We start from the raw sequence: 57,671 nt of genomic DNA, 5'->3' as shown, positions 1-57,671 counted from the left end.
TATTCCAAAAACAAATGATACACCTCGCTTAATTTTGTGAACTTAAATCTTCGTGAATTGCTTTTGCAGCTTTCTTTCCTGCACCCATTGCAAGTATTACTGTGGCAGGTCCTGAAACAATATCTCCACCTGCATATACACCCTTTTTAGACGTTCTTCCTGTCTCTTCATCCACATCTATTAGATTTTTTCTTGTTACTTTTAAACCATCAGTAGTGTTTTTTATTAAACTATCCGCTCTTGATCCAATGGCCATGATTACCATATCCACATCAAGTGTAAATTCTGAGCCTTCAATTGCTATAGGGCTTCTTCTACCAGATTCATCTGGCTCTCCAAGTTTCATCTTTATGCATTTTATTCCTTTTACCCATCCATTTTCATCACCTAATATTTCAGTTGGATTTGTAAGAAGATGAAACTCAACGCCTTCGCTTTTAGCAAATTTTACCTCTTCAACTCTTGCAGGTAACTCTGATTCTGACCTTCTGTATATAAGATATGCTTCAGCTCCAAGTCTAATAGCGGACCTAACAGCATCAATGGCTACATTTCCACCACCAACAACAGCAACTTTTTTACCAATAACTAATGGTGTTTTGTAATCTTTCCTATAATCCTTCATTAGGTTATTTTTAGTAAGAAATTCGTTTGCCGCAAGTACTCCATTCAAATTTTCACCTGGTATTCCCATAAAATTTGGTACCGCAGCACCAGCTCCAACAAATACTGCACTAAACCCATCATCTGTAAGCAATTGGTCAATAGTAAGTGTTCTTCCTATCATCACGTCAGTTTCCAGTTTTACTCCTAATTTTTTTACATTATCTATTTCATGTTTAACTACAGTTTCCTTTGGAAGAACAAATTCTGGTATACCCCAGGTTAAAACTCCACCCGGTTCGTGTAAAGCTTCAAATATGGTTACTTCATATCCAAGCTTTGCAAGATCTCCTGCACAAGTTATTCCTGCTGGTCCACTTCCAACTACAGCTACCTTTTTGCCATTGCTTTTTGCCTTAGTGCTAAAATCAATGTCATTCTCTCTACACCAATCAGCAACAAATCTTTCTAAATTTCCAATTGATATAGGTTGACCTTTTATTCCAAGCACACAACCACCTTCACATTGGAGTTCCTGTGGGCATACTCTTCCACAAATTGCTGGAAGTGTACTAGTCTCAGCTATAATTTTAGCAGCACCTTCAAAATTTCTTTCTTTTATTTCCTTAATGAAACTTGGTATTTTATTATTTACAGGACATTTTCCAACACACATAGGTTTCTTACATTGAAGACATCTATTTGCCTCTTCAATAGCTTCATCTTCATTATATCCAAGAGAAACCTCATTAAAATTTTTTATCCTTTTGTCCACATCCTGCTCACGCACAGGAGTTCTCTTCATTCTATCCATAATTATTCTACCTCCAATCCTGCAGCTGCTTCATTCTTTTTATCATTTTCTCTTCTGTATTTTTCTTTGGCTTCAAATGAAGAATAAAATTTCTGCCTTCTTAGAACTTCTTCATAGTCAATAGTCCATGCGTCAAATTCTGGTCCATCTTGGCACACAAATTTAACATCGCCATTAGCGGTGATTCTACATGCTCCACACATGCCAGTTCCATCAAGTATTAATGTTGTGAGACTAACTATGGTTTTTATATTATGTTCTTTTGTAATTAGGGAAACTTCTCTCATCATCTCTGTAGAACCCATTGCTATTACTAAATCATATTCTACGCCTTTATTCAAAGTTTTCTTTAATTCATCTATAATGTCATCTTTCACTTCTATTAGTTCTCTTGAAACCTCTACTATTTTTTCTTTAAATTTTATTTCTTCACTACTTTGAAAGTTTATTATAACATCACTTGCTATATCTTTTTTATTAAGCCACAAAAGTTCAGGGTAAATTCTTGCAAAACCTAAATCATCTGCAACAAAAAGAACATTTTTCAAATTGTCACTATCCTTTGATACTATACAAGACCCCTGTCCTATCGGTCCTAGAATGTTCATTATTGTGTCATTAGCCTCTAGCTTTAAGAGTTCCATAGCTGTGCTTCCTATAGCCTTAAAGACCACACTAACCGTTCCTTTGTTAGTATCAAAGTCACATACTGGAAAAGGTGTTCTTTCTCCTTTTTCATCTGCTCTTATAATTACAAATTGACCTGGTAATATTGACTTTGCAACTCTTGGTGCCTCTACCTCAATTATGTATACATCACCTGTTACATTTATTTTATTAATTATTTTAAACATATAACCCTCCACACATATAAATTTATATAGCAATGCATATTTATTCACTTTGTATCATAATAACCTTCATTTAAACAAAATGATTTTTAGTCAATTATAAAACATTATTTTATGTTTAGTCAAACCAAAGTTTATGCTGTGTAATACATAATCCTTCCCAATTTGTTAATTAAAAGTAAGAAAGAAGAACTAATTAAAATTCCCCTCTCTCACTCTTACTTAATAAATATTAAATTGTACTAAATTGTAATATAAATGACTCAGTATTGTATTTACATATTTTTTATTGTTGCCCATATGTTTTCATCCACAGGTATTCCATATTCTAGATTTTTCTTTCTAGTATTTAATGTTCTCTCACCTGGATAAAAAATTTCACCATTATCCTCAACTCTTTCTGATGCTTTAACATTATCAACCACTTCATCTACAGCTTTTTGTATAAAATCTTTGTCTGATACTTTTTTAACATCAATAGCAATGAATATTTGAGAAAGTTTATATTCGGCTATTCCATCAATTTTACCTACATCATAAGACGAGTTTCCGCTAGACAGGGTAGTTGCTATTAAGTCCAATAATATTGAAAGACCTGATCCCTTCCAATAACCCATTGGTAAAACCCTCCAAGTTTTTTCAATTTCTGCTGGATCGCTTGTAATATTTCCATCAGAATCATAGCCACCGGGTACTGGTAACTGCTCATTTTTCAATTTAGTCACCTCAATTTTACCATAGGAGAATTGAGCCATGGCTAAATCTACAACTACGTGACCATTTTCTCTTGGTACAGATAATATAAGTGGATTATTTCCTATTCTCCTATCCTTTCCACCCCAAGCTGGCATGTTAGGAAGAGTATTTGTCCAACAGATTCCAATACAATCTGCATCAGCTGCCTGCCAGCCATAACTTCCTCCTCTCATCCAATGATTAGTATTTTTTAATGCCACACATCCAATAACATTTTCTTTTGCCAATTCAATTGCTCTTTCCATACAAAATTTAGCATTCAAATTTCCCATTCCAAGATTTCCATCCCACTTTTCAAAAGCTCCCATTCCTTCAATTTTACTTGGAACAGCTTCTACATCTATATATCCTTTATCTATATATTCTATTACTCTTGGAAATCTAACATATCCATGTGAATATACTCCATCACAGCTAGTTTCAGTAAATAATTGTGCTGATGCCTCTGCCCTTTCTTCACTAAAACCTTTCTTTATCAATACCCTCTTAAATTCACTTTTCATCTCTTCAAAAGAAACTCTCATAATATTATTTCTCCTCTCGTATAAAGCTATATTATTTAATATTAATTCTTATATTATTAAATTACTGCCTTATTTATCTTTACATTAATCTTTCTAACCTTACATTTTTCATTATAAGCGCACCAAGGCCTATGTACGTCTTCTGGAAAAAACACTGCAAAACTACCTGGTTCCATTTTTAAATCGATTTCATTTTCTACATTATCATAAAAAATAGAATCTTTTTCTTCTAACAATTCTTCAGTCACAATATTATGACCTGTATCTCGTGCATAACCAATTATTTCATTTCCGTATACTGAAAATTGAATTTCAATATATTTTCTGTGTACTTCGGCTTTTGCTTCATATTTTGATTTTGTTATCTTGTCTACTACTTGAGCATAAATATCATCTCCCATTATACTGTATATGCCAGTTTTCATATTAACAAAATCATTGTTCTTCAAATAATTAATAGCTTTAATTATTGATTTAGAACAAGTTTTTTCCATTTCATCAATATTATTAACGTTCCCAAATACCATAATTACACCTCCCTAAATTTTTAATTACAATTTTATAACAGGCTTTATGAAAGGGCTTTCATTCCTTGCATTTATTATATTATACTTAAACTAATTTTTCAACATTCAATAGAATTATTGTTTCACTCATCTAATTTTATTGGCACAACTTGATACGCACAATCATTTTTTTCTTTTGGCAATGTGGTTGTAATTAAAATTGCAATTACTAAAGACAATACCAAACTGTATATGCTCATATTATAACTAAACATTTGCATTAACAATCCTACTAAAAATGGTCCTATAAAACCTCCCAAATTGCCTAATGCATTTATAATTCCAGTAGCACCGCCAGCCACATCTGCACTAAATACTGCTGGTGGAATTGTCATGAATACTGCTGAAGACGCCTGTAAAAATAGTCCACAGCCAGTAAGCATTGCAAAGGATATCCATATTGATTGTTGAAGCCTTACTGATAAATATAAACAGACTGCAAATCCTATTAGAGGTAATATAACATATTTTTTTCTCTTCATTGTTTTATCTGAAATAGCAGGAAAAATAAGTAGTCCAATTATTGTTGCTATATATGGGAATATTGATAAAAAGCCTACTTGACCCATACCTGTTTTAGTCAAATTTTTAATAATTGTTGGAAGCCATAATGTGTATCCGTACACACCTGTTTGATAAAAGAAAAATATAAGTATTAATTTCCATAGTGTTTTATTTAATATAATTTGTCTTAACGATGTCTTTTTTTTCTGCGTTACATCTAAACACTTCTGTTCTTCTTCTAATCTTTTAACAAGATAAGTTTTCTCTTCTTTACTGATCCACTTAGCAGTTTCTGGTCTGTCACTAATTAATGGTAACCAAACTAAAATTAATGCAAGTGATATTAATCCTTCTATTATAAATACATAATGCCACGTATATTTAGACAAAATAAATCCTGAAAGTGGTCCTGTTATTATTGAAGCAATTGGATTATTCATTATAACAAAAGCTGTGGCTCTACCACGTTCTTCGCTTGGAAACCAATGACGAACAATTGTAAGTACTGCCGGCATAACACCACCTTCTGCAACACCTAACAAAAATCTAAGGACAAGTAATTGAGTTGTATTCTTTGCAAACCCTGATAAGATAGCAAGAACACCCCATACTACTATAGTACAAGCTATAAATTTTTTAGCACTTCCATGTTCTGCAATTTGACCTCCTGGAACCTGAAGAAACAAATATCCTACAAAAAATATACCTGCAGCTATTCCTGAAACACTAGCAGTCATACCAAGTTCCTTGCTCATTCCTCCTGCCATTGCAAAACCTATATTAGTACGATCCATAAAGGCTACTATATATACTAAAAGAATTGGTGGAATAATGTGTATCCATCGTTTATTAGGAATATTTATTTTTGAACTTACATTTTCACTCATATCTATGCACCCCTATTTTTAAATTTATTAATAATTATTTGCAGAAAACGTTTACTTGATATGGTTTTTGATTGGATGAAACTAGATGTTAAGATTTAAAGACTTTTTTAAATAGACATGAAATATAATATAAACTTAATTAAAGTATATTGTGTGCTCTAAGATTCAGTAAAAATAGAAATAACTTTCTGAATCTTAGAGTTTTAAAATAGATTAGACACCTGAATAAGCTGAAAATCCTCCATCTACTGGAATAACTACGCCATTCACAAAACTTGATGCTTTATTATCTACAAGCCATAACAGTGTGCCAAGCAATTCCTCACATTCTCCAAATCGTTCCATTGGCGTTGCATTTAATATTTTTTTTGATCTTTCAGTATAGCTACCATCTTGATTTAATAGCATTGCCTTGTTTTGATTTGTCACTAGAAATCCTGGTGCAATAGCGTTTACTCTTATTCCTACTTTTGAAAAATGTACCGCAAGCCACTGAGTAAAGTTTGACACAGCTGCTTTTGCGCCACTATAAGCTGGAATTTTTGTAAGTGGAGTAAATGCATTCATAGAAGATATATTTATTATAGTTGCATCCTTTTTATCTATCATATCACGTGCAAAAACTTGAGTCGGAAGAAGAGTACCTAAGAAATTCAAATTGAACACAAATTCTACTCCCTTTTCATCTAAATCAAAAAAAGTTATCTCACCATCTTTTTTGTTCTCTATATCTTCCTTAAAGAGATATTCTTTAGTTGTGGTTCCTTTAGGATTGTTGCCACCTGCACCATTTAATAAAATATCACATGTTCCAAGCTTTTCATTTATTATACTTTTAGCTTTTTGTAGACTTTCAATTTTAAGAACATCAGTTGGAACGCTGATTGCTATGCCTCCACTCTCATTAATCTCTTTTGCCACTGCACTGGCTCTTTCTTCATTTCTATCTACTATAGCTATTTTTGCACCACACTGTGCCAATGCTTTTGCAAAAGTACTGCATATAACTCCACCAGCACCCGTTACCACTACAACCTTGTCATTTAAATCAATTTTAAATGGTAATTCCATTAAATATTCCCCCTATTCTGAATTTATAATTTTATTTAGCTTGGTTTTCTAGCGTTTCCCATATTCCATTTAAGTAAACTGCTCCAAGTGCTCTGTCATAAAGACCATATCCTGGTCTCCCTGTTTCTCCCCATATCATTCTTCCATGATCTGGCCTCATTGGACCGTCAAATCCTACATCATGGTAAGCCTTCATAATTTCAACCATATCTAAAGAACCATCTATACTCCTATGTGGTGCTTCTTCAAAACTCTTATGTTCTGTAATTTTAACATTTCTTGTATGAGCAAAATGGATTTTACCTTTACCTCCAAAATAACGAATCATATCTGGTATATCATTATTAGGATTAGGCCCAAGTGAACCTGAGCAAAGAGTTATTCCATTACTAGGACTATCCACTAAGTGTATAAGCCTATCAAGATTTTTTTTACAGGTTATTATTCTTGGCAGTCCAAATATTGACCAAGGTGGATCGTCCGGATGTATTGCCATCTTAATATCTGAATCTTCTGCCACTGGAATTATTTTTTCAAGAAAATACTTTAAATTACCCCAAAGAGTTTCCTCCGTAATTTCCTTATACTTCTTAAGCAGTCCTTTAAGTTCTTCTTTTGTATAGCTTGAATCCCATCCTGGAAGGGACAATTCTCCTTTTGAAGGATCCATTTTTTCTACATCTTCCTGCCTGTAAATAAGAGCAGTTGATCCATCTTCTAATTCATAATCCAAATCGGATCTAGTCCAATCAAATACTGGCATGAAATTATAACAAACTACCTTTATTCCTACTTTAGATAAATTTTTTAAAGTCTCACAGTAGTTAGCTATAAGTTTATCTCTAGTAGGTAGTCCCATTTTTATATCCTCATGAACTGGTACACTTTCTACGGTATCAAAACTAAACCCACGATCCTCTATTTTCTTTTTTAAGGCTATTATTTTTTCCATAGGCCACACCTCACCTACTGGTACGTCATAAATTGCGGACACTATTCCTGTTACACCTGGTATTTGCTTTATATTTTCTAATGTTACCTTGTCATCATCGCCATACCATCTAAACGTCATCTGCATAATTTGCCCTCCTTTAAAATTAGTTATTATAACTTATAAAACAACATTAACTTTTAAGTATTTTTCAGGATGATCTGAAATTGCTTTTAGAATCATTGGTACTTCATCTATAGACACTATTTTACTGATTAATGGCTTTACATCTACAATTCCTTCAGACATTAACTTTAACGCTTCTTCAAATTCACCTGCACTTGTTCTCGCACCCCTAATATCAAGTTCCTTTTTAGTTATAATATCTGTTGGAATACTTGTTTCTTTTTTAGGCCAACCTGTAAGTGCTATTCTTCCTGCATAGGATACATAATCAAGTGAATTTCTTATAGCAGCATTAGCACCTGAAGCTTCAATTACTACTTCTGACATTCTTCCATTTGTTATCTTCCTTATTTTTTCTTCTGCATTTTGCCTTGATATATTAATAGTATTTTTTATTCCCAATTTAGCTGCAAATTCTAACCTCTCATCTACAATATCAATAACTATTGGAATAGCACCATAAGCCATAGCTGATAATGCTATCAGTATACCTATGGCACCAGCTCCATTTATAACAACATGCTCTTCTTTTTTTACTTTTGTCCTATGAATTGCATGCAATGCTATGGTAAGTGGCTCTGCCATAGGTATTTGCTCCCAAGGAATATTTTCTGGAACTTTGAACAATAACTCAGATGGATGGGTAAAGAATTCTGTCATTCCTCCATCTATATGAACGCCTAATACTTTTAAATCTTCACAGCAATTCGTTCTGCCCAAACTACAAGGATAACATCTACTGCAGTAAATATAAGGATCTATAATAACTCTTTCTCCTTTTTCTATGCCTTTACTGTTATGTCCTATTTCTAGAATTTCACCTGCTATTTCATGTCCTATTATTCTTGGATAAGAAACCAGCGGATTAACTCCTCTATATGCTCCAATATCTGATCCACATATTCCCAATACTTTAACTTTTATCAGTGCTTCATTTTCTTTTCTTACCGGTTCTTCAATCTGTCTAATTTTTATATTATTGGGACTTTCAAGATAAACCGTTTTCACAAAGGTCCCTCCTTTAAACTATTTCTGTGTTTATCTTTATAATAACTTTTCTTATTGTGCCTTTTTCTCCTAATGCACACGCCGGTCTATGAACATCATTTGGAAAAAACACAGCAAAGTCGCCTGCTTTCATTATTAAATCTATTTCGTTTTCTACATTTTCATAAAACTTAATATCTTTTTCTTTTATTAAATCCTCAGAAATTTTGTTATTACCAGTATCTCTGGCAAAGCCTATTTTTTCTTTACCTTCCACTGAAAATTGTACATCAATGTACTTTCTATGGACTTCAGGTTTTACATCATCCTTTTCCCTTGTTGTAGCATCTATTACTTGTGCATATATGTCTTTACCTTCAATTTTATAAACTCCTGTTTTCATATCCATAAAATTATTATTTCTTAAATAGTTAATCGCCTTACTTATAACTTTAGGAAGAACTTTTTCCATATCATTAAGATTATTTATATCACCGAATATCATAATTTTAAACCTCCTAGACTCCTATTGATTTTAATAGTAATTTTCATTTACCTAAAGTAAACTGCAGAAATTGAAAGCGCTTTCAATTTCTATGATTTTATTATATTATACTTTTTAAAAGATTTCAATATTTATTTTTATAAAATTTTGTTTTAAATTCACACATTATATGTATGTTTTTTATTAATATAGTTAATTTGTTCATGTATTGTATTCCAGTCATTACTCCTCCAGGAGCATTGATATACATATAGTTTGTTATTAATTTGACATTGTTCAAATTAATAAATATAATTAATTTATCCTAATAATAAACAATTTTAAAATTTTAATTTTTAATCACTTGTTATGATGATTATATGTATAATATCAGATTAATTGCAATCGCTTTCAAAATTAAAATTTTTACTTGCATATATTAGACTTTAAAATTTTACGGAGGAATAAATATGAATATATATGATATTGCCAAAGAAGCAGGCGTCTCTATAACCACTGTATCTAGAGTACTTAATAATAAAGAAAATATTAGTAAAAAAACTAAAGATAAAGTTGAATATATATTAAAAAAATACAATTATACCCCAAATGCTATAGCTAGAGGTTTGGTTGCAAAGTCTATGAAGTCCATAGGTGTAGTAACTACAAATATTAAAGATATACACCACGCTAATGCTGCTTACATAATAGAACGTGAATTTAATAAATTAGGTTATAATGTTATTCTTTGTAATACTGGAGATAAAACTGAGGAGAGCATAAATTACATTAAAATGTTATCCGAAAGAAATATAGATGGAATTATTTTAATGGGTTCAGTATTTAGTAATGATGTTGTTAAGTCTTCAATTTCATCTTGTATTAAAAATATTCCTTTAGTACTGCAAAATGGACTTTTAGATATAGAAAACACTTATTCTGTATTAGTAGATGATGCCTATGGTATAACCCTTTGTGTTGATCATTTGTTTAATAAAGGTCATTCGGATATTGTTTATGTTAAAGATTCAGATACTTACAGTGCAAATCAAAAAAAGGATGGCTTTATAATTGGAATGAATAAGCATGGTTTAAAAATAGACGATAATTCTATAATAACTACTAAGTATGGTCTAGATGGTGGCTATGAAGCAGTGGAAAAACTTATGCAATTAAATAAAAATTTTTCTGCTATTGTATTTGGTGAAGATATTACTGCAATTGGTGCTATAAAGAAGCTTAGAGAATTGAATCTTAACGTGCCTGAAGACGTTGCTATAACAGGTTTTAACAACTCTACATTTGCTAGATGCTGTTACCCTGAATTAACTTCTGTTGATAATAAAGTGGAAACAACCAGTTCTTTAAGTGTCAAATTATTAAATGATCTTATAGAAAAGAAAAATGTAACATCAAATATACTAGTTCGTCCAGATTTAGTAATTAGAGAAAGTTCTTAATTATTATATAGTTATATAAATTAATTCTAATTTTCTTACAGCAAAGGTGTGTGTATGTATGGTAATCTATTTTTTGTTATTATGTTTAATATTTTTCTTAATAATTGAAATCATGACTGTTATGTTTAAGCTTACAGGACTTTCAGAAGAAAAGTCTAGATTTCAAGTTATATCACTTCTTACAAGTTCTGGTTTTACAACTAAAGAATCTGAGCTTATAACTCAACATCCTTCAAGACGAAAACTGGCACAATACGTTATGGTTATAGGTTATATCGGATATTTAACAGGTATTTCATTTTTAATCAATATAATTAGAACTTCTTTATCCTTTAAAAATGTTTTAATACTTTTAACTTTTTTTATAATAACCTTGTTTATGTTAAAAAACAAAATATTTCTAAAGTTTTTAGACAATATAATCGAAAGAATTCTTTTAAAAAGACCTTTTAAATCCCCACATAAAATGTACAAGCTTATAAATCGAGCAAAAGGTTACGGTGTTTTCAATATTACATTAGATGAAGCTTCTCCACTTATTAATGTATCTTTAATGAATTCAAATTTAAAACCACATAATGTAATAATATTAAATATAGATAAAGGAAACAAATTTATAGGTTTTCCAAAACGTGATTATGTACTAGAAAAAGGTGATAATATATTGCTTTATGGTAAAGTTGACGAAGTGAATAGAATATTTAAACTTAAACATAAAAATTAAAGGAGCACTGCAAAAACGCAGTACTCCTTTAGTTTTTACTTATCTTGAATAATCAAAGAAACCTTTTCCTGATTTTCTTCCAAGCCATCCAGCTCTTACATATTTTCTAAGTAATGCGTGAGCTCTATATTTTGTATCTCCTGTTTCACTATATAAAACGTCCATTATAGCAAGACATACATCAAGTCCAATAAGATCTCCTAAAGCTAAAGGTCCCATTGGGTGATTAGCACCAAGTTTCATAGCAGTATCAATATCTGCTGCTGAAGCTACTCCATCAGCAAATATTCCTATTGCTTCATTAATCATTGGTATTAATATTCTGTTTACAACAAATCCTGGAGCTTCTGCAACTTCAACTGGCTCTTTTCCAATTTCAGTGCTAAGAGCTTTTACAGCATCAAATGTTTCTTGTGAAGTAGCCATTCCTCTTATAACTTCAATAAGTTTCATTACTGGAGCTGGGTTGAAGAAATGCATACCAATAACCTTATCAGGTCTCTTCGTTGCAGCGGCAACCTCAGTGATTGATAATGAAGATGTATTTGAAGCTAAAATTGTTTCAGGTTTACATATGTTATCTAAGTCTCCAAATATTTGTTTCTTGATAGCCATGTTTTCAACTGCTGCTTCCACTACAAGATCGCAATCAGCTGCCTGTTCAAGGTCAACTGTTCCAGTAACTCTTGTAAGTATTTCAGCCTTAGTTTCTTCTGTTATTTTTTCCTTTGAAACAAGTCTTGATAAATTTTTATCGATTGTTTTTAATCCTCTTTCAACAAATTCATCTTTTATGTCTCTAAGTACTACTTCAAAACCTTTTGCTGCAAACGCCTGAGCAATTCCTGCTCCCATTGTTCCAGCGCCAAGTACACATACTTTTTTCATTATGATGACCTCCCAAAATTTATTTTTAATTTTTAAATTAGTTTTTAGCTGTTTTAACCTGTGCTATTAATTCAGGAATTACTTTATTTAGGTCTCCAACTATAGCAAGATCTGCTACAGCCATTATTGGAGCATTTTCATCCTTGTTAATAGCTATTATGTAATCACTGTCTTGCATTCCAGCAAGATGTTGAATAGCTCCTGAAATACCGCAAGCGATATAAACAGTAGGTCTTACAGTTTTACCAGTTTGACCAACTTGTAAATCTTTATCGATCCAATCTTTTTCTATAGCTGCTCTTGAAGCTGCTACTGTTCCACCAAGAACTTCTGCAAGTTCATTTAATAAAGAGAAGTTTTCTTTGCTTCCAACACCTCTACCACCAGCAACTATAACATTTGCTTCTGATATATCTTCTACTTCTTTAGCAACCTTTACAACTTCTTGAACTTTAGTTCTAATATCACTTTCTGTTAAATCAAATGCTACTTTTTCTATTTTTGATGCTTCAACCTTTGAAGTATCTTTCTCAAGTTTTGAGAAAACTCCTGGTCTTACAGTAGCCATTTGTGGTCTGTGATCAGCACAAACTATTGTAGCCATAAGATTACCGCCAAATGCTGGTCTTGTAGCTAGAAGATTGCCATTTTCAGGATCTGTATCAAGTGAAGTACAGTCTGCAGTTAAACCTGTTGAAAGTTTTGCTGCAAGTCTTGGACCTAGATCTCTTCCAATGAAAGTAGCTCCTATAAATAATACTTCTGGCTTTTTCTCATCTACTAATTTACTAATAACTTTTGTATATCCATCAGTTGTAAAATGTCCTAAAAGTTTACTATCAGCAACTAAAACTTTATCAGCACCATATGCTAATAATTCTTTTGCTAATTCATCAGTATCGCTTCCAAGTAATACTGCTACTAATTGAGTTTTTAACTGTGCTGCTATTTCCTTACCTTTTCCTAAAAGTTCCAATGAAACTTTTTGAAGTTCTCCGTCTCTTTGTTCTGCAAAGACCCATACGCCGCCTTTGTAATCTGATATATTCATTTGAAATCCCTCCTACATCATTCTAAATATAGTGTTTTTCCTTTAATTTTGAAACTACATAACTAACTGCTTCTTTAACTGGCTTATTAATAATTTCTCCTTGACCTTTAGCTTCTTTAGTTGAGGATTTTTTAACCTTTGTAGGTGATCCTTTAAGTCCAAGAAGGGATTTATCTACGTCAATATCATCTGCAGTCCACATTTTAATTTCTTTGTCAAATGTTCCAAATATGTTTTTAATATTCATATATCTTGGTACATTTAATTCTTTTATTGCAGTAAGTAACACTGGAGTTTGAACTTTTACTATTTCATATCCATCTTCCCAAGCTTTTCTTACTGTTAACTCGTTATCACCAGTTACATCAACTTTTTCAACATATGTAATCTGAGGAATTCCAAGATGTTCAGCTATTTCTGGTCCAACTTGTGCAGTATCTCCATCAATTGCCTGTCTTCCAGCAAATACTATATCATAATCAAGTTTTTTTAGTGCTCCTGCAAGTGTGTTTGAAGTTGCTAATGTGTCAGCTCCTCCAAATGCTCTATCTGTTACAAGAATAGCTTCATCTGCTCCCATTGCTAATGCTTCTCTTAAAGCATTTTGTGCTTGTGGAGGTCCCATAGATATTACTGTAACTTTTGCTCCAGTATTATCCTTTATTACTAATGCTTCTTCTAAAGCATTTTTATCATCTGGATTTATTATTGATGGGACTCCTTCTCTTATAAGTGTTCCTGTTTTAGGATCTATCTTTACTTCAGTTGTATCTGGAACTTGTTTTAAACAAACAACTATATTCATGTGTTTAACCCTCCTTATTATCTGAATATGTTTCCTGAAATAACCATTTTTTGAACTTCAGAAGTTCCTTCGTATATTTCAGTTATCTTAGCATCTCTCATCATTCTTTCTACTGGATAATCTTTAGTATATCCATATCCACCGAATAATTGAACTGCTTTAGTAGTTACATCCATAGCCACATTTGCAGCATGAAGTTTTGCTCTTGCAGCTTCAACAGTGTATGGAAGTCCTTGATCTTTATTCCAAGCTGCTTTATATACAAGAAGTTTTGCTGTTTCTATAGCAACATCCATTTCAGCCATCATCCAACCCAATCCTTGGAACTTGTCTAAGCTTCTTCCAAATTGCTTTCTTTCTTTCATATATTCTTTAGCTTCATTGAAAGCACCTTCTGCTATTCCTAATGCTTGTGCTGCTATACCAATTCTTCCTCCATCAAGAGTTTTCATTGCTACACCAAAGCCTTTTCCTTCTTTACCAATCATGTTTTCTACTGGTACTATCATATCTTCAAATATAAGTTCTGTTGTTGATGAAGCTCTTATTCCAAGCTTATCTTCCACTTTACCAATTGAGAAACCTTTAAAGCCTTTTTCAATTATAAATCCTGTTATTCCTCTTGTTCCTTTGCTTCTATCTGTCATAGCAAATATAACAAAAGTATCTGCAACTCCACCGTTAGTTATAAATATTTTTGAACCATTTATAACATAGTGATCTCCATCAAGAACTGCCACTGTCTGTTGTCCAGCTGCATCTGTTCCTGCGTTTGGTTCAGTTAAACCAAATGCTCCAATTTTCTCACCTTTTGCTAGTGGTACTAAATATTTTTCTTTTTGTGCTGGTGTTCCAAATTGATTAATTAATGAAGCACATAATGAAGTGTGTGCTGAAAGGATTACTCCTGTTGTACCACATACTTTTGATAATTCTTCTACAGCAATTATATAAGATAATGTATCTCCACCGGCACCACCATATTCTTTAGAGAATGGGATACCCATCATACCATACTTTGCCATTTTCTTAACATTTTCTATAGGGAATCTTTCTGTCTCGTCAATTTCAGCTGCAATTGGCTTTACATCTGTTTCAGCAAATTCTCTTACCATCTTTTGTACTAATTCTTGTTCTTTAGTCAATGAAAAATTCATTTAATATACCTCCTTATTTGTTCTTGAAATTGCCAACTAAACTTTTTTTGTTTAAGAAAGCATCCATACCTTCTTTTTGATCTTCTGTTGAGAAGCATGTTCCAAACACTTCTGATTCATAAGATAACGCTGTATCTATATCTGTTTGGATACCTTTATTTATTGCTACCTTAGAAAGTTTTACAGCAACAGGTGCATTGTTAGCAATAGTAGTTGCAAGTGCCTTTGCTTCTTCAATTAAAGTTTCTGGCTCAAACACCTTATTAACAAGTCCTATTCTATAAGCTTCAGTGGCATCAATCATTTTGGCTGTGTATATTAATTCTTTAGCTGCTCCCATTCCAACTAGTCTTGCAAGTCTTTGAGTTCCTCCAAAACCAGGAGTTATTCCTAAACCTACTTCTGGTTGACCAAACTTAGCTTTTGTTGATGCAATTCTAATATCGCACGACATAGCAAGTTCACATCCACCGCCTAATGTAAACCCATTAAGTGCAGCTATAACAGGTTTTTCTAAGTTTTCAAGTCTTCTGAATACCTTATTTCCTAGTATTCCAAATTTTCTACCTTCTATTACATTCATGTCTTTCATTTCTGAAATATCTGCTCCTGCAACGAAGGATTTACCTGCACCAGTTATTATAACTGCGCATATTGAAGAATCTTTTTCAATGTCTTCAATGACAATGTCAAGCTCCTGTAAAGTTTCACTGTTAAGTGCATTAAGAGCTTTGGGTCTGTTAAGTGTAACTAAAGCAATTTTACCTTCTTTTTCAAGGATGATATTTTTTAAGTTCATGACTAATCCTCCTAAACTTTTATTCATTGTTAATATTATAACAATGAAGTTTAAAAAATTTTTAAAGCATGACGCTCTATTTACTATTATAACTTGTTGTCAAACCATTTTCAATACAAAAAACTATATTTTAGATTGCTCCATTCATTAGGCAGCTAAGTGTAAGTAAACTCTCACTTAAATGAACATTTTCTACAATTACTTCTTTAGGTATTGATAAATCTATAGGTGCAAAATTCCATATTCCTTTAATGCCACCTTTTACAACCATATCACAAATTCCCTGTGCGCTTCTACTTGGAACGCAAATTATAGCTATATCAACGTTATTTTCCTTAAGAAATTCTCCTAGAAGATCAATATCTCTTATTTCAATATCGTTAATTTTTAAGCCACACAATTTAGGATTTGTATCAAAAATTCCAACTAAATCAAAATTCATCTTTTGAAAATTAGTGTAATTTGCTATGGCCTGACCAATATTTCCTGCTCCAATAATAATTGTTTTGTACTGTTTTGTAAGCCCTAGTATATTACAAATTTCTTTATACAAATCTGCCACATTGTAACCATACCCCTGCTGTCCAAAATCACCAAAACAATTAAGATCTTGTCTTATCTGAGAAGCAGTGAAACCAATCTTTTCGCTTAATTCCTTTGAAGATATTCTATCAATATCATTATTAAGCATCTCCCTAAGATATCTTTGATATTTTGGCAACCTTTTGATTACTGCCATAGATATGTTCTTTTTCTTATCCAACTGCTGCACCTCTCAATTCAATACTATATCTATATTATTACATAAACATTTTTTTATTATTTTTTTGTTAAATATTATTCACACAATCTATAGTATACAATAAAATTTCATATTTTATAAGCTTTTTCTTTATATAATCTTATTAAAATGTTAAAATATGAAGGATAACATACAAGGCTGGTGATTTCATGATTGTTTTAAGCTCAAAAAATATACAAAAATCTTATGGTATTGATATCATATTAAAGAATATAAGTTTTAACGTTAATGAAGGTGAGAAAGTAGGTCTAATTGGTGCAAATGGTACCGGTAAGTCAACTTTATTTAAGATTTTAACAAATCAACTTGAACAAGACACTGGTGAGTTGTTTATAGAAAAAGGAAAAGTATTAGGGTATATGTCTCAGAATTTATCTCTTGAAACCTCAAATACAATATATGAGGAACTTCTATTAGTTTTTAGTGAGCTTATTAACATTGAAAAGAAGCTAAAAAAATTAGAATTAATTATGGATTCTCCTTATGACCCTGAAAATGAAGATTATCATAATAAGGTAATTAAGGACTATACCACGCTTACTGAAATATATAATAATAAAGGCGGATATATATATAAGGGTGAAATTAACAGGGTTCTCAGGGGCTTAGGTTTTCTAGAAAATGACTTTAATAAGCACATTGATATTTTAAGTGGAGGTCAAAAATCAAGAGTGGCTCTTTGTAAACTTCTTCTTACTAAACCTGATATATTGCTTTTAGATGAGCCTACTAATCATCTTGATTTAGATGCAATTGAATGGCTTGAAGAATATCTTATCTCCTACAAGGGTACTGTAGTTCTGATATCACATGATAGATATTTTTTAGATGCTGTAACAGAAAAAACTTTAGAGATGCTTAACGGACAGATTTATACTTACAATGGCAATTATACTGCTGCTCTAGAATTGAAAAAGAAAAACTTTGAAGTTCAAATGAAAGCATATAAACTTCAGCAATCTGAATTAAAAAGGCAAGAAGAAATTATAGAAAAATATCGATCTTTTAATAGAGAAAAAAGTATAAAAGCCGCAGAGAGCAGGCAAAAAGCTCTAGATAAAATTGAAAGAATAGAAGCCCCTTCTGATGAAGGAAAAGCTTCACGAATAGCATTTGAAGCATCTATTAAAAGTGGAAATGATGTACTTCACATTGAGAATTTATCAAAAAGTTTTGGCGAAAAAAAGCTTTTTAGTGAACTTTCCCTAGACATGAAGAGAAGTGAGAAAATTGCTTTAATCGGTGAAAATGGACGTGGAAAAACAACCTTGTTTAATATACTTTTAGGGAATACTAATAGTGATGCTGGTACAATGGTTTTAGGTAAAAACGTTCATATAGGTTACTATGATCAAGAGCAATCAAATCTAAATGATGATAAAACTATAATAGATGAGGTTTGGGATCATTTTCCAGACTTAACTACAACCAAAATAAGAAATGCACTTGCAGCATTTTTATTTACTGGTGATGATGTTTTCAAAAAAATATCAACTTTAAGTGGTGGAGAAAAATGCAGGATAAATTTACTTATTCTTATGTTATCCAAAAGTAATTTCTTGCTTTTAGATGAACCAACAAATCATCTTGATATAGTTTCTAGAGAAGCTCTAGAAGATGCTATTTTAAGTTATGATGGTACAGTTCTTGTAATATCACATGATAGATATTTTTTAAATAAAGTTGTTTCTAAAATATATGAGCTTCAAGAAACTGGAATAAAAGAATACTTAGGTAACTATAACTATTACATTGAAAAGAAAAAAAATCCCAATAGATTTGAAGATGAGGAAGAGCCTGCAAGTGGCAAAACAAAAACACAAATTAACCTTGAAAAAAGAAAGAAAAAAGAGCTAGAAAAAGAAGTAAAAAAGCAGAAATTAAAATCAAAAGAAATTGAAGCACTTATTATGGATAATGAAACCAAAATACAAAAACTTCAAACCGATCTTTGTTTAGAGGAAGTATACTCAAATCCAGATAAAAGCAAAGAAATCAACAATGAAATAAATAAATTACAAAGTAGCCTAGAAAAACTTTATGAAGAATGGGAAACATTAATTTAATTTTAAAAATACATTTAAATTAAATTTAGGCATATCCCAAAATACACTAGCAGACTGACTAGTTATTTTGAGAATATGCCTTTATATTAGTTTATTCAGCCTTTTCCTTTACTGACTCAAGAAATGATACCTCTTCCGCAACAACTTCTGAAATATATCTTTTTGTGCCATCTTTTGCTTCGTATCTTTTTATTTGTAATCTTCCAATAACACTAATAAGTTTTCCTTTTTTTATATAATTGCATAGATTTTCAGCAGTTCTTCCCCAAACAACAATTGGTATATAATCTGCCTCTCTTTCACCATTTGAGTTTACAAAGTTTCTATTTACAGCTATTGTAAAATTACATACTTTTCTATCCGTATCTTCAATACACTTTAGTTCCGGATCCTTAACCATTCTTCCTACTAACTCAACTTTATTCACAAGAAAATCCTCCTATAATTTTTTATATCTTAATTATTGACAGGATTATGTGAATATATTCAATTATAGGTTTCCAATCATAGCTTCTTAGTTTTTTTAATAATTAAGTGAGATTTTGTCCGTTAGATGCAATTACTTTTTTATACCAGTAAAATGAGTCTTTTCGCGATCTATTCAAGGTTCCATTTCCAGCATTATCTTTATCCACATAAATAAATCCATACCTTTTTTTCATTTCACCAGTGGATATACTAACCAAATCAATACATCCCCACGGAGTAAATCCAATCAAATCTACCCCATCATTTATTGCTTCTTTCATCTGCTTAATATGACCACGTAAATAATCAATTCTATAACTGTCATGAATGGAGCCATCTACTTCTACCTTATCAATTGCTCCTAAACCATTCTCCACTACCATAATTGGAATTTGGTACCTTCCATATAATTCATTCAATAGATATCGTAATCCCTTAGGATCTATCTGCCATCCCCAATCACTTGCTTTCAAATATGGATTTTTAACTCCCATAATAACATTTCCAGTAGTTTTTAGTGCTTTTTCATCAACTGTTCTGCAAGTGCTCATATAATAACTAAGACTATAAAAATCTACTTTACCATTTTTAAGTATCTCTATATCGCCTTCTTCTATAGCAATTGAAATTCCAAATTCGTCAAACATGCGTTTTGTAAAATAAGGATATTCTCCTCTTACTTGTACATCTCCACAAAAATAGTTCATCCTCATATCTTTTTGTGCTAATAGTACATCATCAGGATTGCAATTATATGGATAAACACATCCTCCTGCAATCATACATCCAATTCTAAATTCTGAATTAATTTCATGACCTAATTTTACTGCTTTTGCACTGGCAATAAATTGATGATGCAATGCTTGATATCTTTTTCTTAATTGTTCCTTTGTATCAGGAAGTCCCATTACCTGTGCAGGTCCATCTTCACACTTAAATCCACCAGACAATATGTCGCCAACGCTCATTGTGAGACAATTTATTTCATTAAACGTAAGCCAATATTTAACCAAATTCTTATATTCAGTAAACAATGTATTGCAGTATCGAATATAAAAATCTATACATTTTCTATTTGTCCATCCATCATATTTTTCCATCAAATTATATGGAAGCTCATAATGTGAAATTGTTACTAATGGCTCAATATCATATTTCCTGCATTCCTCAAAAACAGATTTATAAAAATCCAATCCTTTTTGATTAGGATTTTCGTCATCTCCATTAGGAAAAATTCTAGTCCAATTAATGGAGATACGAAACATACGAAATCCCATTTCTGCAAATAATGCAATATCTTCTTTATATCTGTGATAAAAATCTATTCCTTCATGTGATGGATAATAAGCGTCACTTTGTATTTTATTTGTAAAATAGCGATGTTTATCTACAGCACCACCTGTCATATGATCACAAACGCTATCGCCCTTTCCATCTTCATTCCATGCACCTTCAACTTGGTTTGCAGCAGTAGCTCCTCCCCAAAAAAAATCTTTTGGAAAATCCATTTTTCTTCCCTCCATTTTTTAATATACTTCGTCACCTTTATATATAATCATAGTTATAATAAATGTTGCGACAAAACCAATTATCACACTTATTGCCATATAGATAACATTCGTTTTTGCTGGTCCTACGAATCCTGCTATACCAAAAATACCTGCACTTCCTGCAAATGCATAAGAATATACTTTCATTAAACCAGCGAAAGCCGCTCCACAAAAATTTCCAATCATTGATGCATATAGTGGCTTCTTCAATCTTAGATTAACACCAAACATTGCAGGCTCTGTTACTCCACCTATAACTGCCGTAATGGCACTAGAAGCAGCCGTTGATTTCATCTTTTTATTTTTACACTTTAAGGCTACTGCTGCAGAAGCTGCTCCTTGATTAATGTTAGATAGCACACCTGCAGTACATACTATTGGCTCATATCCAAAGGAAGCAAAAGATTGGAACATATAAGGAACTAAAGCTCCATGCATACCTGTTATTACCAATAGTGGATATACTGCTGCTAAAAGTGCAACTCCAAAGAAACCTGTTGTATGATATAACCACATAATAGCCTTTGCTAAATATACTCCTAAAAATGAACCTGCTGGTCCAATTAGACACAACGTCAAAGGTAGCATTACTAAAATAGTTCCTAGTGGTACTAATATAACTTTAACTGAATCAGGAGAAATTTTTTGAAAAAACTTTTCAACATATGCCATTACAAATACCGCCATAATTATTGGAAAAATAGTACTTGCATAAGATGTTGCATAAATATGAATACCAAAAATAGACATTGGTACTTTTTGAGTAACATTTGCTACCATAGTTGGATGTATTAAAATTGCTCCTAGAAGCATTCCTAATCCCATGTTAGCTTTAAATTTATTTGCTGCTGTTGCCCCTAAAAATACAGGTAGGAAATAAAAACCAGCATCAGCTGCAAATGTTAATACTGTATATGTTGGCATCTTAGGAGTAAGCAAACCACACATTCCACCCAAAATTATAACGACTTTTAACATACCAGCGCCAATCAATAATGGTAATATTGGTATCAAGCTTCCAGAAATTCCATCAATAATTGCTGCAAAACTAAATTTCTTTTTATTATCTAAATTTTCATCTATACCTTTTTCGACCTTAAATTCAGCCTTTTTGCAGATTAACTTATATGCGTCTCCAACCGATTGGCCTATAATAATTTGCAGTTGATCATTTGACCATTGTGCTCCTATTACTCCATTTATTTTCTCAATTTCATTTAGCTTAACAATGCTGGTATCCTTCAAGTTAAATCTTAGTCGTGTCATGCAATGTACAAAACTACTTATATTATCCTTTCCTCCTATAAGTTCTAAAACTTTTGTTGCAAGCTCTTCGTATTTTTCTTTCTTTGCCATTTTTATCCCCTCTTTTTAATTATTTTTATTTATATATTATAAAAATTAACTAACTAATCATTAAATAATTGCTATTATCATAAAATAAAAAAACCGAAATGACACAGTTATCTTCGTGCCAATTTCGGTAATGCCTCCATTACGAGTTACAATCCTTAATTTATTGTATTATTTTTTAAAATTCTACCAATGTGTATCATCAAATATAATACTTCATCTTCTGTAATTTTTGAATTTAATTTTTCATCTATAATAATGCTGATAAGCTCTGCACATTCATAAACTTTAGGGTTCTTTTCCTGCATAGCCTTAAAAAGCTCACCATTATCATCTACAAATTGCTTATTTTCTTCAATTCGTTTTAAATAGTATCTCAAATGTATTACAAATCTGTTGTAATTAAAACCTTTTCTATCAATTTTAATTTTAAACTTCATCTCAATAATGCCTGTAATTTCTTCAATCAGCTGCTCTACATCTAGAACTGTATTTTCATTAATGTTTTCTTCTTCTGCATTAACAAAATGCATTGCTATGTTTGTTATTTCACTCTCCGGTAATTTCACAAATAATTTTTTTTGAACTAATTTAACAGCATATCTCCCAAGAGAAGTTTCTTCTGGATACAATTTCTCTATATCATAAGAAAATAACATCTTCATCTCTTTATACTTTTTCATACGCTTTATTGCAAAGTTAATATGATCTGCAAGTCCCGGCAAAATATTTGGATTCAAATTACAATCAAGAGTCATCTGTGCTCTTTTAACAATTATAGCTGATATTTCAAATATTTCTTCTGGAATTTCTTTTAGAAGGTTATAAAAACTTTCATCCATTTTATAGAATGTCATAGAAATAGTGCTAAGATCTACTATTTTATACGGCATCGTCGGAAACCCAATTCCTTTTCCAAAAGCAATCAATTCATTTTCATTATTATCCAAACAAACAGCTACATTATTATTGATTTTTTTGACAGCTTTCATGAATAATCCTCCTATTATCTAAAGTAAATCACTCTGCTCTCTCCTGCTATAACATGCATATCACCTTTTTCAATATCAATATTAAAATTATTACAATTCGTTATAATCATAGGCGTAATCAAATTTACATTATTTTGTTTCATAATATCTTTGTCTATCTCTATAATCGGTGTCCCTTTTTTAACTTTTTTACCTGCCTTTGTTATTGCCTTAAATCCATTACCTTTTAAATTTACTGTATCAAGACCAATATGCACTAAAATTTCCACACCATTTTCAGCTGTAATTCCAAATGCATGTAAAGTATTCGCTATCATTGAAATTTCCCCATCACACGGTGCACACACCATATTACCATCAAATTTAAATGCTATTCCATCTCCCATGAGTTTGTCAGCAAACATTTTATCTGGTACATTTTCTAATTTAATTGTTTCTCCAGTTACTGGTGCGTATAAATCATTATCTTTTTTTTTCTTAAACATTTCAAACATACTTTTCCCTCCTTAATCAAATAAAAAACTCCCTTAGATATTCCACAAAAAACAGCCTAATAATAGTTGCTTTTGGGTAATGCCTCTAAGAGAGTAACAATCCTAATACATATTTAATTTAATTACATTATATAATCATTTGAAAACGATGTCAAGCTTTTCAATAAACAATTTAATTATTGCACAATAAAAAACTTCACCTATAAAAGATGAAGTTTGCATTTATTATTATAGTTTTGTTATTGTAAACATATCCTGAAGTAAAGCCCAATTTTGAGGGAAAGGCTTTCCTAAAGCCCAATAGCTGACTCCTCTAAGTCCATATTGTTTCACCAAATTAAATTTTGCCATCATGCTCCTAGAATCTTCAAACCAAACCACGTGTCTAATCCCATTTTCATCTATATAATTATAAAACGGTGACTTAGAAATATTATCATATTTTATATTTGCTCCATACTTTCCAGCCCTAATAACAGCCTCTTGATTTCCTATAGCCTCTGCAAACTTCCCACCTGGTACGAATGGAAGTTTCCAATCATACCCATAAAAAGGAATTCCCATTAATATTTTGTTACTAGGTATTACAGAAACAGCATAGTTCAAAACTTTAATAACTTCATTTATTGGTGCTACTGCTCTTGGTGGCCCACCAGACCATCCCCATTCGTATGTCATTAATATTACAAAATCTACAATTTTTCCGTGTGCTTCATAGTCATGGGCTTCATACCAAGGCCCTGATTGTTCAGCTGATGTCTTTGGAGCTAAAGCAGTTCCAACTAAATAGTTGCTAGAATGTGCTCTACTTACTAGTTCTCTTAAAAAATTGTTATAGTTTTCTCTATCTTTAGGTGGTATTCTTTCAAAATCAACTATTACTCCTCTAAAGCCTTTATTATTCATGGTTTTAATTATGTTATCTATTAATGTATTTTGTGTGCTTTTATTATTTAATATTTTTCCTATAAGTTGTGTATCAAATCCACTACCAGATATATTAGAAACTGATAGCATTGGTGCAACACCATATAACTTAGCTGCTGATAAAATGGCTTCATCATTTAAATTTGTCAATGTTCCATTTTCAGTAACATGATAACTAAATGGAGTTATATAAGTTAAATATTTTTGATTTTCTCTAACCAAAGTTCTATCTCTTTCATTAGACGTAGGGATAATAAATCCATTTACTTCAATAGCTTCTTTATTTGCTTGTTGATTTATTGGTATAAGGAGACTTTCTCCTATCACTAAGTTTCTTTTATCTTGTAATCCATTTATAGTTATAATATCATTGTAGTTAACACCAAATTTTTTGCCGATAGACCACGGTGAATCTCCTTGTCTAACTATATAATTTATCAAAAATTACACCTCTACATATTTATAACACTTTATAATATATGAAAGGCTATACCAAATGTGCATACTACTAGTAACTTATAACATAAACATGGCTATTAAAACTATAGAAATTATTCCACATGCTACAGGAATTATATTTCTTTTAACTACTTCAAATGGTTCTACTTCACAAATAGCTGCTGATGGAATTATACTCCATGGAATTATCGTTCCCCCTCCAACCCAAATCGTGATTATTTGACCCAGTGCCGCAATACTAGCTTTATTAATATTTATAGCCTTTGAAAACACCTGTGCTAATGTTCCAATTAGTGGCAACCCAGAAAATCCAGAACCTCCTACACCTAAAAGTCCGCTAATAAATGATTGAATTAATACTACTGAGAATTTATTCAATTTTATATTTTGCGATATGTAAACTCCCACATCAGTTAAAAGTCCATTAGTTCCTAAGCCTAATATTTCTTGTGCTGTTTCCTTACTTCCAAGGAAAAAAAATGCACCTATTATTATTATTGGTGCAAAAATTTTAATGCTAAACATAAATCCATCTCTTATAAGTGTTGTAACTTCCCCCAATGATGCTTTTATATCATTTTTTATTAAAACGCACAATAACATAACAATTACAGCAGTACCTCCAATTAAAGATGTAGCATCGTTTCCTTTTAATTTATAGAAATATAAAATTACTATATCTATTAAAAAAAATATATATGTTAGCATTGCAACAATTTTGCTTTTGGAGTCACTTGTTTTATAAGTGTATTTTTTTTCTGTGTTTTTAATTTTATTTATTCCATTTCTATTCATCATAATTATAGAAATAGCTACTACTATAGCAGATATAGTAAGCCACATAAAGAAACCTGCCTTTACTATTGCAAAAGGACTCTCTATACCTGCAGCTTTTGACGTTATTGCTGGTGCCCCCTGTATAAAATAATCGCTTGATAATGCAATTCCATTTCCAAATATATCTAAACTTACAGCTGCCCATACTGGTTCAAGTCCACTTCTGATAGCCGCTGGAACCATTAGTGGCCCTATAAATGCTATTGCAGGAGTCGGCCATATAAACCAAGAAAATATCATCATTGTAAATCCTAATACAACAAAAGCAATTTTAGGGCTAATCATAAGTTTGCTAATGGGTCTTATCATTACTTCATCTGCCCCAACACTGTTAAGTGCCTTTGACATTGAATTAACTAAAGCTATTATTATTACAATCTCTATAAATTCTCTGCTAGAAACAACTACTGATCTATATATAATCTGAACTGATGAAATTATATTCCCGCTATATATAAATCCTATAACTAATATTCCTAAAATACATGGTAAAATAACATCTTTTTTCAAGAACATTACAATTATTATTAATGCTATAAAAGCTACATAAACATAATGAACCAATCCTAAATTTACCATTATTTTCTCCTCTGTACACTTTCAAAAATGTTTTTAATTTATTCAATAATATGCACGCATATATTAACTGCAATTACTCCATTTTCCACACCTATCACCGAAAAATCCGCTACACTGTTCTCTATCAATGATTTTCACAACTTCACATCTATTAGAACATCCATCACACTCGAAGCTCTTTGAATTGAAATCTCCGCTAACCATTTTGAATCCTTTAAATTTTGTAACATCTTTACTTTTTTCTACAGAGTTTTTTGCTATAATTGCCGCTCCTATAGCTCCCATTACATTATAATTTTTAGGAACATAAAGCTCCATTCCAAGTTCTTTTTCAAATGCAAGCTTCATTCCTTTATTTGCAGCTACTCCTCCTTGAAAAAATATTTTAGGTTTTATTTCTTTTCCTTTACCTACATTATTTAAATAATTTCTCACTAAAGCCTCACATAGACCTCTTACTATATCTTCCTCACTATAACCAACTTGTTGCTTATGTATCATATCTGATTCTGCAAAAACAGCGCATCTGCCCGCTATCCTTACAGGATTTTTAGAATTTAAAGCTAGGTTTCCAAACTCTTCAATTGGAATAGATAGTCTCTCTGCTTGCCTATCCAAAAATGATCCAGTTCCAGCAGCACATACTGTATTCATAGCGAAGTCTGTAACTATTCCATTCCTAATTATGATGATTTTTGAATCTTGACCACCAATTTCTATTATAGTCTTTAAATCTTTATCCGCATCAAGTGCTGCTATTGCATGTGCCGTAATTTCATTTTTAACTGCATCTGTACCTATTAAGAAAGAAGATATTTGTCTTCCACTTCCTGTTGCCCCAACAGCTTTTATTTCTTCGTCTTTATATTTATAACTTAACTTCTTAAAACCTTCTCTTATAATATCTAAGGGTCTACCCTTTGTCTTTAGATACATCGATTCATTAACCTTCATATTTTCGTCTAAAACTACTATATCAGTACTAACAGATCCAACGTCAACTCCTATATAATACATCTTGTTCTTTTCTCCTCTCTAATAAATCTAAAAATGCTTCTATTCTTGTTGAAAAACCAGCTTCACCAGTCATCTCATCCACTACAAGACTCATAATCGGAAAATCCTTATCTTTAGAAATTTTAGGCAATATTGCTTTTGCTACTATTTCAGGCATACAACCAAGTGGAAATATCTGAATTGCTCCATCAAGCCCTTGTCTTTTTGCAATAAGTGCTTCACCTATACATTCCCTTCCATGACCACCAATGTAGTATGGTAAATATTTTTTAGATGACAATCTAATTTCAACTGAATTAGCCTTAAATGGAGTCAACATTGCATCCTTAATCCACCAGCTTGGTGTTATTCCCTTCTTTACTGAGACCCCAAAATCTATAAGTTTATCCTCCACATAAAGATTTGCAAAAGGTTCCAATATCGTATATATCTCTCCTATTATTGCAATTGAAATTGGTTTTTTATTCATATCAACTTTTATGTGTTCAAGTTTTCTTTTGTATTCATTTAAAGTTTTAATCATCTCACTTCCACTTTTACATTTATAAGCACTATCTTTACAATCATATATAAGCTTTTTAAATTCTCCTTTTTTTATTTCATATCCAGCTAAATACCTGGCCCTTGTTTCTATATAATCTATAAGTTTCACAACCTTTAAAGCATTATATACAGCATGAAGCTTTTCTTCTAAAGTTTTATTACTTGCATTCGATATTTCTCCTATTCTTCCAAATAGTTCTTTTACACCAATATCCTTTGGATAATCAACAACAATTAGTTTTACATCATATCCAAGTCTTTTAAATGTATTTTTAAAAAGCTCACAATATTCTCCATATCTACATGGTCCGCAACTTCCAGTTATAAGTGCTGTATCCGCTCCTGCTTTGAAGCCCAAAATTATATTCCCAAGCATTATTTTATATGGTAAACATATATCTTCTGGTGCATACTTTGCTCCCAGTTCAAGAGCATCTTTATTGCTAAATTCAGGCATTATGTATTCAATATCAAGATCATTAAATAAAGTTTTTGCTGCCAGGTCTGCATTTCCTAGATGTGGAATTGTTATCTTCATTTTAGCTACACCTTCTTTCAAGCATGTCAGTAAATGCCTCTATTCTAGTATCAAAACCTGCTTCTCCGGTCTGTTCATCTATCTTAAGCACTAATATAGGAATATCTCTTACCTTATCCTTTATTAGTTCTATAACTATTGAGTCAATACCACAAGCAAAAGAGGATATATATATTATTCCATCTACTAACTTATTTTCTGAAACATAAGAAGCAAAGCCATATGAATTTCTTGCAAAATACCAAAAAGGTCTTTTAAACAGATCTTTTATCTCCTCATTAATAGTCTTTTGTTCAACATATTCCTCTGTAATAGCACTAATGTTTATCTTATTTAATTTATTTATTATATCCATATTCATATACTTATCAAAAACATTGTATGGATGACCCACTAATGCAATTTTATATTTATTTTGGGGCATTGATTTTTGTGTGTTAAATTTTCTTTGCTTATCAAGTGCATTAATAAATGCTTCCCTTACTTTATGATTATTAAAACCCATCTTTTTTGCAATCTTATTGGAAAAATTATATAAATGTTTTTGATCCAAGCCATAGATTGGTTCAACTATTAATTTAGGTAAACCTTCTATGCTGTTACTTACCATTTCAGGCAAGCCGCAAAATTTAGGACATATATATTCTCCTTTAGACGTACTCATAAAACGCGGAACTAGTATTGCATCACACTTGTCTTTTAAAGAGGCCACATGACCGTGAAAAATTTTTATTGGTAAACATGCATCATCTACTGAATTTTTCACACCTAAATCCAATATTTCTCTATTTGTATCTTGCGATGTTATGAAGTCAACCTGAAGTTCTTCTAAAAAACTATCTATAAACGTATAATATTTATAGTATAAAAGTCCCTTTGGTATTCCTATTTTCATATAAAAAACTCCCATCTAAACTTTATATATAATATGTCAAAATTATATTTCATTATTAATTTTTGACATTTACATATATAAATATTCATATAAATAATTGAATATTTGAATTAAATGCGTCTTTTAAATATTCTTCTGCTGTTATAATTTTAACTTCACTAATAAGCTCATTCTCCTTGAATCCCATAACTTCTACTGACAATTTACAAGCATATAATTTAACTCCTTTTTTTATTGCTCCATTTAAAAATGCAGCAAGGCTAGGTTTTTCAGCATCTCCCATCATCTTTACTAACATCTTTTTGCCAATTCCGCTCATATTCATTTTAGATAATGGCAATTCCTCCACTCCTTTTGGGGTAACCATTTCGAACATTTTTTCATATGCAGTTTTATCTTTTAAATCAATTTTTTCTGGATCTCTTATTATGCATAATCCCCAAAAAGCAAAAAATATGGATACATCCGCTCCAATATTTTTTGCACTATTTGCAAGAACAAGCCCTGCTAACGCCTTATCGTAATCCCCGCTAAACATTAATAAATTTAATTTCTTCTCCATATTCAACCCTCCTGATTTTAAATCTCTTATTATAATTAGCAATAATTTAACTATTATTCATTTTTCTTATTTTATCCATTCTCTATTAAAATAATGAAATAAAAAACTATCTCGAAAGATATTTATCTTATCTTTCGAGATAGTTTTTATAGTATTTATTCCTATAATACTCCTTGTTGTTAACTATTTTAGATAAAATCCAAACCAGTCTATCCACCTCACTATAGTCATTGTATAAACCAAAACTAATCCTCACCATTCCAGGCCTATTTCTTGTTCTATCTATATTATTGCTGTCTAACTTTAACAATTTACGAATATACGGTTGAGCACAAAAACATCCATCTCTAACTGAAATTCCAGCTTCATTAGAAAGTATTTCTGATACAATTCCATGTTCAACACCTTCTATATTAAACGGAACAATCCCTACCCTTAAAACATCACTGTCTATACAATAAAGTTTAACGTCTCTAATTTTTTTAAGACTATCTATGGTATATATAGTTAGCGAATTTTCATATTGCTGAATTTCACTTCTCCTAAGTAAGTTTAAAGTTTTAATAGCTGCCACTAAAGCAACTACGCCCATAATATTAGGTGTACCAGCTTCCTCTTTGTTAGGCGGTGAGTTCCACTCAACATAATTATGAGTTACTAAATTAACTGTACCACCTCCAACATAATCTGGAGCTCCTCTTTCAAAAGTTTTGGTTGGTCCTATTAGCACACCTATACCAAAGGGTGCATACATCTTATGTGCAGAAAAGACTAAAAAATCTATGTTCTCGTTTTTCATATTAACATTAGTATGTGGTACCAATTGTGCTCCATCTATCAGTATACTTGCACCGTATTTATGAACAATTTTAGCTGCAGCTAATATAGGATTTATATATCCTGTGACATTTGATGCACCTGTAAGAGCTACAAGTTTTACCTTGCCCCTATACTTTTTTAATTGTCTCTCCAAACTGTTTAAATCTATTCGTCCACATTCATCTACTTCAATATAGTCAACTTTATAATCTTTTCTCCATGGCAAATCATTTGAGTGATGCTCCATATAACTCGAAAGCACAACATATCTAGTCTTTTTATCAAAAAGTCTATTTGCTAATTTATTTATAGCTTCAGTAGCATTCTTAACATATATAACCGTATTTAATTTATCATCTGCTCCAACAAAATCTAATATTATTTTTCTTGACTCCTCATATAATTTTGACGATACTAATGATTTATATCCACTACCTCTATGAATTGATGAGTACCAAGGAGCATAATCAAAAATTTCTTTAAGTACTGATATAAATGGAGGGGTTGTGGCAGCATTATCAAAATTTATAGCAGTTACTATTTTACCATTGTTGACTGGTACCTTAGTGTCTACACCAACAATTAAGTTTCTATATTTTGACTTATAGTAATTTTTGCACATTTATATAACCTTAATAATTAATTTACTAATATTATATTTTAATACAGACTAGAACGGTACACATATTTTAACTAAAAATAACAACAAATTTTATTGAATATATGTCACATAAAGTTTTTACGTTGGTATTAACATCTCTCAAGATAATATAGCTTATACCAACTTCCTCAAGTATCCCAGTTCTATCTGTCAGTGAATCTGTTCCAATTAAAAAAGTAACTCTAACTCTTCTCCCAATTATTGTTCTTAAGAAACCTTGAGTATACTCTATTCCAAGCACAGTTGGCGAACCTGGAGCTATTGGAAAATCACTGTCATTATTACTTACATTAGGTACATTTGCTATATTATTTTGATTCATCTGTCTTGGTTCTTCTTCATTTATACCTAATGAATGTGGAGTTGGATTAGCTTCAAAGTCTATTGGTATATAAGGATTCATTTGCCTATTAACACACTGTTTGCAATATTCTGGTATCATTAAAATTATCTCCTTTATAAAATTAATTATGTTTGTGCATACAATTCTGTTGGATTGTAGAAGCAATGTTGAACTACTCTAACTTGAAAACTCCCTGTACCATTACTAGGAAATGTATATGGACATGTTGGATTGAAAGGATTAAAATACCAAAGAGAATATCCAATATTGTATAATCTGTTACCAGCTAGTGCCCAATCTGCTATATTATAATGTATTTGTTCTGGTGGATTTGCCCATATAGTTTGTGGATTTGCAACCCCTCCTAAAACAGATCTTACACAATCAAATTGTCCTTTTTGATATATAACCTTTCTTATATCTCCTTGGTTTACTCTTTGATATTCACCATAGGGTACTCTTACCCTATTCATGATAACCGTTGCAACCCCCTTCATGCCATTTTCGCCTTCTCCACCTGCCTCACATTTTATTATTCTCGCCAATAATTCTCTATTTGAATAAGACATCTTCTCACCTCATAAATGTTAATAAATATCAACGAATTTTATTGCATAAAGATCGCCTAATTCTAAAGTATTAGTATCCTCATTTTTTATGATTACGTAACTTATTCCTACTTTTGTTAGTATTCCAGTCCTATCCTGAAGTGCATTGGTTCCAATTAAAAATTGTATCCTTACCCTTTTTCCAATTTGAGTTTGCAAATACCCTTGTGTATAATCAATCATTTGATTTGGTTGTGTAGGATTTGTCCCACCAGGAATATTAGGTGTTGTTGTTCCTGGCATCTGCCTATTATCAAATATCTCGTCATCATTTTCTAGTGGTAATATTGGAGTTTCCGCTGATAAAGGTGTTTCTCTACTTAAAGAATTAAAATAGTACTGTGGAATCATACTCTTTCCCCCCAAAATTTTAAACTCATGTTATTAGTCTATTCATCAGCCTTTCAAAATGTGCATACTAAATAATACTTTTTATCATTTTATTGAATTTTCTATTAATTTATATTTTAATAACTTAATTTTATTCGTTTTTTCAAAAACAAATTTACAAAACCTCAAAAAAAATATATTATAATAACATAGTAGTCAATAAATTATTTTATTATTTATTGATTTTAGTCATATTTATCACTTTATCTGATCAAACTTAAGAAAACTAAAACGGAGGTTAACTAATGGTAGAAATTATTAATAAAGGTGCATATTTATACAAAAATCAAGCTATTCTTGGTTATGATGACAATTTAAATACTGATGATATAACTTCATTTTTGATAGCAAAAGGAGAAATATCGTCAAATTTAAACAATATTCTCAATAAAGATTTAGCACGAAAAAATACTATTTCCTACGACATTTTAACTAGTCACAATACTTCTGACAATCCTAAAAAATTAAAAATAAAATTTGATGCATTAGCTTCCCATGATATAACTTATGTTGCAATTACTCAAACAGCTAAAGCAAGTGGTCTAAAGGAATTTCCAATACCATACGTTTTAACCAATTGTCATAACAGTCTTTGTGCTATTGGTGGAACAATAAATGAAGACGATCATGTATTTGGGTTATCTGCTGCCAAGAAATATGGTGGTATATATGTTCCTCCACACGAAGCAGTTATACATCAATATATGAGAGAAATGATGAGTAAATGCGGAAGTATGATTTTAGGTTCAGATAGTCATACAAGATACGGTGCACTTGGAACAATGGCTATCGGTGAAGGTGGTCCAGAACTTGTTAAACAACTTTTAAGTAAAACCTATGATGTAGACTCTCCTGAAGTAATCGCAATATATTTAGAAGGAAAACCAAAGCTTGGAGTAGGTCCTCAAGACGTAGCCCTTGCAATTATTGGAGCTGTATTTAAAAACGGCTTTGTAAAAAACAAAATTATGGAATTCGTTGGACCTGGAATAGCTAATCTTTCAGCAGACTATAGAATTGGAATTGACGTTATGACTACCGAGACAACTTGCCTTAGTTCTATCTGGTGCACAGACGACAAGATAAAAGAATTTTATGCTATTCATGGCCGTACTGATGCATATGAAAAATTAGAGCCTAAAGCTGTGGCTTATTATGATGGTTTAGTAAAAGTAGATTTATCAAAAATTGAGCCAATGATTGCTCTTCCATTCCACCCTAGTAACGTTTTTAGCATAGCTGAATTAAATAAAAATGCAAAACAAATATTAAGTATGATTGAAGAACAAGAAAGGGAAAAAATAGATAATCCTAATGCTTGCTTTAACCTAACAAATAAAATAGTTGATGGTAAAATTAAAGTAGATCAAGGTATAATCGCTGGCTGTTCTGGTGGAACTTTTGAAAACATATGTATAGCATCAGAAATAATTAATAATCATTCAGTAGGAAATGACTATTTTAATCTTAGTGTGTACCCTGCTAGTCAACCTATTTATTTAGAGCTTATAAGAAATGGTGCCATAGCAAAATTAATGTCAGCAGGTGCCGTAGTTAAAACTGCGTTTTGTGGGCCTTGTTTTGGAGCTGGAGATGTTCCATCTAATGGTGCTTTAAGTATAAGACATACTACTAGAAACTTTCCTAGCAGAGAAGGTTCTAAGCCTGGTCTTGGTCAAATTTCTTCAGTAGCCCTTATGGATGCTCAGTCAATTGCTGCTACTGCAATTAATGGTGGAATTTTAACGCCTGCTACAGAAATTTCAATTCCAGAAGTTAATGTTTCATATCACTTTGATTCTTCTGTTTACAAAAATAGAGTTTACAATGGATATAAAAAACCTGAGAAACAAAGTGAATTAAAATACGGTCCAAATATAACAGATTGGCCAGAAATGCTTCCTTTACAAGATAAAATTTTGTTAAAAATGTGTTCTGTAATAATGGATCCAGTTACAACAACAGATGAACTTATACCATCAGGAGAAACTTCATCTTATCGTTCTAATCCATTAAAGCTTGCAGAATTTGCTTTATCTAGAAAAGACCCTAATTATGTACAGCGAACAAAGGATGTACAATCTGTTGAAAATAATAGACAAAAACTTTTAAAAGACGATAATTCAGCTGATATTAGCGAAATAAAAGCAGTTATCGAAAAAATTAATAGCGACTCACTTGATGATGATTTATTGACTAATACAGCTAAAAATATACAATTTGGAAGCGTAATTTTTGCTATAAAACCTGGTGATGGATCAGCTAGAGAGCAAGCTGCTTCCTCTCAAAAAGTATTAGGTGGTCTAGCAAACATTGCTGAGGAATATGCTACTAAAAGGTATAGAAGTAATCTTGTAAATTGGGGTATGCTTCCATTTACAATTGATCCTTCTGCTAATATTAAATTTAATGTTGGAGATTATGTTTATGTTGAAGGTATCATTGACGCTATAAAAAATTCTTATGAGGAGATAGATGCTCTACTTATAAGTTCTAATACAAGAAAAGGAATCAAGCTAAAAATCAGTAATCTTACTGATGATGAGAAAAAGATTGTTTTATCTGGTAGTTTAATAAATTTTTATGGCACTGAAATTTAAAACTAAGCTTGTATATGAAAATTTAATAAGCTTTTCAAACAAAAAAATCTGTGTTTACACAGATTTTTTTTACTTAATTTCAAAATGTAGGTTTAGTGTCTAAATTATCTCCTTCAGTTCCATTAGGATTACTTCTCAGATATTCTCTTCCATTTTTAGCTTTTCCTACATTAACACTTTCTATATAACCATTTTTAGCCATGTCTATTGCCTCTTCTATTGAATGTACACTCTCATCTCCAAACATAACAGCAGTTATATCACCTGAGGAATTCTTTTTTACTTTAATTATCGTTGATTTATTTGGCATAATTATCAATCCTTTCTTTAATATTATGGCAAATAAGTGAAAATGTATACATTAAAATTTGTATATATATTTTGTTTACAATGTATTAATTTCCATGTAATGATCATCCTTCAAAAACTTCCAGTGCATTCATATGGAATTCAAGCAAAAGTCTCTGCTAGAATAAAATAAACAAGCCTACCATAAACACATGGGCTTACCCCCATTAATATTAATAAAACTAGGAGGTAAACATATGTTAAAATCAAACAAATTAAAGACACTGTTTTTTACTGTAACTTTATCTTTAATTATTTCTAGCACTGCACAGGCTGCAACTTATAATGTAACTTCAGGTGATTCTTTATTTAAAATCGGAAAATTGTTTAATGAATCTTATAACACATTGATGATAAACAATAATTTATCTTCACCTTCACTTTACTCTGGTCAAAAACTTAATGTACCAGCTTCTAGTTATACTGTAAAATCTGGTGACAGCTTATACAAAATATCACAAAAGTTTAATACATCTATAGATTGGCTAAGAAAAGTTAATAATATTTGGACAAACACTTTATATTCTGGACAAGTTATCTATGTCCCGTTTCATTATTCATATACTCAAAGTGAAGTAGATCTTTTAGCAAGATTAATAACTGCAGAAGCTCAAGGTGAGCCTTATAGTGCAAAAGTTGCAGTTGGTGCTGTAATTATGAACAGGGTTAAGAGTCCATTATTCCCAAAAACAATAAAAGATGTAATATATGAAAAAAATGGTCAGTATTATCAATTTACCCCTGTTTTAAATGGATGGATAAATAAACCTGCTGATGCTGATTCAATAAAAGCTGCTTATGCTGCTTTAAATGGCAATGATCCAACCTATGGTGCTCTTTATTATTTTGATAATTCCGCAACAAATACATGGCTTAGAGCTAAACCAGTAGCAATTACAATAGATAAGATGATTTTTTCTTATTAAAATGGTTTAGAACGTAATATAAAGAAATTGCGAAGCAAAGTGAAGGGTTTTCACCGCGAAGCATTGGTGAAAACCCTTCACCCGTACTTTGCAATATCTAACTATTACGAATTTACAAACTTCACACCGTTTAATCTTTATTTTACATATTTAAAAAACACTGTGGGCACAATAAAACATGTATTTTATTCTGAGAGGTGTGTTCATAATGAATTTTAAAAAAATATTTATACTTGCAATATGTTTTTTGCTTATAAATTGTACTTATGTAAATGCTGCCACCATAAATAGTCCTTATAACAAAACTTATGTTATTTTAATAGATTTGAATGAAAATAGGCTTTTTTTAATAAAAAATAATTCTAAAAAAATTATAAAGTCATATCCAGTTGCCTCAGGTAAAAAATCAACACCGTCACCTATTGGAACATGGAAAATAATTGATAAAGGTGCTTGGTCAAATGGATTTGGCACAAGATGGATGGGGCTTAATGTCCCTTGGGGAAAATATGGCATTCATGGTACAAACAAACCACAGAGTATAGGTTCTCCTGCCTCTATGGGATGTATAAGAATGAACAATAATGATGTAGAAGATTTATATGATAAAGTAAGTTTAGGGACTGTGGTAATTGTATATGGTGGTCCATTTGGCCTTCAATATAATAATTTAAGAGTTTTATTGCCAGGCAACACTGGTAGTGATGTCTTTCAGGTCCAAAAAACTTTAAAGAGCAGAGGTTATTATTCTAATTCCTTAGATGGAATTTATGGAGATAACCTAAAAAAAGCTATAATAAAATTTGAAATGGATAACAAATTAAACATAACTCATAACATAAATTATGAGTTATATAAGTCTTTAGGAATGGCTCCTTTTGAATAAACCTACTCCCCTGTATTTTTGATTATATTTCTGGATTTATCAGCTGCATTCTTTATAGAAAGGTCCAATGGTACTTTTTTATTAACAGCATAATCTATATATGCTTGTTGTAAATTTGCTGTAACCTTTTCAATAGACGGATATGGTTCTATTGGAATAGCATTTTTTAGCTGTTCCATATACTTTTTGTTCTCCGTTGTTTTAAAATAATCATTTTTTTCAAGCTTTGACAATACTGGCAACTCTTTAAGTTTTTTACATGCTTTCAGATTTTCCTGCTCCTCCATAATGTATTTTACAAAATTCCAAGCTAAATCCTGTCGCTTTGTATCAGTTTTGAACATCATTATATTCTTTTCTTTTAAGTTTGAATAGCTAATACTATTTTTATCTTTTGCTGGTATATTCGAAATTCCTATGTCATCTTTATTAATATTTTCTTCATCTCCATATTGTAGCCACATTCCTGTATTGTTTAAATCAGCGTTTTTTAAATTCATTGACGTAACCTGCTGAACTTTTGATACAAATACAAAAAAATCATTTAATTTTGCTTCTGATTTATCGAACACCACATCCGTACCTGTATTGTTATACAATCCATATTTTTTATCATTCATATTATAATATAGCGGGCTTACATTTTCCCAATTTGAAATCGGATTAGATATGTCATTATTAGGAACTGCTACTCCATATATCTTACTTCCGTCAGCACGATTAGGTAATGCGTATATCCTATTTGCACAGTTTATAAATTCGTCAAATGTACTTGGTGGCTTTTTTTCATCTAATCCCGCTTCTCTAAATAATGTCTTGTTATATGCCATAAGTTGTGTTGTTACAAACCAAGGTATACAATATATTTCATTAGTTTTTTGTTTTTTAACTATAAATTTTTTACTAATTTTTTTATAAAGATCATTCTTAAATCCATTAACTTTTTGAAAATCCAATAACTTATTCATATCTCCATACTTCATAGCCTCATACACATTATTTCCAATATATATGTCTGGAACTTTTCCATTCATAACTCTTGAATTTATATCATTGTCACTACTTAAACTTACATTAACATCAGGATTATCTTTTTTAAAATCAGGAATTATATTATTTTTAAGGAATTCTCCAAATCTATCGTCTGATATTGTAATTTCAATATCACCACTTAAGTTCTTACTTTTCTTTTCTTCTTTTGGTTTTGTATTGTTTTTATTTTGAGTGCAACCTGTAATCACATTAATTGAAAAAATAATCAATAAAATCTTAATTATTATATTTTTACTTTTCATATTATCCCCTCTTAATTTTTTATACTTATGATGTGTTATTTTTATTATATCTATACCTTATGTAAGCTATAGACAACAAAAAATTTACAACAATTGCATAAAAAATTTTTCTTAAATTTAAAAACAATATCATGTAATGAAAATACGCATATATTAGTATTGGATAAGAAAATAATTTAACCAAGGAGTGTGAATTCATTGGAAAGAATCTATGATCATAAAAACTCCACTTGTGGATATTTTCAAGGAAATAGGATTTATTGCAAAAAAAATAAGCAGTTAGGTTTCGTTTATGGATCTGGCTTTTATTATAATAATGGCCAATTAGCAGGTTACATTGATGGAAATGTTGTGTATAGTAGCTCAGGATACCCTATTGGATATTTAAATAATTATAAGGTTTATGATGCTAATAGGCACTATGTAGGGCATGTAAATAGTACTTTTGGATCTCTAGTTGCTGCTGCTGGTCTATTACTTTTCTTTGGTGGGTTAAGTGTAAATAATTTTTGGTGGTTCTAATCGCGTTTAAGAGCCCACTCTTTAATTTAAAGAGTGGGCTCTTATTTATATATACTATTTTATATTTGCATAATAACTAAGAGTCTCTTTTAACCCTTCTGTAATACTTGTTTCCGGTCTCCAACCAATTTTTTTCTCTATTTTGTCATAAGTCATGTAACTTTCTCTTATATCGCCTTTTCTTTCATCCGTATAGATACAAGAAATATTTTTATCAAGTAATTTATTTATAATTTTAAAAAGTTCATTTATAGTTATTTTTACATTTGTAGAAACATTATAAATTCCACTTATATCTGAATTAAGTGCCATTAAATAAGCTTTTGCAACATCTTTCACATAGACGAAATCTCTTATTTGATTACCATCTCCATATATATATGGAATTTCATCCTTTAAAAGTTTTTCGCAAAATATTGCTATTACCCCACCCTCTCCAGAAGAATCTTGTCTCGGTCCATAAACATTTGCACATCTAAGAGCTACATAGTCAATGTTGTATAAACCTTTATAAACCTTAAGATAATGCTCTACGGTATGTTTTGTTACACCATAAGCCGATAACATTTCAAGTGGATGTGCTTCATCTATTGGTAAATATGATGGTTCTCCAAAAATTGCTGCTGATGCTGGGTATATTATTTTTTTTACATTGACGCTACTACAAGCCTCTAGTACATTTATTGTACCCATAATGTTAATGCTTGCATCATTCATAGGATCATCTACCGATGCTGGAACACTTATTTGTGCTGCATTATGTATTACGTAATCTGGTTTTTCTATTTGAAATATTTCTTTAAGTTTAGTATCTCTTATGTCCATTTCATAAAACTTAGCTTTTTTGTTTATATTTTTTATACTTCCATGTGTTAAATTATCTATTATGCAAACTTCATAATTATTATCTATGAGTAAATCAACTACATGTGAACTGATAAATCCAGCTCCTCCAGTTACTATTACCTTCATTTTATAAATCCTCCTAAATCGTTTATAACTTCAACTGTAATTAAACCATACAAACATTATAATAAAATATTATGTTTTTGAACAGACTTTATAATTTTTCTTGCTGAACATATAGTCTCTATTTATTATAACATTCTTTTAATGTTATAATAAATTGCTATATTAATATGAATGGAGAATTTAAATGAAACATAAAAAAAGATTTTTACCTTATATTTCGTCACTTATATCTTCAAGCATTTTTGGTTTAAGTTTTCTTTTTTCAAAAAAAGCTTTAAATATAACTGATCCCTTTACTCTTTTATCATTAAGATTTTTAATAGCCTTTATTATAATGTCTGTATTAGCTGTTTTTAAGATTATAAAAATAAGTTATAAAGGAAAACCTATGTTAACCCTTACTTTATTAGCTTTAATGGAGCCAATAACCTATTTTATATTTGAGAATTATGGTATAAAATTTTCATCTTCATCAGAAGCTGGACTTATGATAGCTCTTATACCAATTGCAGTTGCCATACTTAGTGCATATTTTTTAAAGGAGAAACTTTCTGTTAAGCAAACTATTTCCATTATAATTTCAGTTGCTGGAGTAACATTAATTGGAATTATGGATACATCTAGTAAAGGTCAAAATAGTAAACTTGGTATTTTGCTTCTTGTTGGTGCCATTGTTACTGCTGGTGTATTTACAATATTGTCTAGGAAGCTTTCAACGATATTTACCCCCATTGAAATAACTTATTACATGATGTTTTTATCTGCCTTATTTTTTAACTGTATATCCATTATACTTCATGTTAAAAATCATAATTTAGATACATATTTTAATGTTTTGACTAACAAAGACCTGTTAAGCTCTGTTGTTTATCTTGGAATTCTTTCATCAATAGTTGCATATTTTTTGACAAATTACACACTTTCAAAAGTTCCAGCTTCTATATCAGCTACTTTTTCCAATTTATCAACTATAGTTTCAATTGTTGCAGGTGTTGTTTTCCTTAATGAACAATTTAAATTATTTCAATTAATAGGTTCTTTTTTAATAATTGTTGGTGTTTGGGGAACAAATATGTTCTCATTAAGGCAAAATCCTAAAACTGAAGGTTAAACATACATTTTACTAACTTGTTATTTTTTTTAATATGCCTTAATATTAATCTAATATACATAAGTATGGAGATGATTAAATGTTTATTAATAACTTATTGCTAGGAAATAAAGTTAATTTAACTTCAATAAAAAACGATGACATAGAAAAGATATGTGAATGGTATAATGACACTTACTCACTAAGATTATTCGATACTATGCCTAGTTACCCTTATAGTGAAGAACATATAACAACTTGGATAAAAGAAAGACAAGAATCAAATGAAAACTATATGTTTGCAATAAGATCTATTGAAACTGATGAATTTATCGGATATATAGATTTAAATGGTATATCTTGGAACAATAGAGTTGCTAATTTATCCATTGGTATAGGTTCTCCAAATGTACGTGGTAAAGGTTATGGAACTGAGGCTATGAATCTCATATTAGAATTTGGTTTTCATGAACTTAATTTACATAGAATTCAACTGAATGTTTTAAGTTATAATACTCCTGCCATAGCACTTTATGAAAAAGTTGGATTTATAAAAGAAGGTTCCTATAGAGAATTTGTGCAAAGAGATGGTAAAAAATATGATATGTACCTTTATGGACTTTTATATCCAGAATGGCTTGAACTTCAAAAATAAACGAAGAAATGTTAATATTCTGAGACAATTTTGATGGAATTATACCTGCAGTAATGGGGGATGGTAAATGTACAAGACACTAAATAATTTACTCAGTTTTTTTACTATCATTGTTTGGATTGGACTTGGGATGCCATTTATGGGTTTTCTAAAAGGCAGAAGAGGTACAGATTCTCTTTTTCATTATAGCAAAACTATGTATTTCAGGGTTTCATTAATTGGAATAGTTATAGCGATATTATTCATAGTTATCTGCATTGTGTTAAAAAAGAAAATTAGGGCTATGGAACGTGAAATTAAATTTCTACCTTCTTATACTGCACCTGCAATTAAATATACGCTATTTAAAAGCAAATATTCAGTTGTCTTTAGCATAAATGGTAAAAAATACGGACATAGATTTCAAGCAACAGGAGTTACGAAAGTTTATGACTTTAAGCAAGGTTCTTACGTAAGATATAAGATTTATAAGGATGAAGTTATTCCTGAAAAGTTTTATTTAGCAATTCCTAAGTATGAGAAAAGTATTAAAAACAAGCAGACTTATTTAAGCAAAAGCCAATTTTAAAAATAATGCTAAGTCACATTATTTTTAAAATTGGCTTAGGTCAAAAATGAGGTGCAAAATTCTTGCCAAACTTAATTTTTCCTATTGAATGCTATCTAAATATTCATATATCTTTTTAGACCATTTTTTATATTTCTCTGGTCTTTTTTCTTTTAGTATTTCCATGAATTCTTCTAGAACCCCTAATTTTTCTAATCCTTTTGAAAGATGTCTTGGAAAATCTCTTTCCCTTGAAAAGCTTTTTTTAGGATCAATAATTCTTAAATTTCCATCTGGCTCAACAAATATATCTTTACACCTTATATCCCTTTTAGTAAATTTCAGCTTATCAAATTCCTCCAATAACAAAATCAATTTACTACCTAACTCTTTATTAAATCCATACTCCTTTATATAATCTCTTAGTGATATCCCTCCAACATAATCTCTAATCATATAGTTTCCATTCATGCCATATACCTTTGGGAAATATTTGTTTCCATTGACCTTATTTAAAATATAGTATTCCCCCCTACAGCTATGTTCTGTAAAACAAACTTTTATCACTTTGCCATCCGGTAATAAATATACAACTCCATTATGTCCCATTCCTAAAAATGTACACTGTAATAAATTCAAATCAAAATCTTCTATATATTTTTTATAAGTGCTTATGATAAACACTCCTTTTTTTATTATTATGTAATTTTTATTTGATAAAATATCTTATATTTCACTAAACATTATATTCAAATCTTTCTCATGTGTTATAATTATTCTTGTATTAATATTTATAGTTTACAAAACATATATGTAAACTATATAATTTTTTTTATAAAATATATTAAAAGGAGTGACCAAAATGAAATTTATTAACAACTTTTTTACATCCGTAGTGTCTTGGCAAGGTATTGTATCAATAATAATAGCAATTATAGCTTCATTAATCGTTTTTGCCAAGGGTAGAAAATCTTTATCAACTCGTAGTGTAGTAGCCATAGGTATAGGTGCTGCTCTATATGGCGCATTATCAGTGATATCTATTCCTATAGGCCCAAATACATCTTTTAGAATTGCTGTTGCACTTTTGCCTATTTTAGGTGCAATCTTTGGACCAATTGTAGGTTTTTTGGCTGGCTTTATAGGACACGCCTTAAACGATGCATTTACAAGTGGTTCAGTATGGTGGAGTTGGGTTTTCCTATCTGCTTCAATTGGTCTGTTTACAGGTTTTATTACATTTGATAAAAAATTCGACGTATTATCTGGAAAAATTTCAAAACAACATTATATAAAATTATACGTACTTGCAATAGTAGGCATGGTAGTTGGAAATGTTATTGCATATGCAGGCGATGTGTTTTTCTATGGAGAATCTTCATCAAAGGAACTATTGCAAGTTACCTTAGCAAGTGTTTCTAACTTAATTGTAATTGCAGTAATAGGTATACCCGTTACTATTGCAATTGCCAAATCTAGAAGTAAAAATAACAATTTAGAATTAGATAAGTAGAAAGGGGCAGCAATTTGTCTATAATATCATTTAAGAATTTTAACTTTAAGTATGAGAATTTAAAATCATATACTTTAAAAAATATAAACTTAGATATAGAATCTGGTGAAAAAATACTTATTGCTGGTCCTAGTGGAAGTGGAAAATCTACTTTAGCCCATTGTATAAATGGGCTAATTCCTTTCACTTATAAGGGAAGCATAAATGGTGAACTTGTTGTAGAAGGTTTTAAACCATATGAAAAAAGTATTTATGAAGTAAGCAACTATGTTGGTACTATAATGCAAGATCAAGATGCTCAATTTGTAGGCCTAAGCGTAGGAGAAGATGTTGCTTTTTCTTATGAAAACAATAATGTTCCAATAGCTGAAATGCACTCTGGAGTAGAAAATGCTCTGAATAGAGTTGGAATGTTACCCTTTATCAATGAAACTCCTCACAGTTTAAGTGGTGGTGAAAAACAAAAAGTTTCTATAGCTGGTATACTTACAACAAATGCTCATATTATGTTGTTTGATGAACCACTTGCAAACCTTGATCCTGCAAGTACAAACAAAGCCTTAGATATAATAGATTCTATACATAATAACGGTGAAAAAACAGTAATTGTCGTTGAACATCGAATAGAAGATGTAGTTGCTCATAACTATGATAAGATTGTTCTAATGGAAGCAGGTGAAATTGTAGCAATTGGAGCTCCTGATGATATTCTTGCTTCAGATTTGCTGCCAAAATATGGGCTAAGAGAACCTCTATATTTAGAAGTGCTAAAAAAATGTGGAATTAAACTAACTAAAGAAGATAAAATCTCAAAAATTGAGAACTCCATAAAGTACAAAGATATTTTATTAAAGGAATACTCTAACCTAAATACCGAAAAAAAATCTATAAAAAAGGCACCAATTTTAAGCCTTGAAAACATAAGTTTTAAGTATTATAAGGATGATCCATATAATATAAAAAATGTTTCCTTTAATATAAATAAAGGTGAACTCTTAGCGGTACTTGGTAATAATGGTGCTGGTAAATCTACCATTATGAAAATTATTTGTGGAATAAACAAAAACAAAGAAGGTAACTTGCTTTTAAATGGTAAAAACATAAACAAATTATCAATTAAAAAACGTGCTGAAGCAATAGGTTATGTTATGCAAAACCCAAATCATATGATAACTAAAAATTTGATTTTTGATGAAGTTGCTTTTGGATTAAAAAACTCAGGTTTTAGCGATACAGAAATCTCAGAAAAAGTTGAAGAAACTTTAAAAATTTGTGGTTTACATGCTTATAGAAATTGGCCTATTTCTGCACTTAGCTATGGTCAAAAAAAGAGAGTTACTATTGCATCTATACTTGTTATGGATCCAAAAGTGATAATTTTAGATGAACCTACTGCTGGACAAGATCATCGAAATTATGTGGCATTTATGAAGTTTCTTGAGTTACTAAAAAAACGTGATATAAGTATAGTTATAATAACACATGATATGCACCTTGCCTTAGAATACGCTGATAGAGCTGTAGTTATTAGTGATGGCCGTGTCATAGCAGATGACCTGGTGTACAATATACTTTCAAATTCAGATATTATGAATCGAGCAAATTTAAGTGAAACCTCAATATCAAAATTAGCTGAAATCTATGAATTAAAAGACAAGGAAAACTTTTTAGCTTATTTTACCACTTTATTAAAGGCTGGTGAGAAATATGAGTAAATCAGGTTCTCTATACATAAAAGGTAACTCAATTTTTCATAAATTAGATGGAAGTATAAAACTTCTAATGTTAATTTGTTGGACAATCTTTACTTTCATGTTTATGGATGCTAGAATTTTTACACTTATGATTATTGTAGGTTTTTTAATGGTCTACATAGCAGGTTTACCATTAAAATCTATTCTTCCACTTATAATTTTTATAATTGTGTTTACAATATTTAATTCCATATTCCTTATAATAATAACGCCTGATTATGGTTCTAAACTGTCAGGTCACTATAGTGTAGCATTAAACATTTTTAATATTAAATTAACTTACGAAACACTTTTTTATGCACTTACACTTTCACTTAAATACATTTGTATGGCTCCACTAACAATTTTGTTTATATTTACAACAGAGCCTGGAACTTTTGCAAGTAGTCTTAATCGTCTAAATGTATCCTATAGGGTGTCTTATGCCGTAAGCATAGCTCTTAGATACATACCTGATGTAAAAAGTGAACTTGGAAACATAATAAATGCACAAGAGGCTAGAGGTTTAGCTTTTAGACGTGGTGAAGCAAATTTTTTCGTACGAATGAAAAACTATATATCTGTTTTGTTTCCACTGCTTTTATCATCACTTCAGAAAATAGATGTTATTTCAAATGCTATGGAGATTAGAAGTTTTGGTAAATATAAAAAAAGAACCTGGTATAATAGAAAACCTCTAACTATCAAAGACTTTACATTTGTTGTTTTATCAATATTGCTTATTGTTTTGGGTATATACCTTAAAACCAATGTATTTAAAAAGTTTTGGTGTGTTTATTTTTAATTAAGCTATACATGCTAAGCCCCAGATATTTAGGGTTTAGCATGTATACTTAATGTATTTACTAAAGCTCATACGGCGTTACCTGATATACATAATAATTTAGCCAATTTAAATATAACAAATTAGCATGGCCTCTCCACTTTACTATAGGTTCTTTACTTGGATCATTGTCCTGGAAATAATTTTGTGGTACATCCATCTTAAGACCTTTAGAAATATCCCTATCATATTCATCCTTTAATGTAAGTGGATCATATTCAGAATGCCCCATCACAAAAATTTGACGTCCCCCATTAGCTGATACAATATAAATCCCTGCTTCATCTGATTCAGCTAAAATTTCAAGTTCAGTTTTTTTTATAATATCTTCCTTTTTAACTTCTGTATGCCTTGAATGTGGAACATAAAATCTGTCGTCAAAACCTCGTAAAAGCTTAACGTTTTTTTTGTTTATAGAATGCTTAAACACTCCAAATTTTTTATGCTGCAATTCATATTTAGGTATTCCATAATGATAGTATAATCCTGCCTGTGCTCCCCAACATATGTGAAAAGTTGAAGATACATTGAATTTACTCCACTCCATAATTTCTGTTATTTCATTCCAGTAATCAACATCCTCAAACTTCATTTGTTCTACTGGTGCTCCAGTTATAATCATTCCATCAAATTTCTTGTCCTTTATATCTTCAAACGTTTCATAATATTTTATAAGATGTTCTTCTGATGTATTTTTTGATAAATGACTTTTAGTATGTATTAACGTTATATCAACCTGTATTGGAGAATTTGATAAAAGTCTCAATATCTGAGTTTCAGTTGTTGTCTTTACTGGCATTAAATTAACTATTGCAATGTTTAAGGGTCTTATATCTTGATGAGATGCCCTTACCTCATTCATAACAAATATGTTTTCATTATTTAGAATTTCAGTTGCAGGTAAATCATTAGGTATGTTTATTGGCATAAGGCTCCCTCTCCTTTCAAAATTCAAACTATTTTTAGCATCTGTTTCAAATTATAGAACAAAAATCAAATTACTTCAATAGGACATGTTTTACCCTAAGTATTTATTTCATTATCTAAATTATATTCCTAAAAGCAACATTTGCAATATTTATAGCATTTTATACAACCTCTTTTGCAAAACTTACATATATAATAATATAAGGACAATTTAATTATCAGTTATAATATTGGAGGAAATTATGAAAGTAATAGTTCAAAAATTTGGAGGTACCTCTGTTTCGTCAAAAGAAAGAAGAGCATTAGTAATAGAAAAGGTATTAAGTGCTATAAAAGATGGCTTTTCACCTGTGGTTGTGGTTTCAGCAATGGGTAGAAAAGGTGACCCTTATGCTACAGATACCCTTTTATCCTTAATAGATATTGACTTTAAAAATCACAATTTACAAGCTAGCGACCTGCTCATGGGTTGTGGTGAAATTATTAGTACCGTAATCATGAGTAATGACTTAAATAAAAAATCAATTGATGCAGTGCCACTTTTAGGCGGTCAAGCTGGAATAATAACAGATAATGAATTTAATAATGCCTCTGTTTTAAGAGTGGATGCTAATAATTTAATAAAAATATTGAAATCCGGAAAAATACCTGTAGTTGCAGGTTTTCAAGGTTTAAGTGAAGATGGTTTTTTAACTACCCTTGGCAGAGGTGGAAGCGATGTTACTGCCTCACTTCTTGGAAGTGCATTAAATGCTGAAAGAGTAGAAATATATACAGATGTAGATGGTATAATGACTGCAGATCCAAGGGTAGTAAAAGATGCTGCCTTAATTGAAGAAATTAGTTATACCGAAGTCTTTCAATTTGCAGACCAAGGTGCAAAAGTTATACATCCAAGAGCTGTTGAAATTGCTGCAAGAGCTAATATACCTCTAGTTGTTAAAAACACCCTTAACAACTGCGTTGGAACGCTTATCAATAACATTGGAAACACAAATAACACTAATGTTATTGATGGCATAACACAAATTGATAACAGAACTCAAATAAAATTTTCAACTAAAGTTAACAAAGACAATATAAATTATCCCGACATACTTGATATATTAGCTGAAAATAACATTAGTATAGATCTTATAAATGTATTTCCAGAAGAAAATATATTTACTATAGATAAAAAAGATTTTAAAAAATTTGATGCTATTTCAAAATCACTTAATTTAAATTATACCTATGAAGAAGATTGCAGTAAAATTTCTCTTATAGGCAGTAGAATGGCTGGAAAACCCGGTGTTATGGCTAAAATAATAAAAATATTAAGAAATGAAAAAATTAATGTTCTTCAGACTGCTGATTCACATGAGACAATATGGTGTCTTGTAAAAACAAACCTTGCAAGCAGTGCAATTAATGCACTTCATTCTGAATTATGTTCTTGTAAATGAAATTTAGAAACAGGCGATCAAAAGTTTTTATAATGCGGCTTTAGGTCACCTGTAAATTTTTTAGTTATACTATATAATATTTTTAATTTACATTTATACCATAAAATATCTCTGTCATCTCTTTTTGTAAAGACTCTATTATCTTATCCTTTTCATCTATACTTAAATTTTCTTCTTTAATATCAAATATATAATTTTCTAGTTCAATAGCTTTAAGCTTCATCTTAGTATGAAATATATTAGCTTGATATATATTCATATCCGTTAACATATATCTAGATAAGGTATTTTTGTCTATAAAATTTTGTATTGAGTTTATTTTATGATCTATATAATGTTTTTTCCCATCCATATCTCTAGTAAAACCTCTTACCTTGTAATCTATAGTAATAATGTCGGAATCAAAGCTTCCTATAAGATAATTTAATGCTTTTAGTGGCGATATTTGTCCACAAGTTGCAACATCTATATCTACCCTAAATGTGCTTATATTGTTCTGTGGATGGCTTTCTGGATAAGTATGTACCGTAACATGACTTTTATCCAAATGTCCTACTATATTCTCTCTTATTGGTGCAAGTTCTCCTCTATTGCAAGATGGATCCAATACATACACAGGTACTTCCTCTTCAGAAATCAATAATGTAACACTTGCCCCTTGAGGATCATAATCTTGTTTTGCTATATTAAGTACTTTTGCACCTATTATTTCTGTTACATTTTTTAAAATTCCCGTTAATCTTTCAGAATTATATTGTTCATCAACATATTCAATATATTTTTTTCTGTCTTCATCGGTTTCAGTATAGCAAACATCATAAATATTAAAGCTTAACGATTTTGTTAAATTGTTAAATCCATAAAGTTTTAATTTGTTATTATCCGTTACTGACAATTCATTCACCTTTTCTTATAATATTTCAGCATTATATTATCATATAAACAATAACAAAAACAAGCTGTTTATAATAATATTATTCTATATATAAAACAATATTCATTTTCATAAATCTGAAAATTCTATTTCTACTTTTTTCATATTAATTTCACTAAAGTCTTCAGAATTTTTATTATTAATATCTAATCGTCTATATGGAAATTCTATTTTAAATTTACACCCTTTGTTTTCCTCACTTTCCAAATAAACCTTACCATTATGCATTTCAACAAGTGATTTAACAAGTGATAATCCTATACCGCTACCTTCGTTTTTTCTTATAAATGTGTCACTTATTTGAGTAAATCTATTAAATATTTTTTCATGCATATCTTTACATATTCCCGGTCCATTGTCTTCAACGTTGATTTGAAGTTTATTTTTTGAAAAACATGTATATACTTTAATTTCCCCATGATTTTGAGTAAATTTTATTGCATTAGAAAGTAAATTTAAAATTATTCTTTCTATTTTATCTATATCGCAAGCCATTAATAACTCTTCTATTTCTGTGTCAAAAATAATTTGTATATCCTTCGACTCAGCAAATGGAACAACTGATAATGTGGTATCTTCAACAATTTTTATTATATCAACGTTTTGCAAATTTAAATCTACAATTCCTGCATCTATCTTGCTCATATCGATTAGATTGTTGGATAATTTAGTTAATCTATAACAATTTTTCTTCATTATGTCTATATATTTATTTAAATTTTTATCGCTTTTACAGTTACTTTTTTCTAAATTGATTTCATAAAGTTGAACACTGCTAAATATTACATTTATAGGAGTTCTAAGTTCATGAGAAATATTTGCCAAAAATTCTGATTTCAATTTATCAAGCTCTACATATTCAGTTAATTTCTTCTCTTTATCTTTTACTTCTTCTTGAAGAACATTTACATGACTACTGAATTTTTTGCTAGCATCCTCTATTGTAATAAAAATAATGAAAAATGAATATGTAAGTGCCTGCAATTCATAAGAAACCAAATCAACATTAGGTAATATTTTTAGAATCGGTAATCTTGTAAACATAATAACTATTTGAAATATAAATTGAACACTAGGAAAAATTAAACTTACACTTGCAAAAATTTTGCTACTAAGTTTATTATGTTTGCTTGTTAAAATAAATATACCTATGCCTATATAAACAAGCATCAGTATATCCTTGTGTATAATTACACTAATATTAGGCTCGTTATTACATGTATAAGCGTCAATAATTATCAATGCAATTGCTATATACTTGTAATATGCCTTTACATTAATTTCAAAATAACTTAACAATGCTAAAATTCCCAAAAAATTTGCACATAAAAAAAACGTTACCGAAAAAATCTTAATAACATAATTACCAAAAATAATCGTATTAAATATGCAAAATAATACAGTTAATATTCCAAATATATGGCTCATAGATATCAAATTTAGATACTTTTTCTTGTATATTATATTAAAAGAAATACAAATCAAAGCTAATGCAGCATAAACCAGCAACATTATTAGAAAAAATAAAACATTATGCATTATATGTAACACTTCCATTAAATAATTTTGTTTAAATTCCACCATTTCCTATTTTATCAAACTTTGTACTAAAATAAAACATAAAATGTTTTTTTATTTTATAATTATATAATTCTCATTTTTACATAATGGCTTTATTTTATTTTCTATAATGAATCTCCTGTTTTCTTTATTATTATCTAATACATATATTCCCTTTAAATTTTTACTTAAGAAATTTTCTTTACTTTCTTCCTTTGGATTCATATTATCCAGCACTTCTACAATAAATCTATTTGCTTGTGTCCATTTACTACCATAATAAATGTTAATATTTTTACTCTCTACCTTGTTTTTTAACTCTATGAATATTTTTTGTGAATCTGGAATATTTTCATTTTTTATTTTAAGAAGTATTCTAGTTTCTCCAAATAATGAGCATATTATAAATAGGATTAAAATTACATTTTTTAACTTTTTCGATATGTGGCTATTTATATATATACTATATGTAACCCATCCAATTAATATACTAACAGCAGGGTATACAGTATTTATATACCAAACAAGCTTAGATTTAGACAAACTAAATAATATAAAGGGCACTAACGCCCAAATTATTGTAGTTAATTTTAAGAATTTATTATTCTTAAAGTTAAGTTTAAATTTATTTATTATAAGATACACACTTAATAAAATACTAATGTAGACAACCCAATGAAAATTGTAACTTATTGAATACACTACATAATACAAAATGCTACCTTTTTGTCCCTCAATGGTGCTAGTAGATCTAGCCAAAACATCATAGGTAATCATTTTCTTTAGAAAGGTAAATCCATCAAAACTATATCTGGCTGCCATCCAAATGAAAATTGGGATAAAACTGCAAGCAAAAAAAATTAAAAGCTGTTTTAATTTTAATTTAAATAAAGATCCAGTACAAATCAGTATGAGTCCTACTACTGCAATAATTTGTATAGAGGCATAACTCTTTAACAAAAATGAAATTGAGTATACAATTCCGCATAAATATAAATACTTTATATTCTTTTCTATTTTCATTAAGAAATATATTACTATTGTAAAAATCAGGGTAAAAATAGCATCCACATCACCGGTTCTTCCTGCGTGCCATACTATGAAAAGATAATTTGTTGATAGTGCAGTCATACCTACAATTGCAGAAACTTTACTTATATTATCTTTTAGAATTTTTCCTACAAAAATAATTGTGATTAGAGCACTAAAGGAAGAAAAAAATCTCATCGCAAATATGCTATACCCAAAAATTTTATATGACATTGCTATTATAATCATCGGTAGTGGCGGCTTTAGATTATAATAATCAACTTTAAACCCATAAGTAGTAATTAGATAATTGCTATTTTTTATCATTTCATATGCTGTTATTCCATGTCTAGCCTCATCCCAATCCTGTACAGTTGTTGTTCCTAGTTTATAAAACAAATTAACACTAGCTAAAACTAATATACCTGCTGCTATAAAATAAAAATATTTATGAAAAAATTTATCCAATGCAAATTTTTTTTTCGCATACGTATTTCTCATACTATACCTCTCGTTTAAATAGAATCTAGTTCTTGTATTATGAATTTATCGAAATCTATTTCATCAATAAAATGATTTTGATTAAAAGTTGTCTTTCTTCTATTATTATATTCTTCTACATTTGGAGGCAACCAATAAGGTTTGGAAATATCAAGTTTATAACAAATTTCCTTAATGCATGCTTTTAAGTTTTCTTGATACGAATCATCTATATCTGAAGTAACAATAATTTCTTTTATTATTTTATTTTTTTTAATAACCTTTCCCCATATTCTCAAAATTTTTCCCTCCTAGTATAAAACATTTGGATAAATCCTTTTAAAAATTACTTTATCACGTAAATATCATTTATTCAAGCATACAAATAGGCTATTTCAAAATTATTGAAATAGCCCATTAAAAATTTTTAATTTCACATTAAATTATTTGTACATATATTCTCTTGTTAACGGTATATTATAAATTGGTTTTTTAGGTGATTTGCTTAACAATATTTGATATATTGAAATTGATCCAGAATGAAAATTAAGTGCACAACCGATCATATATAAAAGCCATGTCCTATATGTTCTTTCTGATGAATATTCTATAGCTTTGTCTTTGTTTTTCATAAGATTATTAACCCAAAGCACCAATGTTTTACTATAATGTTCTCTTAAACTTTCTACATCACAAACTTCATAATTAGCATCTTCCATAAATGTAATAACATCACTTACTGTTTGAAGTTCACCACCTGGGAATATGTATTTTTCTATGAATTCACTCTCTTCTTTTGATACTACAAGCTTTTTAGAATGAGTTATTCCATGATTAAGAAATAATCCATCTTCCTTAAGTAATCTAAACATATCATCAAAATACAATGGTAAATTTTTCTTACCAACATGTTCAAACATACCTATACTTACAATCTTATCGTATACACCTTCTCCTTCTATGTCACGATAATCTTTAAGTTCAACAAAACATTTATCTTCTAGTTTTTCTTCTTTTATCTTTTCTGTAACGTATTTATATTGTTCCTCACTTATAGTTACGCCATGAGCTTCAACACCATAATGTTTTGCAGCCCACATAATCATTTTTCCCCAACCACAACCAACATCTAATAATTTTTCGCCAGGTTTTAATCTTAATTTTTTACATATATGATCTACTTTATTTTCTTGAGCTGTTGTTAGATCATCATCTTCATTTTTGAAATACGCACATGAATAAGTCATAGTTGATCCCAAAAATAATCTATAGAAATCATTTGATATATCATAGTGGTGTGCTATATTTTCTTTGTCTTTTTCCTTTGTATGCATGTTTATAGCTTCTTTAATTGATGTTCCTTTTAAAAGTAATGTAAGTTTGTCTGAATTTGATATCTCTACATCATTTAATTGATCTTTTAGAGTAAGAGCGTTTATTACATCTCCTTCTATATCAAATGTCTTATCGATAAAAGCTTCAGCAAAACTTATTGCTGATGGTTTAGTCATTATTTTCTTAAAAGCATCCTTGTCATTAAATTTTAAAGTAAATTTTGGGCTATCTGTATAGTTGATAGTTTCTCCATTCCAAAACTCAACATTAAAGTTTTTTTCAGTTTGTTTAAAAATATGCTCAATTGCCTCAATTAGAGCACTATCGTTATTCTTCATCTTTACCCCTCCATAATATAAATTTCAATTTTGTATCTCATTACTATTTATATAGACCATACCTTTTAATTATATTCCTCTATTTTTTTGTCTTCAATATGATATATTGCTTATTATTGACAGTTGTAAACGATTATAATACAATGTTCCTTTAATTTTTGCCCTATTTCTACGTATTATGAAATAATTCTTGCACGATTGCATTTTTATGCAATTTTAAATTTATTTAAATTTTATCTACTTATAATCAAAAATAAATTACAAAACACTACCATTTTAAATTAAACTGGTAGTGTTTTTGTTAAAATAAGAGCTATCCTATTTTATCCGTATATTGTTCATTTTGACTAGCTTCAATAGCTAACTTAACTATGGAATCTACAGCTTTTTTTGCTGAATCAACATCCCTATATTGCCTTTGTGCCTTCATTATGTCATTTATAAGCTTACCATCGTCTTTAACAAGTTCTTCCACGGAAGTTTTTAAATTATTATAATCACTACATAAGATTCCTAATTTATTTTTTTCAATGTAATAAGAATTTTCTTCTTCTTGTCCCAATAATTCTCCTGTTATTATTGTAGGCAAGTTTGATGCCACTGCCTCCATTAAAACATTAGGACTTCCCCTTGAAATTAATATGTCTACATTATCCATTAATTTATTTACATTAGTTACATAGCCATATACCTCAAGTTTTTCACCGTATTTTGCACTATACTTATTTTGCAATTTATTCCTAAGTGTCGCATTTTTTCCCGCAACAATCTTTACATTGCAGTTAAAATTCTCTAATAATATTTCTGCAATGCTTCCAAGGTTTCCAACTCCCTCTCCACCACTCATAAGTAAGAATTTGAGTGCATTTTCAGGCTTATCACTAATAACAATATCATTTCTATGTTTTGAACTATAAAATCTAGAACGAACAGGAAATTTCACCACTTCTATTTTTGATCCATCTGCACCAAAATTTATACACCTTTTTTTAGCTTCATCTGTAGGACATATAATCATATTCGCTCTCTTATCAACCCATAGAGGAGTTATACTTATTAAATCTGCAATTAATGTAACAAATGGTATGTTGTAACCATTCCTGTATAATATATTTAAAACCGATGCGTTAAAATTTGGATGAATCGATAATATCAAATCAGGTTTTTCATTCTCTAAAACCTTCAAAAAATTCTTCTCCATTGTTCTTTCTGTAATTTTAACTATAAGTTCAGGTTTTTTTAAAGAAATGTTCCAAACTGCCTTCCATAACACTCTTGCTCTCCTTGTTAAAAATCCATAAGATTTACTTACAGTATTTCCCAAAGTACCATTTGTGTCAAATCCTTCAATAACCTTCGCGTTGACATTTTCAAGCTTATCAAACTGCTCTAATAAAGCTTCCGCAATGCTTTTATGTCCAGATCCAGTGTTATTCGAAGATATAATTAGTATATTCACGATTTCTCCTCCTTATTTTATGGGGATAACTGAATTATTATTAAAGAATAAATAATAAAATTTAATTTTAAATACCCAATCCCTATACATTATGCAATATTTAAATTTAAAATGCAATAGACAGGTTTATCCTTATTGATTTAATATTTTTTGCTTGTCCGTAAGCACCTCGTTCATACTTCCTGTTCTATATCCAAAGAGATCTAATGTAACGTATTTAAATCCAATTTCTTTAAGCTTTTCGGAAACTTTGTCCATTGTATTTAAATTAAAAAAAGCTTCTCTTTCTTCAGGTGATACCTCAATTCTTGCTATTTCTCCATGATGCCTTACTCTTACCTGTCTAAATCCTAAATCAAGAAGGAATTGTTCTGCATTTTCTATCATTTTTAATTTTCCTATAGTAATATTACTTCCATAAGGAACTCTTGAAGAAAGACATGCAAAAGAAGGTTTATTCCATGTTTTGAGTCCATATTGTTTTGAAAAGTTTCTTATATCGTCTTTAGTCATATTGGAAAGCTTCAAAGGGCTTATAACACCTAATTCCTTAGCAGCTATCATTCCAGGTCTATAGTCCCCTGTGTCATCCATATTTGATCCATCAACCACATGTTTCACTTTGTTTTCTTTTGCAATATTTTGTATCTTAGTGAACAATTCTTTTTTACAGTAATAACATCTATTTGTAGGATTTTTGGCGAACCCTTCAATATCCAATTCTTCTGATACTATTATTATATGTTTAACACCAATTTCCTCAGCAAATTTTTTTGCCTCCATTAGTTCTCTTTCTGGATATGTTGAAGATTTTGCTGTTATTGCAATTACTTTGTCACCTAATACCTCGCATGCCACCTTTAAAAGGAATGTGCTGTCAACACCACCGGAATATGCTATGGCAATACTTTCTAAGTTTCTTAAATTTTTTTTCAATATACTTAATTTATCTTCTCCCATAAATTACTCCTCTCATACAAACCTTATATACATATTATCACTTTATACTTCTCTATCACAATTGTTTTATAAATCTTTCCATTCTTTTCATAGCTTCTAATATATTATCCATAGATGAAGAATAACAAACCCTTACAAAACCTTCACCACATTCTCCAAAGGCATTACCTGGTATAACAAGAACTTTTTCCTTCTGTAATAATTTCTCACAAAATTCATCCGATGTAAGTCCTGTAGATTTTATTGACGGGAAAACGTAAAATGCCCCTAATGGCTCAAAACATTTAAGGCCCATATCTCTAAAACTAGATACAATTACCCT

58 protein-coding genes (2 of these 58 running past the window's edge) are annotated in these 57,671 nt (G+C 30.2%); 14 read left to right on the top strand and 44 right to left on the bottom strand.

The features are described 5' to 3' along the window. The 10 genes from B8978_RS08690 to B8978_RS08645 all read right to left on the bottom strand — a co-directional run. Positions 1 to 14: the beginning of a C-GCAxxG-C-C family (seleno)protein gene (locus B8978_RS08690; RefSeq protein WP_084115259.1), read on the bottom strand. 394 nt of this gene lie to the left of the window's left edge; the window shows 14 of its 408 coding nt (coding positions 1-14); the start codon lies at positions 12 to 14; the stop codon falls past the left edge of the window. 14 nt (positions 15 to 28) lie between these two features. Next, entirely contained in the window at positions 29 to 1,417 is a 1,389-nt protein-coding gene (gene gltA / locus B8978_RS08685; RefSeq protein ID WP_084115258.1) for an NADPH-dependent glutamate synthase, read from the bottom strand. Between the two features lie 2 nt (positions 1,418 to 1,419). Next, the gene (locus tag B8978_RS08680) at positions 1,420 to 2,271 is read right to left on the bottom strand and encodes a sulfide/dihydroorotate dehydrogenase-like FAD/NAD-binding protein (protein ID WP_084115257.1); all 852 of its coding nucleotides are present in this window, start codon (positions 2,269 to 2,271) and stop codon (positions 1,420 to 1,422) included. Between the two features lie 272 nt (positions 2,272 to 2,543). Beyond that, positions 2,544 to 3,548: a 3-dehydro-L-gulonate 2-dehydrogenase gene (gene yiaK / locus B8978_RS08675; protein ID WP_084115256.1), complete on the bottom strand. Its 1,005-nt coding sequence runs from the start codon at positions 3,546 to 3,548 to the stop codon at positions 2,544 to 2,546. Between the two features lie 56 nt (positions 3,549 to 3,604). Next, on the bottom strand, positions 3,605 to 4,075 hold the full coding sequence (locus tag B8978_RS08670) for a NanQ anomerase/TabA/YiaL family protein (RefSeq protein WP_084115255.1): 471 nt from the start codon (positions 4,073 to 4,075) through the stop codon (positions 3,605 to 3,607). Between the two features lie 122 nt (positions 4,076 to 4,197). Beyond that, a complete protein-coding gene (locus B8978_RS08665; protein ID WP_084115254.1) occupies positions 4,198 to 5,505 on the bottom strand; it encodes an MFS transporter in 1,308 nt (435 codons plus the stop codon). Positions 5,506 to 5,718: 213 nt separating this feature from the next. Then, positions 5,719 to 6,576 (bottom strand): SDR family oxidoreductase, encoded by an 858-nt coding sequence (locus tag B8978_RS08660; RefSeq protein WP_084115253.1) that lies wholly within the window; start codon positions 6,574 to 6,576, stop codon positions 5,719 to 5,721. Positions 6,577 to 6,607: 31 nt separating this feature from the next. Continuing rightward, a complete protein-coding gene (gene uxuA, locus B8978_RS08655; protein WP_084115252.1) occupies positions 6,608 to 7,654 on the bottom strand; it encodes a mannonate dehydratase in 1,047 nt (348 codons plus the stop codon). 33 nt (positions 7,655 to 7,687) lie between these two features. Continuing rightward, complete coding sequence (locus B8978_RS08650; RefSeq protein ID WP_084115251.1) at positions 7,688 to 8,701, bottom strand: zinc-binding alcohol dehydrogenase family protein; 1,014 nt, start codon at positions 8,699 to 8,701, stop codon at positions 7,688 to 7,690. Between the two features lie 13 nt (positions 8,702 to 8,714). Next, positions 8,715 to 9,185, bottom strand: a complete 471-nt coding sequence (locus B8978_RS08645; protein WP_084115250.1) for a NanQ anomerase/TabA/YiaL family protein — start codon at positions 9,183 to 9,185, stop codon at positions 8,715 to 8,717. Between the two features lie 449 nt (positions 9,186 to 9,634). Here B8978_RS08645 and B8978_RS08640 point away from each other — a divergent pair, with 449 nt between their 5' ends. Together B8978_RS08640 and B8978_RS08635 are read left to right on the top strand one after the other, a co-directional pair. Next, positions 9,635 to 10,624: a LacI family DNA-binding transcriptional regulator gene (locus tag B8978_RS08640; RefSeq protein ID WP_084115249.1), complete on the top strand. Its 990-nt coding sequence runs from the start codon at positions 9,635 to 9,637 to the stop codon at positions 10,622 to 10,624. A 58-nt stretch (positions 10,625 to 10,682) separates the two neighbouring features. Next, complete coding sequence (locus tag B8978_RS08635; protein WP_242950525.1) at positions 10,683 to 11,348, top strand: TrkA C-terminal domain-containing protein; 666 nt, start codon at positions 10,683 to 10,685, stop codon at positions 11,346 to 11,348. A gap of 39 nt (positions 11,349 to 11,387) precedes the next feature. On the opposite strand, the gene B8978_RS08630 is transcribed toward B8978_RS08635, so the two are convergent. The 6 genes from B8978_RS08630 to B8978_RS08605 form a co-directional block, all read right to left on the bottom strand. Then, positions 11,388 to 12,236, bottom strand: coding sequence for a 3-hydroxybutyryl-CoA dehydrogenase (locus tag B8978_RS08630; RefSeq protein WP_084115248.1), 849 nt, complete (start codon positions 12,234 to 12,236; stop codon positions 11,388 to 11,390). 37 nt (positions 12,237 to 12,273) lie between these two features. Next, a complete protein-coding gene (locus B8978_RS08625) occupies positions 12,274 to 13,287 on the bottom strand; it encodes an electron transfer flavoprotein subunit alpha/FixB family protein (RefSeq protein WP_084115247.1) in 1,014 nt (337 codons plus the stop codon). A gap of 22 nt (positions 13,288 to 13,309) precedes the next feature. Continuing rightward, entirely contained in the window at positions 13,310 to 14,092 is a 783-nt protein-coding gene (locus B8978_RS08620) for an electron transfer flavoprotein subunit beta/FixA family protein (protein ID WP_084115246.1), read from the bottom strand. 17 nt (positions 14,093 to 14,109) lie between these two features. Then, positions 14,110 to 15,249, bottom strand: a complete 1,140-nt coding sequence (locus B8978_RS08615; RefSeq protein WP_084115245.1) for an acyl-CoA dehydrogenase — start codon at positions 15,247 to 15,249, stop codon at positions 14,110 to 14,112. Between the two features lie 13 nt (positions 15,250 to 15,262). Continuing rightward, complete coding sequence (locus B8978_RS08610) at positions 15,263 to 16,048, bottom strand: short-chain-enoyl-CoA hydratase (protein ID WP_084115244.1); 786 nt, start codon at positions 16,046 to 16,048, stop codon at positions 15,263 to 15,265. 130 nt (positions 16,049 to 16,178) lie between these two features. Beyond that, positions 16,179 to 16,811: a redox-sensing transcriptional repressor Rex gene (locus B8978_RS08605; protein ID WP_084115243.1), complete on the bottom strand. Its 633-nt coding sequence runs from the start codon at positions 16,809 to 16,811 to the stop codon at positions 16,179 to 16,181. A gap of 188 nt (positions 16,812 to 16,999) precedes the next feature. Here B8978_RS08605 and B8978_RS08600 point away from each other — a divergent pair, with 188 nt between their 5' ends. After that, positions 17,000 to 18,916 carry an ABC-F family ATP-binding cassette domain-containing protein gene (locus B8978_RS08600; RefSeq protein ID WP_084115242.1) on the top strand — a complete coding sequence of 639 codons (1,917 nt, stop codon included), beginning with the start codon at positions 17,000 to 17,002 and terminating at the stop codon, positions 18,914 to 18,916. Between the two features lie 91 nt (positions 18,917 to 19,007). Here B8978_RS08600 and B8978_RS08595 read toward each other — a convergent pair whose 3' ends face one another. The 15 genes from B8978_RS08595 to B8978_RS08525 form a co-directional block, all read right to left on the bottom strand. Next, positions 19,008 to 19,343, bottom strand: coding sequence for a single-stranded DNA-binding protein (locus tag B8978_RS08595; protein WP_084115241.1), 336 nt, complete (start codon positions 19,341 to 19,343; stop codon positions 19,008 to 19,010). A 103-nt stretch (positions 19,344 to 19,446) separates the two neighbouring features. After that, positions 19,447 to 20,892 (bottom strand): glycoside hydrolase family 1 protein, encoded by a 1,446-nt coding sequence (locus B8978_RS08590; RefSeq protein WP_139796008.1) that lies wholly within the window; start codon positions 20,890 to 20,892, stop codon positions 19,447 to 19,449. Between the two features lie 18 nt (positions 20,893 to 20,910). Next, the gene (locus tag B8978_RS08585) at positions 20,911 to 22,290 is read right to left on the bottom strand and encodes a PTS transporter subunit EIIC (RefSeq protein WP_084115239.1); all 1,380 of its coding nucleotides are present in this window, start codon (positions 22,288 to 22,290) and stop codon (positions 20,911 to 20,913) included. A gap of 155 nt (positions 22,291 to 22,445) precedes the next feature. Further along, the gene (locus B8978_RS08580; RefSeq protein WP_084115238.1) at positions 22,446 to 23,279 is read right to left on the bottom strand and encodes a PRD domain-containing protein; all 834 of its coding nucleotides are present in this window, start codon (positions 23,277 to 23,279) and stop codon (positions 22,446 to 22,448) included. Positions 23,280 to 23,293: 14 nt separating this feature from the next. Beyond that, entirely contained in the window at positions 23,294 to 23,773 is a 480-nt protein-coding gene (locus B8978_RS08575; protein ID WP_084115237.1) for a PTS sugar transporter subunit IIA, read from the bottom strand. A 228-nt stretch (positions 23,774 to 24,001) separates the two neighbouring features. After that, entirely contained in the window at positions 24,002 to 25,141 is a 1,140-nt protein-coding gene (locus B8978_RS08570) for a glycoside hydrolase family 18 protein (protein WP_084115236.1), read from the bottom strand. 75 nt (positions 25,142 to 25,216) lie between these two features. After that, positions 25,217 to 26,575: a TRAP transporter large permease subunit gene (locus B8978_RS08565; RefSeq protein WP_084115235.1), complete on the bottom strand. Its 1,359-nt coding sequence runs from the start codon at positions 26,573 to 26,575 to the stop codon at positions 25,217 to 25,219. Between the two features lie 63 nt (positions 26,576 to 26,638). Next, positions 26,639 to 27,592: an acyl-CoA dehydratase activase gene (locus B8978_RS08560; RefSeq protein ID WP_084115234.1), complete on the bottom strand. Its 954-nt coding sequence runs from the start codon at positions 27,590 to 27,592 to the stop codon at positions 26,639 to 26,641. Next, the gene (locus tag B8978_RS08555; RefSeq protein ID WP_084115233.1) at positions 27,573 to 28,673 is read right to left on the bottom strand and encodes a 2-hydroxyglutaryl-CoA dehydratase; all 1,101 of its coding nucleotides are present in this window, start codon (positions 28,671 to 28,673) and stop codon (positions 27,573 to 27,575) included. The genes B8978_RS08560 and B8978_RS08555 overlap by 20 nt, the downstream gene beginning before the upstream one ends. A gap of 1 nt (position 28,674) precedes the next feature. Continuing rightward, on the bottom strand, positions 28,675 to 29,568 hold the full coding sequence (locus tag B8978_RS08550) for an acyl-CoA dehydratase activase-related protein (protein WP_084115232.1): 894 nt from the start codon (positions 29,566 to 29,568) through the stop codon (positions 28,675 to 28,677). A gap of 85 nt (positions 29,569 to 29,653) precedes the next feature. Continuing rightward, positions 29,654 to 30,130: a DsrE/DsrF/DrsH-like family protein gene (locus B8978_RS08545; protein WP_084115231.1), complete on the bottom strand. Its 477-nt coding sequence runs from the start codon at positions 30,128 to 30,130 to the stop codon at positions 29,654 to 29,656. Between the two features lie 127 nt (positions 30,131 to 30,257). Next, positions 30,258 to 31,571, bottom strand: coding sequence for an aminotransferase class V-fold PLP-dependent enzyme (locus B8978_RS08540; protein WP_084115230.1), 1,314 nt, complete (start codon positions 31,569 to 31,571; stop codon positions 30,258 to 30,260). 67 nt (positions 31,572 to 31,638) lie between these two features. Next, complete coding sequence (locus tag B8978_RS08535) at positions 31,639 to 32,052, bottom strand: hypothetical protein (protein WP_084115229.1); 414 nt, start codon at positions 32,050 to 32,052, stop codon at positions 31,639 to 31,641. Between the two features lie 26 nt (positions 32,053 to 32,078). After that, complete coding sequence (locus B8978_RS08530) at positions 32,079 to 32,522, bottom strand: cell wall hydrolase (protein WP_084115228.1); 444 nt, start codon at positions 32,520 to 32,522, stop codon at positions 32,079 to 32,081. Positions 32,523 to 32,540: 18 nt separating this feature from the next. Beyond that, the gene (locus tag B8978_RS08525; RefSeq protein WP_084115227.1) at positions 32,541 to 32,912 is read right to left on the bottom strand and encodes a hypothetical protein; all 372 of its coding nucleotides are present in this window, start codon (positions 32,910 to 32,912) and stop codon (positions 32,541 to 32,543) included. Positions 32,913 to 33,196: 284 nt separating this feature from the next. Here B8978_RS08525 and B8978_RS08520 point away from each other — a divergent pair, with 284 nt between their 5' ends. Beyond that, positions 33,197 to 35,551: a hydratase gene (locus B8978_RS08520; RefSeq protein WP_084115226.1), complete on the top strand. Its 2,355-nt coding sequence runs from the start codon at positions 33,197 to 33,199 to the stop codon at positions 35,549 to 35,551. Between the two features lie 79 nt (positions 35,552 to 35,630). Here B8978_RS08520 and B8978_RS08515 read toward each other — a convergent pair whose 3' ends face one another. Then, the gene (locus B8978_RS08515; RefSeq protein WP_084115225.1) at positions 35,631 to 35,861 is read right to left on the bottom strand and encodes a DUF3892 domain-containing protein; all 231 of its coding nucleotides are present in this window, start codon (positions 35,859 to 35,861) and stop codon (positions 35,631 to 35,633) included. A gap of 235 nt (positions 35,862 to 36,096) precedes the next feature. Between B8978_RS08515 and B8978_RS08510 the strand changes: the two genes are divergently transcribed. After that, positions 36,097 to 36,825, top strand: coding sequence for a cell wall hydrolase (locus B8978_RS08510; protein WP_084115224.1), 729 nt, complete (start codon positions 36,097 to 36,099; stop codon positions 36,823 to 36,825). A gap of 205 nt (positions 36,826 to 37,030) precedes the next feature. Next, the gene (locus B8978_RS08505) at positions 37,031 to 37,711 is read left to right on the top strand and encodes a L,D-transpeptidase family protein (RefSeq protein WP_084115296.1); all 681 of its coding nucleotides are present in this window, start codon (positions 37,031 to 37,033) and stop codon (positions 37,709 to 37,711) included. Positions 37,712 to 37,713: 2 nt separating this feature from the next. On the opposite strand, the gene B8978_RS08500 is transcribed toward B8978_RS08505, so the two are convergent. Further along, positions 37,714 to 39,006, bottom strand: coding sequence for an extracellular solute-binding protein (locus B8978_RS08500; protein ID WP_084115223.1), 1,293 nt, complete (start codon positions 39,004 to 39,006; stop codon positions 37,714 to 37,716). A 198-nt stretch (positions 39,007 to 39,204) separates the two neighbouring features. On the opposite strand from B8978_RS08500, the gene B8978_RS08495 reads away from it, so the two are divergent. Continuing rightward, positions 39,205 to 39,528: a 5-fold beta-flower protein gene (locus tag B8978_RS08495; protein ID WP_084115222.1), complete on the top strand. Its 324-nt coding sequence runs from the start codon at positions 39,205 to 39,207 to the stop codon at positions 39,526 to 39,528. 54 nt (positions 39,529 to 39,582) lie between these two features. Here B8978_RS08495 and B8978_RS08490 read toward each other — a convergent pair whose 3' ends face one another. Beyond that, complete coding sequence (locus B8978_RS08490; RefSeq protein ID WP_084115221.1) at positions 39,583 to 40,500, bottom strand: NAD-dependent epimerase/dehydratase family protein; 918 nt, start codon at positions 40,498 to 40,500, stop codon at positions 39,583 to 39,585. A 184-nt stretch (positions 40,501 to 40,684) separates the two neighbouring features. Here B8978_RS08490 and B8978_RS08485 point away from each other — a divergent pair, with 184 nt between their 5' ends. From B8978_RS08485 to B8978_RS08475, 3 genes are all read left to right on the top strand, one after another. Next, positions 40,685 to 41,611 (top strand): DMT family transporter, encoded by a 927-nt coding sequence (locus tag B8978_RS08485; RefSeq protein WP_084115220.1) that lies wholly within the window; start codon positions 40,685 to 40,687, stop codon positions 41,609 to 41,611. A gap of 79 nt (positions 41,612 to 41,690) precedes the next feature. Then, positions 41,691 to 42,245, top strand: a complete 555-nt coding sequence (locus B8978_RS08480) for a GNAT family N-acetyltransferase (protein ID WP_084115219.1) — start codon at positions 41,691 to 41,693, stop codon at positions 42,243 to 42,245. A gap of 67 nt (positions 42,246 to 42,312) precedes the next feature. Beyond that, on the top strand, positions 42,313 to 42,813 hold the full coding sequence (locus tag B8978_RS08475; RefSeq protein ID WP_084115218.1) for a hypothetical protein: 501 nt from the start codon (positions 42,313 to 42,315) through the stop codon (positions 42,811 to 42,813). Between the two features lie 81 nt (positions 42,814 to 42,894). On the opposite strand, the gene B8978_RS08470 is transcribed toward B8978_RS08475, so the two are convergent. After that, complete coding sequence (locus tag B8978_RS08470; RefSeq protein ID WP_423236711.1) at positions 42,895 to 43,431, bottom strand: protein kinase family protein; 537 nt, start codon at positions 43,429 to 43,431, stop codon at positions 42,895 to 42,897. Positions 43,432 to 43,654: 223 nt separating this feature from the next. Here B8978_RS08470 and B8978_RS08465 point away from each other — a divergent pair, with 223 nt between their 5' ends. Genes B8978_RS08465 through B8978_RS08455 form a run of 3 tightly spaced genes read left to right on the top strand, consistent with a single transcriptional unit; the run spans position 43,655 to position 46,843 of the window. Then, on the top strand, positions 43,655 to 44,305 hold the full coding sequence (locus B8978_RS08465; protein WP_084115217.1) for an ECF-type riboflavin transporter substrate-binding protein: 651 nt from the start codon (positions 43,655 to 43,657) through the stop codon (positions 44,303 to 44,305). Positions 44,306 to 44,319: 14 nt separating this feature from the next. Beyond that, positions 44,320 to 46,020, top strand: coding sequence for an ABC transporter ATP-binding protein (locus B8978_RS08460; RefSeq protein ID WP_242950524.1), 1,701 nt, complete (start codon positions 44,320 to 44,322; stop codon positions 46,018 to 46,020). Next, positions 46,013 to 46,843, top strand: coding sequence for an energy-coupling factor transporter transmembrane component T family protein (locus B8978_RS08455; protein WP_084115216.1), 831 nt, complete (start codon positions 46,013 to 46,015; stop codon positions 46,841 to 46,843). Before B8978_RS08460 ends, B8978_RS08455 begins: the two co-directional genes overlap by 8 nt. Before the next feature lie 61 nt (positions 46,844 to 46,904). Here the strand turns inward: B8978_RS08455 and metA are convergent, their stop codons facing one another. Further along, positions 46,905 to 47,810 carry a homoserine O-acetyltransferase MetA gene (metA, locus tag B8978_RS08450; RefSeq protein WP_084115215.1) on the bottom strand — a complete coding sequence of 302 codons (906 nt, stop codon included), beginning with the start codon at positions 47,808 to 47,810 and terminating at the stop codon, positions 46,905 to 46,907. Between the two features lie 241 nt (positions 47,811 to 48,051). Between metA and dapG the strand changes: the two genes are divergently transcribed. Further along, complete coding sequence (gene dapG / locus B8978_RS08445; RefSeq protein ID WP_084115214.1) at positions 48,052 to 49,254, top strand: aspartate kinase; 1,203 nt, start codon at positions 48,052 to 48,054, stop codon at positions 49,252 to 49,254. A gap of 82 nt (positions 49,255 to 49,336) precedes the next feature. Here dapG and speD read toward each other — a convergent pair whose 3' ends face one another. The 8 genes from speD to B8978_RS08405 form a co-directional block, all read right to left on the bottom strand. Beyond that, entirely contained in the window at positions 49,337 to 50,149 is an 813-nt protein-coding gene (gene speD / locus B8978_RS08440; RefSeq protein WP_084115213.1) for an adenosylmethionine decarboxylase, read from the bottom strand. 108 nt (positions 50,150 to 50,257) lie between these two features. Then, the gene (locus tag B8978_RS08435) at positions 50,258 to 51,727 is read right to left on the bottom strand and encodes a sensor histidine kinase (protein ID WP_084115290.1); all 1,470 of its coding nucleotides are present in this window, start codon (positions 51,725 to 51,727) and stop codon (positions 50,258 to 50,260) included. A gap of 93 nt (positions 51,728 to 51,820) precedes the next feature. Next, on the bottom strand, positions 51,821 to 53,278 hold the full coding sequence (locus tag B8978_RS08430) for an ArnT family glycosyltransferase (protein ID WP_084115212.1): 1,458 nt from the start codon (positions 53,276 to 53,278) through the stop codon (positions 51,821 to 51,823). Positions 53,279 to 53,292: 14 nt separating this feature from the next. Continuing rightward, positions 53,293 to 53,556: a hypothetical protein gene (locus B8978_RS08425; protein ID WP_084115211.1), complete on the bottom strand. Its 264-nt coding sequence runs from the start codon at positions 53,554 to 53,556 to the stop codon at positions 53,293 to 53,295. Positions 53,557 to 53,700: 144 nt separating this feature from the next. Continuing rightward, positions 53,701 to 54,930 carry an SAM-dependent methyltransferase gene (locus B8978_RS08420; protein ID WP_084115210.1) on the bottom strand — a complete coding sequence of 410 codons (1,230 nt, stop codon included), beginning with the start codon at positions 54,928 to 54,930 and terminating at the stop codon, positions 53,701 to 53,703. A 313-nt stretch (positions 54,931 to 55,243) separates the two neighbouring features. Further along, positions 55,244 to 56,389 carry an MGDG synthase family glycosyltransferase gene (locus B8978_RS08415; protein ID WP_084115209.1) on the bottom strand — a complete coding sequence of 382 codons (1,146 nt, stop codon included), beginning with the start codon at positions 56,387 to 56,389 and terminating at the stop codon, positions 55,244 to 55,246. A gap of 132 nt (positions 56,390 to 56,521) precedes the next feature. Then, on the bottom strand, positions 56,522 to 57,349 hold the full coding sequence (gene larE, locus B8978_RS08410; protein WP_084115208.1) for an ATP-dependent sacrificial sulfur transferase LarE: 828 nt from the start codon (positions 57,347 to 57,349) through the stop codon (positions 56,522 to 56,524). 55 nt (positions 57,350 to 57,404) lie between these two features. Next, positions 57,405 to 57,671, bottom strand: partial view of a pyridoxal phosphate-dependent aminotransferase gene (locus B8978_RS08405; protein ID WP_084115207.1) — the final stretch only. The gene runs 897 nt beyond the window's last position; only the last 267 of its 1,164 coding nucleotides appear in the window; its start codon lies beyond the right edge, outside the window; the stop codon is at positions 57,405 to 57,407.

This window comes from Clostridium acidisoli DSM 12555 (assembly GCF_900176305.1).
Lineage (GTDB): Bacteria > Bacillota > Clostridia > Clostridiales > Clostridiaceae > Clostridium_I > Clostridium_I acidisoli.
The sequence above is the reverse complement of the archived record's forward strand: the minus strand, read 5'-3'. Positions and strand labels throughout refer to the sequence as shown.

Bases quoted from the DNA above. Each gene is read 5' to 3' on its own strand.
- gltA (WP_084115258.1), bottom strand. From the start codon at position 1,417: ATGGATAGAATGAAGAGAACTCCTGTGCGTGAGCAGGATGTGGACAAA.
- B8978_RS08680 (WP_084115257.1), bottom strand. From the start codon at position 2,271: ATGTTTAAAATAATTAATAAAATAAATGTAACAGGTGATGTATACATA.
- yiaK (WP_084115256.1), bottom strand. From the start codon at position 3,548: ATGAGAGTTTCTTTTGAAGAGATGAAAAGTGAATTTAAGAGGGTATTG.
- B8978_RS08670 (WP_084115255.1), bottom strand. From the start codon at position 4,075: ATGGTATTTGGGAACGTTAATAATATTGATGAAATGGAAAAAACTTGT.
- B8978_RS08665 (WP_084115254.1), bottom strand. From the start codon at position 5,505: ATGAGTGAAAATGTAAGTTCAAAAATAAATATTCCTAATAAACGATGG.
- B8978_RS08660 (WP_084115253.1), bottom strand. From the start codon at position 6,576: ATGGAATTACCATTTAAAATTGATTTAAATGACAAGGTTGTAGTGGTA.
- uxuA (WP_084115252.1), bottom strand. From the start codon at position 7,654: ATGCAGATGACGTTTAGATGGTATGGCGATGATGACAAGGTAACATTA.
- B8978_RS08645 (WP_084115250.1), bottom strand. From the start codon at position 9,185: ATGATATTCGGTGATATAAATAATCTTAATGATATGGAAAAAGTTCTT.
- B8978_RS08640 (WP_084115249.1), top strand. From the start codon at position 9,635: ATGAATATATATGATATTGCCAAAGAAGCAGGCGTCTCTATAACCACT.
- B8978_RS08635 (WP_242950525.1), top strand. From the start codon at position 10,683: ATGGTAATCTATTTTTTGTTATTATGTTTAATATTTTTCTTAATAATT.
- B8978_RS08630 (WP_084115248.1), bottom strand. From the start codon at position 12,236: ATGAAAAAAGTATGTGTACTTGGCGCTGGAACAATGGGAGCAGGAATT.
- B8978_RS08625 (WP_084115247.1), bottom strand. From the start codon at position 13,287: ATGAATATATCAGATTACAAAGGCGGCGTATGGGTCTTTGCAGAACAA.
- B8978_RS08620 (WP_084115246.1), bottom strand. From the start codon at position 14,092: ATGAATATAGTTGTTTGTTTAAAACAAGTTCCAGATACAACTGAAGTA.
- B8978_RS08615 (WP_084115245.1), bottom strand. From the start codon at position 15,249: ATGAATTTTTCATTGACTAAAGAACAAGAATTAGTACAAAAGATGGTA.
- B8978_RS08610 (WP_084115244.1), bottom strand. From the start codon at position 16,048: ATGAACTTAAAAAATATCATCCTTGAAAAAGAAGGTAAAATTGCTTTA.
- B8978_RS08600 (WP_084115242.1), top strand. From the start codon at position 17,000: ATGATTGTTTTAAGCTCAAAAAATATACAAAAATCTTATGGTATTGAT.
- B8978_RS08590 (WP_139796008.1), bottom strand. From the start codon at position 20,892: ATGGATTTTCCAAAAGATTTTTTTTGGGGAGGAGCTACTGCTGCAAAC.
- B8978_RS08585 (WP_084115239.1), bottom strand. From the start codon at position 22,290: ATGGCAAAGAAAGAAAAATACGAAGAGCTTGCAACAAAAGTTTTAGAA.
- B8978_RS08580 (WP_084115238.1), bottom strand. From the start codon at position 23,279: ATGAAAGCTGTCAAAAAAATCAATAATAATGTAGCTGTTTGTTTGGAT.
- B8978_RS08575 (WP_084115237.1), bottom strand. From the start codon at position 23,773: ATGTTTGAAATGTTTAAGAAAAAAAAAGATAATGATTTATACGCACCA.
- B8978_RS08565 (WP_084115235.1), bottom strand. From the start codon at position 26,575: ATGGTAAATTTAGGATTGGTTCATTATGTTTATGTAGCTTTTATAGCA.
- B8978_RS08560 (WP_084115234.1), bottom strand. From the start codon at position 27,592: ATGTATTATATAGGAGTTGACGTTGGATCTGTTAGTACTGATATAGTA.
- B8978_RS08555 (WP_084115233.1), bottom strand. From the start codon at position 28,673: ATGAAGATAACAATTCCACATCTAGGAAATGCAGACCTGGCAGCAAAA.
- B8978_RS08550 (WP_084115232.1), bottom strand. From the start codon at position 29,568: ATGAAAATAGGAATACCAAAGGGACTTTTATACTATAAATATTATACG.
- B8978_RS08545 (WP_084115231.1), bottom strand. From the start codon at position 30,130: ATGGAGAAGAAATTAAATTTATTAATGTTTAGCGGGGATTACGATAAG.
- B8978_RS08540 (WP_084115230.1), bottom strand. From the start codon at position 31,571: ATGTGCAAAAATTACTATAAGTCAAAATATAGAAACTTAATTGTTGGT.
- B8978_RS08535 (WP_084115229.1), bottom strand. From the start codon at position 32,052: ATGATACCAGAATATTGCAAACAGTGTGTTAATAGGCAAATGAATCCT.
- B8978_RS08530 (WP_084115228.1), bottom strand. From the start codon at position 32,522: ATGTCTTATTCAAATAGAGAATTATTGGCGAGAATAATAAAATGTGAG.
- B8978_RS08525 (WP_084115227.1), bottom strand. From the start codon at position 32,912: ATGATTCCACAGTACTATTTTAATTCTTTAAGTAGAGAAACACCTTTA.
- B8978_RS08520 (WP_084115226.1), top strand. From the start codon at position 33,197: ATGGTAGAAATTATTAATAAAGGTGCATATTTATACAAAAATCAAGCT.
- B8978_RS08515 (WP_084115225.1), bottom strand. From the start codon at position 35,861: ATGCCAAATAAATCAACGATAATTAAAGTAAAAAAGAATTCCTCAGGT.
- B8978_RS08510 (WP_084115224.1), top strand. From the start codon at position 36,097: ATGTTAAAATCAAACAAATTAAAGACACTGTTTTTTACTGTAACTTTA.
- B8978_RS08500 (WP_084115223.1), bottom strand. From the start codon at position 39,006: ATGAAAAGTAAAAATATAATAATTAAGATTTTATTGATTATTTTTTCA.
- B8978_RS08490 (WP_084115221.1), bottom strand. From the start codon at position 40,500: ATGAAGGTAATAGTAACTGGAGGAGCTGGATTTATCAGTTCACATGTA.
- B8978_RS08485 (WP_084115220.1), top strand. From the start codon at position 40,685: ATGAAACATAAAAAAAGATTTTTACCTTATATTTCGTCACTTATATCT.
- B8978_RS08480 (WP_084115219.1), top strand. From the start codon at position 41,691: ATGTTTATTAATAACTTATTGCTAGGAAATAAAGTTAATTTAACTTCA.
- B8978_RS08475 (WP_084115218.1), top strand. From the start codon at position 42,313: ATGTACAAGACACTAAATAATTTACTCAGTTTTTTTACTATCATTGTT.
- B8978_RS08465 (WP_084115217.1), top strand. From the start codon at position 43,655: ATGAAATTTATTAACAACTTTTTTACATCCGTAGTGTCTTGGCAAGGT.
- B8978_RS08455 (WP_084115216.1), top strand. From the start codon at position 46,013: ATGAGTAAATCAGGTTCTCTATACATAAAAGGTAACTCAATTTTTCAT.
- metA (WP_084115215.1), bottom strand. From the start codon at position 47,810: ATGCCAATAAACATACCTAATGATTTACCTGCAACTGAAATTCTAAAT.
- dapG (WP_084115214.1), top strand. From the start codon at position 48,052: ATGAAAGTAATAGTTCAAAAATTTGGAGGTACCTCTGTTTCGTCAAAA.
- B8978_RS08435 (WP_084115290.1), bottom strand. From the start codon at position 51,727: ATGCATAATGTTTTATTTTTTCTAATAATGTTGCTGGTTTATGCTGCA.
- B8978_RS08430 (WP_084115212.1), bottom strand. From the start codon at position 53,278: ATGAGAAATACGTATGCGAAAAAAAAATTTGCATTGGATAAATTTTTT.
- B8978_RS08420 (WP_084115210.1), bottom strand. From the start codon at position 54,930: ATGAAGAATAACGATAGTGCTCTAATTGAGGCAATTGAGCATATTTTT.
- larE (WP_084115208.1), bottom strand. From the start codon at position 57,349: ATGGGAGAAGATAAATTAAGTATATTGAAAAAAAATTTAAGAAACTTA.